Raw genomic sequence first — 42388 nt, forward strand, 5'->3', positions numbered from 1 at the left:
GACCTGTATTCGCGTAAGGTTGTGGGCTGGTCGATGTCTGAGCGCATGACGGCTACGCTGGTTTGCGACGCGCTGCGCATGGCGCTGTTTGCTCGCAATCGGCCTCGGGGAGTGATCGTGCATACTGGCCGTGGTAGCCAATACTGCTCGCGCGAGCACCGCGCCCTGTTGGAGCAATACGCTTTGATCGCCAGCATGAGTGCCAGAGGCAACTGCTACGACAACGCAGCAATGGAGAGTTGGAACCACAGTCTGAAGGTCGAGGCCATCCATGGTGAACACCTCGCCACACGGGAGCAGGCCAAGGCTCATGTGTTTGACTACATTGAGGTTGACTACAATCGGATCCGGCTGCACTCGACCCTGGGCTACCTCAGCCCAGAGCAGTACGAGCTGGCCAATGTCGCTTAGATAGGTGTCCGTAAATCAGGGGCAAGATCATCTCGGTCGGCGCGCTGTTCATCGCCGGCTTCGTGCCGGGCCTGCTGATCGCCGCGGCCATGGCCTTCGTCAACTGGCGCGTCTGCCGCCGGCGCGACTACCGCTCGCGCGAGCCGCGCCCGTCGGGCCGCGAGATCCTGGTCAACAGCGTCAAGGCGATCCCGGCGCTGATGCTCATCGTCATCATCCTGGTGGGCATCCGCTTCGGCATCTTCACGCCGACCGAGGCCTCGGTCGTGGCCGTGTTCTACGCGCTGGTCTGCGGCAAGTGGGTCTACCGCACGCTCGAATGGAAGGCGCTGCCGCACATCGCGGCGCGCTCGGCCCTGCTGACGGCCTCGGTGCTGTTCGTGGTGGCCGCCTCGGCCGCGTTCGCCTGGGTGCTGACCATCGACGGCGTGCCGCAGAAGCTGGCCGAAACGATCGTGGGCTGGAACCTGTCGCCCACCGTCTTCCTCATCGCGGTCAACGTGTTGCTGCTGCTGTTCGGCATCTTCATGGAGCCGCTGCCCGGCGTGATGATCCTGGTGCCGATCCTCGCGCCGATCTCGGCCGCGCTGGGTATCGATCCGATCCACTTCGCGATGGTGGTGATCGTCAACCTCACGCTCGGCATGATCACGCCGCCGGTGGGCGGGCTGCTGTTCGTGACCACGGTCGCGACCAAGGTGCCGCTGACGGCGCTGACCAAGGAACTGCCGCCGTTCCTGGTCGCGCACTTCGTCGTGCTGATGGCGCTGACCTTCGTGCCGGCGATTTCGACCTGGTTGCCGCACGTGCTGGGGTTCTAGTTGATACTCCTGTGGTGGGCGGCCCGAGGCCGGCGGACTGCGCCGGCCTGAAGGTCATACCCCTTGATTATCGAGAGATGCCGCGGGCGCGGGCAGGCCCAGCTCGCTGCACACCCGCTCCAGCGCCGCACGCAGCGCAGCGACCTCGCCCTCCAGCGCAACCACCCGCGCCTGCAGGGCCGGCGCGGATCCGGCAGCGGCCCCGGATGCGGCGGAGACCGTGTCCGCTTCGGCCGTCCCATCGACCGGGCCGGCCAGCAGATGGGCCCAGCGGTGCTCGCGCGCGCCCGGCAGGCGCGGCAGCCGCACCACCAGCGGGCCGCCTTTTTCCTCCGAGCGCTCGGCCAGTTCGTCGAGGAAGGCCTCGACCGACGAGATGTCGGCAAAGCGGTGCCAGCGCTCGGTGTTGATGCGCAGTTCGCCGGCGGTCTGCGGGCCGCGCAGCATCAGCAGTCCGAGGAGGGCGGCCGACTGGTCCGGCACGCCGATGGCGCGCTGGAAGTTGTGCTCCCAGCGCGCCACCCGGCCGCCGCTGGATTCGACCGCCAGCGACAGGTGGCGCAGTTCGTCCAGCGCCTTCTGCACCTGGGCCTCGGCAAGGGTCAGGATGGGGTCGCGGCTGGTCTTCTGGTTGCAGCCCGACAGCAGGGCGTTGAGCGACAGCGGATAGCTGTCGGGCACGGTGCGGGCTTTGTCCATCAGCGTCGCGAGGACGCGGACTTCCACGGGGTCAAGAGGGCGGAGGGGCATGGATGAGACAATTCGGCGCAATGAAGAACATCGTGATTCTGATCTCGGGAGGCGGCTCCAACATGGCGGCGATCGTGCGCACCGCCGCCGCCGAGAACTGGAAGGAGCGCTACGGCGCACGCGTGGCGGCCGTGGTGAGCAACAAGGCCGACGCGGGAGGATTGCAGTTTGCACGCGACCACGGCATCGCGGCCGAGTCGCTGGACCACAAGGCGTTCGCCGATCGGGAGAGCTTCGACGCGGCCCTGGCCGCGCGCATCGACGGTTACGAGCCTGCGCTGGTCGTGCTGGCGGGTTTCATGCGCATCCTGACCCCGGGTTTCGTCGCCCGCTACGAGCGCCGGCTGGTCAACATCCATCCTTCGCTGCTGCCAGCGTTCCCGGGCCTGCGCACCCACCAGCGCGCCATCGACGCCGGCTGCAAGTTCGCGGGCGCCACGGTGCACCGCGTGACGCAGGAGTTGGACGTGGGTCCGATCCTGGACCAAGCCGTGGTGCCGGTGCTGCCGGGCGACACGGCCCAGGACCTCGCGGCCCGGGTGCTGGTGCAGGAGCACCGCATCTATCCGGCCGTGGTGCGCGCCCTCATCTCGGCACGCTGAGCATCTTTCTTATTACAGGGTTCGGACGACCGAACCGCCACTGTCTTCCAGCACATCGCGCGCCAGCGTGGCCTGGTGGCCGTCGAGCGCATGGACCACGACTGCCCACTTCTGCGCGCGCAGGCCCTGGCGCACCGTGCTGATCAGGCGTACATGGTCCGGCCGCAGCGTGACCAGCCCGCCCACCAGCAGGCCGAACGCGATGGCGAAGCCCACGATCGCGATCAGCGACAGGAAGGGGCTGGCGATCACCATCGGTTGGCCGTTCTGGAACAGCCACATGTAGAGCAGCATGCCGGCCACGGCACCGGCCAGGCCGGCGACCATGTGGGCGCGGATCAGCGTCTGGAAGATGCCGCCGTCCTCGGGCTCCATCTGCCGCCCCAGCCATTCGCCGCGCCAGGAGCGCGCGTCCTGCGGTCCCAGCACCCGCACCTGCCCGGGCTGCATGCCGGGCAGGCCACGCGCGCGGCGGGCCGTGGCCAGCGCGTCGCTTTCCTGCGGGTACAAGCCAGCGACCTTGGTGAGCGACTGCTCCCCGAACATTCCTTGCAGCATGTGATCCATCGTTGCGCTCCTTGGCTCTCCCCGGCAGCGCGCAGCCGCCGAGTGTGTGGACGCCAACTTACGCCGGTCTTGTGCGGCAATGCTGTAGGACGGAAGCAATGCCGCCCTGGGGCCAACGTCCTATGGGAGCGCCGGAAACGCGGTCTCAGACGCCCTGGTTGACGCTGCCGCCCAGGGCGCGCTGCTCCCAAGAAGCGCCGCTGCCGGCCACCTGGTCGTAATGGCGGCGGGCCTCCGCAGCTTGGCGCGTGCGGGTGTCGACGGCCGCAGCGGCGCCGCCGTCGTTGCCGGCCACGGCCTGGCTCAGGGCATCGGCGAAGTCCTGGGCCTCGTCGCTGCTCAGGCTGCCGTCGCCGTTGCCGTCGATGGCGTCGAAGATCTGTAGCAGCGGGTCGGTGGCGGCCGTGGTGTCGTCCGTTGTCGCGTCGGCCGTAAGTTCGGACGCGCTCAGCGCGCCGCCGCCGTCCTGGTCGAGCGCCGCGAGGACGTCGGCCGCCGCGGTACCGGTGTCCTCGGCGAACTGGTCGAGCAGCGTCGACAGGCCGTCGCTGCCGACGCCATCGGTGTCGAGCCGAGCGAACAGGTCATCGTCCTCGTCGCTGCGGCCGGCGGCGAAGTCCAGCGTGGAAGGGGGCGGCGGCGACGGCAGGTGCTGCACCTCGGCGGACGTGCTGTCGGTATCGGCGCCGTCGACCTCGTGCGCCTCGTTCTGGACGAAGGGCGGTTGCCGCACGCTGCGGGAGGGCTGCTGCGCGCCAGCGGTCTGCCAGACGGCGGTGCTGCCGCTGAGGGCGCTGATGGAGCTCATCGGAGGATTCCTCGGCGGAGAGAGGGAAGGGTCCAGGCACCGCCGCTCCGCCGGGCCGGCGCGGTGCACGGGCGCCGATTGTCGGCGGGCCGGAGTGGGGCATGGTGTCCCGCTCGTAACAGTATGGACGGCAAATATCGTATATTTATCCCATATACGGCAGATTTGTATCCACTTTTGGGGAATATGCTGGCGTCAGGCGCCGCCCATGACGCGCCGCCGGATTCTCTGCCCATGTCTACTTCTTCCCATATCGCCGTCATCGACGACGACCACGAGATCACGTCGCTGCTCTGCGACTACCTCGGCCGCTTTGGCTTCACCGCGCATGCCGCGTCCGACGGCGCCGGCATGGACGCGCTGCTGGCCACCCACCCGATCGACCTGCTGGTGCTCGACGTGATGCTGCCCGGCCGCGACGGCCTGGCGCTGGCGCGCGAGGTGCGCAACCGTTCGCGCCTGCCGATCATCATGCTGACCGCGCGCTCCAACCCCTATGACCGCGTGCTGGGCCTGGAACTGGGCGCCGACGACTACATGGGCAAACCCTTCGAGCCGCGCGAACTGGTCGCGCGCATCCAGACCGTGCTGCGCCGCACCGCGGGCGACGCGAGCCAGCCCGACCCGGCCAGCGACGTGGTCCGCTTCGACGGCTGGGAACTGCACCGGCAAACCCGCTTCCTCACCTCGCCCGACGGCGTGGCCGTGCCGCTGTCGAATGCGGAGTTCCGGCTGCTCTGCACCTTCCTCAGCACGCCGCGCCGGCTGTTCAGCCGCGACCAGCTGATGGAGCAGGCGCGCGGCCGCTCGATGGAAGCCTTCGAGCGCAGCATCGACCTGCTGGTCTCGCGCCTGCGCCACAAGCTGCGCGACGACCCGCGCGACCCGGCCATGATCAAGACGGTGCGCGGCGCGGGTTATCTCTTCAATGCCCGGTCGGTACAAGGCCAGGCCGCATGGAGGAACTGAAGCGCCTCCCCCCGAGCCGCTGTGCGGCTCCCCCTTCTCTCTGCGCACTTCGCGCTCCGGGAAGGGGGGCGACGCCGGTGCCGCGGGGCGGCCCTTGCACGGCGTCCGCTGGTCCTGGGCTGTGCCAGCTGCGAAGGCCGCAGGCGGTGGCGGGCGATGAGGGATAGGCTTCGGGCACGGTTTCATCGCCTGCTGCCGCGCACGCTGTTCGGGCGGCTCGCGCTGCTGCTGTTCGTCACCGCGGTGGTCAGCCACGCGGGCGCGATCGCACTCATGGTCGAGCTGCGGCCTCAGGGCGGGCCGCCGGGGCCGTCGACCTCCACATTGGTGCTCGACATCGCCGTGCGGCTGCTGGCCTTCCTGCTTGCGGCCTGGATCGGCGCGCGCTGGCTGGCGCGGCCGGTGCGCCGGCTGGCGGCGCAGGCGCGCGCGCTGGGCCGCGACATCCACCGCCCGCCGCTGCCCGAGACCGGCGGCACGGTCGAGTCGCGCGAGGCGGCCCGGGTGTTCAACCAGATGCAGGCCCGCATCCGCCAGCAGCTGGCCGAGCGCGACCGCTTCGTCGCCGCCGTGTCGCACGACCTGCGCACGCCGCTGACCCGGCTGCGCCTGCGGGCCGAGACCCTGGAGGACGAGCGCGAGCGCGCCGCCTTCAGCCGCGACATCGCCGAGATGGACGACATGATCCGCCTCACGCTCGACTACCTGCGCGGCGCCGCCGACGGCGAGCAACCGGTGCCGGTGGACCTGGCCGCGCTGGCGCAGACCGTGGCGGACGACCGGTCCTGCGAGGGGGCCGCGGTGCAGGTGCAGGGGCACGCGGCGCCGCTGGCGGTGCGGCCGTCGGCGCTGCGGCGCTGCATCGAGAACCTGGTCGGCAATGCGCTGCGCTATGCCGGCGGCGCGGTCGAGATTCATATCGCGGATGCGCCGGACGCCGTGCGCATCGCCGTGACCGACCGCGGCCCCGGTCTGCCGCCCGACGAGCTGGAGCGGGTGCTGGAGCCGTTCTACCGGCTCGAAGCGTCACGCAACCGCGATTCCGGCGGCGCAGGCCTGGGCCTGTCGATCGCCAGCGAGATCGCCGCGCGCCACGGCGGCCGGCTGCTGCTGCGCAACCGCGGGGGCGGCGGGCTGGAGGCCATCATCGAGCTGCCGCGCAGTATCTGAGGGGTATATGCCTGTAGCGCGCGAATGCCGGGCGCATGGGAAGGTTGGCTACGGGAGTATTCTGGAATCTCAGAGCCGGGCCTGCCCCAGCAGCACCGGCTTGAGCGCCGGGTCGGTCGGCTTTTCGCCGAGCCAGATGTTGAGCAGCGCGTTGTAGAAGGCCAGGTCGCCCATAGGGCGGGCCAGCGGCTTGCGGTTGAGTTCGACCACTGTGCCGGTGCCCGGGATCCAGTCCAGCGTCAGCAGGTCGCCGCGGCGCAGGCCCCTGGCGCGCGAGGCGATGGTGCGGCCCAGCTGCGCCAGCTGCGCGGCGATGGCCGGCTCCGCCGTGTCGTCGCCGTCGAGGATGGCCTCCTCGAACTCCTCGGCCGTCACGTCGCGCAGCAGGGTGATGAAGAGCCGCCGCGGCCCGTCGGTCGCGAGCACCGCCTCGGTCGTGCGCCGGCGGTCCGGCAGATACAGGCCGATGGCATAGACCTTGAACACCAGCCGAAAGCCGATGCCCGCGCCGTTGAGCGTGAGCTGGCGGCCGGCCAACTGCACCGAGTCCTCGAGTTCCACGCCGCCGACGTTGGCGGCCTGCGATGCGCCCGGAGCGGCTGCTGCGATGCACGACGCCACGGCCAGCGCCGCGCTCTGGAGGGGAGTGATCATTGCTTTCTCCTGGGGTGACAAAGAAAAAGAAAAGACGGCTGGTGCAGGCAGCGGCGCGGCCGCGCTACCAGATCGCCATGCTGCTGGTCAGCACGCGCTGCAGCCAGGTGCGGCGGCCGGCCTCGGAAACGTCGCCGCGGCCGGCGATCTCGAAGCGCGCGTTGACCACGTCGGCCGAGGCCACGGTGTTGTTGAGCTTGAGGTCCTGCGGATCGACCACGCCCGAGAAGCGCAGCAGCTTGACATCGCCGTTCATCGAGATGCTGCGTTCACCGGCGACGACGAGGTTGCCGTTGGCCAGCACGTTGATGACCGAGGCGGCCATGGTCCCGGTGAAGCTGCTGGAGTTGGACGAGGAGCCGTCGCCGTTGAACGAATCGCTGCCCGAGGCCGACGCGTCCAGGTTCAGCAGCTTGTGCAGGAAGCTCACGTCGCTGGAGCCGCCCGGCCCCTTGGCGACCATGGTGTTCTTGCGGCTGGCGTCGGTCTTGGCCTTGTTGGTCGCGCTCATGGACTCGGATATCTCCACCTTGAGCGCATCGCCCACGGCCAGCGGCTTGCGCCGGCCGGTGAAGGCACTGTTGAAGGTGGCGGCCTGGTAGATGCCGCCGGTGGCCACGCGCTCGATGGCTGCCGGGCGCGGCAGCGGCATGGCGCCGACCGGCCCGGTCACGAGGCTGTCGCTGGCGCAGCCGGCCAGCAGCGGCACCAGCACGGCGCTGGCCGCGGCGAGCAGCGGGGCGGAAAAGGTGGCGGGCGCGTCGGGTCTGCGCATGGTGGATGCTCCTGCGGTGAAGAAATACGGAAAGAAAATGGGGAGGTTGCTGCCGATAACCGAAAGACGCCCGGGATCAGTCTTCGAAGCCGGTGACCAGCGCGGCCACCACCGGCCCGATCTTTTCGCGCGTGGTCGACCATTTGCCGAAGCCCAGCAGCGAATCGAGCTGGTATTCGCTGGTGGACAGCACCACGCCGTTGCTGCTGCGCAGCGTCAGGCTGGCCGATGTCACGTAGGCGCGGTACTGGCTGCTGAGCGGCGGAATATCCCATTCGAACTGCGCCGCCTATCTGAGCCACACTGGGCAGTTGCGGCCGGCCGTTTCGCTGTCGAACACCCGGCTTTCGATGCCGCGGTTGCGCAGTTCGGCCTGGAGCGCCGGCACCATGTCCGGCACCTGGGTGCGCGGATTGAATTCGATGCAGACCTTCTTGAACGGCGCGTGCAGGTGGTAGACCGTGTTCGTGGCCTTGGCCGGCGCCTGCGACAGCGCCACCGCGGCCAGCCCGCCGGTGGCCTTGATCAGCTCCCAGGTCGGCTCGGGGCTCAGGATCGAACAGCCGGCCTGGGATGCCGCCACGATCAGCAGACCAAGCCGCAGGGCGGTGGCTGCGTTCACCGGACTGCCCTCCGTCCTGCGGACTGCAGGTGCGAGCCCCTTTGGAGTGGCCGGGCGGCACTCATACGATCTCGTCGATGGCGGCGCGGATGCTGGTCGCGCCCAGCGCCAAGTAGGCCGCGGCGTTCTTGGCGGCACTGCTGATGGCGTCCACCACCGAGTTGGCCGCATCGGCCACGGCGCTGGCCGTGTCGCTGGCCGCGTCGGTCACGGCATTGGCGGCATTGCCGGCGGCGTCCTCCACCTCGTGGGCGAAGTCAGTCGCCGCCGTGCCGATGGCATCGCCGACGCTGGCCACGCCCTGCACCCCTTCCTGCCAAGCGCTGGAGATCTCGTCGCCCCATTCCTCCAACTGGTCGCCCACGCTGTCCACGGCCGAGCCGATGGCGGTGCCGACCTCGGAGAAGGCGTCGCCGATCGCTTCGAGGCCACTCTGGGCCGCCTCGCCGAGCTTTTCCAGGCTCTCGGCGCTGAAGGAATAAATGGCGCTGGCCGTGTCGCCGAGCGACGAATCGCCGCTGTCGGCCGCCGCGGTGGAGGCCGTGCGCGCGGCCGTATTCGCGATATAGGCCGAACTGCTGCCCGATATGGATGAAATGCCGCTCACGTTGAATCTCCGTGAAGTGAAGGGTGAGCGGAATATTAGGAATGGAGCATTTGCGGCGGTCCTTGGATAAGGCAGGGCAAATGGCTTCAATTAACCGGTCAATATATATATATTGTCGGTTTTGTATCAATACAATTACATAATTGTAATGTACATATACGTAATAATATGACTGAAAAATGGGAGAAATTTTGATTTAATATGAATACAGTATCATAATTTCCGAAAAATTGAGTTATTGTTTCTTATTTGTATAGTTTCATATTAATATGTATCTTTATTGTACCGATCGGTTCCGATACATAGAGACACGTGATACAAACCGCGCATGAACATCTTCCAGTCCACGCAGGTCGCCCGCAGCGCGGTGCAGCTGGCGCAGGCGTCGCGTTCGCCAAATGCCACGCTGGGCGACGTGCTGGGCAGCGCGGTCGGCGCGGCTTTCGCCGCCCAGACCAGCGGGCTGGTGCCGCTGGCCAGCGGCATCGTGGGCGACGCGGCGGGTGCAGTGGTCGATGGCGCCGTCTCGGCCGGCAAAGCGGCCGCAGGCTACGCGTCTCGAACCATCGGCACGCTGGGGCGCGTAGTAGACATGTTCGTTTAGATACTCCTGCCCGGTTCCTTTGAAAGGGGGTGACGGATAGGGACTGGCGATCCCTTGAGGGGGGAGTATGTGGAATGCTCAGTCGCCGTCCGCCACACGCTCGAAGCGGCGCACCTGCCGGCCGTCCACTTCCACGTCGTCGTTGAACATCGCGGCCGGCCGGACCCACAGGCCCGGTTCGCCGTAGAGCGCGCGGTAGAGCGTCAGCGGCTCCAGCGTCTCGGCGTGGCGCACGGTGGCCACCACCTCGTAGAGCCCGCCCTTGTAGTGGCGGTAGCGGCCCGGTGGCGTCTCGATCAGCGGGGGCAGGGGGGAGGGAGCGGCGGTCATGGCGTGTCTGCTCCTGGGGCCGGTGCGGCGGGCGAATGGGACAATAGTGCGCTTATGCATCCTAAAGCCCTGCTGGACGCTTGTTCGGAACTCGTCCGGCTCGTCCTCGCCTTCGAACACCCGGCCGACGCCGTGGTGTCTCGCTTCTTCCGCGACCACCGCGGCCTGGGTCCGCGCGAACGCGCCACGCTGGCCGAAACCGTCTACAACGTGCTGCGCCGCAAGCTGCGCTTCGAGCACTTCGCGCCCTCGGGCAGCGGCCCGCGCGAGCGGCGTCTGGCCATTCTGGGCTTCCACGGCCCCCGAGACTTCCTGTTGTCGGCCCTCAACGACCAGGAGAAGGCCTGGCTGGCCGCCTGCGACAAGGTCGCCGACGCCGACCTGCTGGAGCGCCACCGCCACAACCTGCCCGAATGGCTGGCCGCGCCGCTCAAGGCGCAGCTCGGCGCCGGCTTCTGGCCGCTCGCGGCCAGCCTGCTGGAGCCCGCGCCGCTGGACCTGCGGGTCAACGCCCTGTCGGCCAAGCGGGCCGAAGTGCAGCAGGAACTCCGGCAGGCCGGCATCGCCGCCGTGCCCACGCCGTATTCGCCCTGGGGCCTGCGGGTGGACGGCAAGCCCGCGCTGACCAAGCTCGACGCCTTCGCCCGCGGCGCCATTGAAGTGCAGGACGAAGGCTCGCAGCTGCTGGCTCTGCTGCTCGACGCCCGGCGCGGCGAGATGGTGGTGGACTTCTGCGCCGGTGCCGGCGGCAAGACGCTGGCCGTCGGCGCCGCCATGCGCAACACCGGCCGGCTCTATGCCTTCGACGTGTCGGCCCACCGGCTCGACGCGCTCGGGGCCCGGCTGGCGCGCAGCGGGCTGTCGAACGTCCACCCGGCGGCCATCGCCCACGAGCGCGACGACCGCGTCAAGCGCCTGGCCGGCAAGATCGACCGCGTGCTGGTCGACGCGCCGTGCTCCGGCCTCGGAACGCTGCGCCGCAACCCCGACCTGAAGTGGCGCCAGTCGCCCAAGGCGGTCGAGGAACTGGTTGCCAAACAAACGGCCATTCTGGCCAGCGCCGCGCGGCTGGTGAAGCCGGGGGGCCGGCTGGTCTATGCCACCTGCAGCGTGCTGCCGCAGGAGAACGAAGCCATCGCCGAAGCCTTCGCCGCCGCGCAGGCGGACTTCGTGCCGGTGGAGGCGGGAGAGGAACTGGCTCGCCTCAAGGTCGGGCAGGCCGATACGCTGGCCGTCGGCTCGGCCGAACATCCGCGGCGCTACCTGCGGCTGTGGCCGCACCGGCACGGCACCGACGGCTTCTTCGCCGCGGTCTGGCAGCGCAGGTAGGCCGGCGCCGCCGCTGCACGTTCTTACACACAAGACCGGTAACAGCCGGGGAATTGCCGAGGCCGCAAAGGCGCCCGGGTCCTAAAATCCATGCTTTGCCGCGCACCTGCGCGGCTGCCAATTCCGCAAGGAGTCTTCCGTTTATGTTGCTTCCGGACTGGGCCGTGCTGAACGCGGCGATCGACTGGCTGGGCCACGGCCTCTGGGACCTGGCCTGGTGGGAGATCGTGCTCTACACGCTCGTGACCACACACATCACGATCGCGGCCGTCACCATCTTCCTCCATCGCACGCAGGCCCACCGGTCGATGGAGCTGGGCCCCATTCCGTCGCACTTCTTCCGCTTCTGGCTGTGGATCGGCACCGGCATGCAGACCAAGGAGTGGGTCGCGATCCACCGCAAGCACCACGCCAAGTGCGAGACCGAGGACGATCCCCACAGCCCGCAGACCCGCGGCATCGAGACGGTGATGTGGAAGGGTGCCGAGCTGTACCGCGCCGAGGCCAAGAACAAGGAAACCATGGCCAAGTTCGGCCACGGCACGCCCGACGACTGGCTGGAGCGCCACGTCTACAGCCGCTACGGCTGGCAGGGCGTGGGGCTGATGCTGATCCTCGACCTCGCGCTGTTCGGCGCCGCCGGCGCGGCCGTGTGGGCGGTGCAGATGGCCTGGATCCCATTCTGGGCCGCCGGCGTGGTCAATGGCCTGGGCCACTACTGGGGCTACCGCAATTTCGAGGCGAGCGACGCCTCGACCAACCTCGTGCCGTGGGGCCTGATCATCGGCGGCGAGGAACTGCACAACAACCACCACACCTACCCGACCTCAGCCAAGTTCTCGGTCAAGCCCTACGAGTTCGACATCTGCTGGGGCTACATCCGTGCGATGGAGAAGATCGGCTGGGCCAGGGTCCGCAAGACCGCGCCGCGCCTGCGCCTGGGCGAGGTCAAGCCGGTGGCCGACGAGAAGACGCTCGAAGCCGTGATCGCCAACCGCTACGAGGTCATGGCCACCTACGCCCGCGGCGTGCGCCAGGCCTGCCGCGAGGAGATCGACCAGCTCAAGGCCCGCCGCGGCGACGTGTCGGCCCTCAAGTCGGTCAGGCGCTGGCTGCACCGCGACGCCGACAAGGTGCCGGCCGGTGCGAAGCCCCAGGTGGCCCGCGCCCGCGAGGACCATCCGGTGCTCGACAAGATGCTGACCATGCGCGAGGAGCTGCGCCAGATCTGGCTCAACACCACGCGTTCGCGCGAGCAGCTCACGGCCGACCTCCAGGCCTGGTGCCGCCGCGCGGAGGAAAGCGGCATCGCTGCGCTGCGCGAGTTCTCGGTCAGGCTGCGCGCCGCCTGCGTCTGAGCACGCGCAGGCACTCCCTGCCGAGCCGCCAGAGTCCGTCGAGGGCCTGGCGGCTTTCTTTTGGAGCGGCCGGCTCCTGCTGGTGGACAGCGATGGCCACCGTTGCCGCGCCGTCCGCCCGCAGCGCGACCCAGGCCGGCTGCGCGAAGTGCATGGCCTGGCCGGCCGGCAGCACGCGCGGCGGCCAGCCCAGCCCCGGCATGGCCAGCAGCATGACCGTGCCGCACAGGCAGCGCAGCTCGCTGCCCGCCGGCAGCTGGTGCAGCCGTTGTTCATCGGGGCGCAGGGTCAGGTGGATCGGGGACATGGAAGGCTCCGGCAAGAGGCTTGGAGAAGACGGGCCTCCAGCGTAGGGCGCAGGGCGGTTCCGCGGCAGGCACAGCCGGGCGGCGGCTGTTGCGCATCACCCGTGTTTTTTTGCCGCTGTTGTGCATGGCAGCAGGTCCGTGTGTATCTGTTGCGATGCAGCGGCCTGCGGCATGATGGCCGCGCCATGCTGTTGCCCACCATCGGACCCGACGCCACCACCCAGCCCCCAGCCGCCGACGAGGCGGCCGGCGCGCCGCTCTACCTGCGCCTGGCGCGCCACTATGCGCAGGCGATCGAGCAGGGCACGCTCGCGGCCGGCAGCCGGATGCCGTCGGTGCGCGAGCTGATGCTGCGCCACCGCATCAGCCTGTCGACCGGCCTGCACGTACTGCGGCTTCTGGAGGAGCAGGGCCGGCTCCAGGCACGCCCGCGCGTGGGCTACTTCGTGCGCGACCCGGCGCTCGTGCGGCTGCCGGCTGCGCGCGAACCCGATCTATACGCGCTGCTGCCCCCCGCGATGGATGCCTCGCTGGCCGCGCTGCCGCTGGTGCGCGAGCCCGCGCTGCATGCGTCCTTCGCCAGTGCCGACGACACACCCTTCATCGGCATCAACCGCCACATCTCGCTGATCCTGGAGAAGGCCCGCCGCGCCGGGCCGCTGCGTGTGGACCTGGGCAACGCCATGCCCGCGCCCGAACTGTTCGACGCGCGTGCGCTCAACCGGCTGGCCACGGCGCTGCTGCGCGAGCAGCCCGACATTCTCGTCTACGGCCCCTCGGCGCCGACCACGCACCCCGAATTCCAGCGCGCGATGGCACGCCACGCACTGACCTTCGGCGTGAGCGTCGCGCCCGGCGAGGTGCTCGCCACGCACGGCAACTCCGAGGCCGTGAACCTCGCGCTCAGCGCCGTGGCCGAGCCCGGCGACGCGATCGCGGGGGAGTCGCCGACCTTCTTCGGCATCCTGCAGGCCATCGAGGCGCAGGGCCTGCGTGCGCTGGAAATCCCGTGCAGCCCACACACCGGCATCTCGCTGGAGGCGCTGGACCTGGCCGTGCGCAGCGAGCCGCGGCTGCGCGCCGTCGTGGTCGTGCCGCACCTGCAGATGCCGCAAGGCGCGATCATGCCGGACGCGCACAAGCAGCGCATCGTGGCCTTCTGTGCCGAGCACGGTCTGGCGCTGATCGAGGACGACATCTACCGCGAGTTCGTCGAGTCGCCGCAGCCGCTGCACCCGGCCAAGGCCTGGGACCGCGGCGGCGACGTGATCTACTGCGCCTCACTCAGCAAGAGTTCGGCCCCCGGCCTGCGCCAGGGCTGGATGAACGCCGGCCGCTGGCAGCAGCGGGTGCAGATGCTCAAGTTCGCCCGCACACGCAACATGCAGACCTGGTCGCAACTGCTGGCCGCGCGCAGCGTGGGCTCGCCCGGGCACGAGCGGCACCTGCGCCGCCTGCGCGCGCAGCTGCGGCAGCAGCGCGAGAGCGCGGCCCAGGCGATCGCCCGCTGGTTCCCGGCCGGCACGCGGCTGAGCCTGCCGCGCGGGGGGCTCAGCCTGTGGCTGGAGCTGCCCGAGGGCCTGTCGTCGATGCGGCTCTACGACGCGGCGCTGGCCCGCGGCATCCGCGTCGCGCCGGGGCCGATGTTCTCCAACACCGGGCGCTACGAGCGCTTCCTGCGGCTGTCCTGCGGCATGCCGTTCACGCCCCGGGTGGAACAGGCGTACCGCGAGCTGGGTGAGTTGCTGGGGCGCACCGCGGGCGGGGCGTGAGCCCGCGGCGCGCACCTCTTCAGTGCATCGGCACCGCGTAGCGGTAGCCGCCGAAGGTCCACACCGTCTGCTGCGGCTCGATGCGTTCGAGCACGAGGCCGGGGGCTCCCGCATCGCCTTCGCGCAGTACCTGGCCGTTGACGATGGCCATGCGGTGCTGGGGATTGGAGGAATAGCTGACGCCGCTGACCTGAAGGTTCGGCAGCTGCCGGCGCACGGATTCGGGCACGTCCCTGGCGAAGCCGACCGCTTCGGCCGCAGGCGCGGGCGCCGCAGGGGATGGGGGAGGCGGGGTGGGTTTGGGTGCTGCGGGCCTTTGCGCAGGCGGCGCCGGCACCGGTCGGACGCGCGGCTTCGCAGCCGGCGGCGGTTCGGCTTGCGCAGGCTGCGGCGCTGCTGGCATGGCGTGGTCCGGCGCGGTGGCGGGCGGCTGCGCCACGGTGGCGGCCGCGGGTCCGGTCCCCGGCCGGTGCGCAGACCACCATGCCGCTGCGGCGAGGGCGGCCAGCACGCCGGCCGCGGCCATGGCGGCGGCCGGGCGAAGGACCGTCGGCCGGCCCTGCGCGGGAAGGACGGCGGCCGCCGGCGGCACCGGCGTGTGCACGCCGGGAAGCGCGCCGCGGCTGCGTTCCGCCTCGGCTCTGCGCAAGGCATCGAGGATGTAGGACATGGCGTCAGCCTCCGGCGCTCAGGCGCGGTTCGCTCACGCCGGCGGTCCGGTTGAGCTGCATGAAAGTGAGGGGGCCGACGTAGCCGTCGGACACGAGGCCCTGCGCCTGCTGGAAGCGAAGGGTGCGCTGGCGGCGCTTCTCGCCGGCGCCGGCCGCTGTTGATGCATCCTGGCTGCCGCCCTGCCAGGCGGCCAACTGGGCATCGAGCCAAGCCTCGGCCGCACTCCGGCCGGCCGGGGTCTCTGCGGACTGCGGCGGCGCGTGCCAGAGCGTGGAGAACTCGCCCCGCCATGCGAGCGCGAGGCTGGCGACGGGCAGGCGCAGGCGGTGGCCCGCGCGTTCGAGCGTGGCGATGCCGCCGTCGAGATGGCGGAGCACGACGGGCGTGCCCCGGGCACCGTCCCCGGGATAGAGCATCAGCAGCGCGGGGCGGTCCAGCCGCCGCAGCTGCGCCAGGTCCGAGGGCCGGCTGCGGTAGCACTGCAGGCCCTGCCGCGCGAGGCTGGCGCAGGCGTCGTCGCCGTCGAGCGGCCTGGCATCCCAGGCAGCGGCGAGTTCCTGCCAGGCGCCGTCCTCGTCGCGCGGCTGGCGGGCGATGAAGGCGGCCAGGTCCTGGGCGGCATCGGCCGGGGCTGGTGCAGGTGTGGGCGCGGTGCCTGGAGGATTCTTCCGGGCGACGGTTTGCGCGCTGCGTTGGGGCGGCCACAGGCCCGCCGCCCAGCCGGCGGCGCCCACGGCGGCTGCACCCACGAGCAGGCCGGCGCCCGCGGCCAGGGTCCAGCGCGGCGTGCGTGCCAGCCCGGGCGCGGCCGTGCCGGCGTCGAATACCTCGCGCGCCGCGCGCACCGCGATTGCCTCGTCGACCTGCTGCACGCCCTGGGCATAGGCGCCGAGCAGCGCGCGGTCGCACAGCAGGTTGATGCGCCGCGGCACGCCGCGCGCGAGCGCATGGATGCGCTTGAGCGCGCGGCGGTCGAACGGCAGCGGCCCCTGCAGGCCCGCGACGGCCAAGCGGTGCGCGATGGACTGCACCGTCTCGCCGGCGCTCAGGGTATCGAGGTGGAAGCGCGCGATCACGCGCTGCGCGAGCTGTTCCAGCGACGGGCTGCCCACCAGGGCGCGCAGCTCCGGCTGGCCGATCAGGATGATCTGCAGCAGCTTGCGCTCGCTGGTCTCCAGGTTGGTCAGCAGGCGCAGCTGCTCCAGCACGTCGAGCGACAGGTTCTGCGCCTCGTCGATGATGAGCACGCTGTTGCGCCCGGCCGCGTGGGCCTCCAGCAGGAAGGCGTTGAGCGGGTCGATGCAGTCCTTGGCCGTTTCGGCGCCCGTGGCCGCGGGCGCGTGGGCCACGCCGAACTCGTCGCAGACAGTGCGCAGCAGTTCGATGGCCGTGAGCTTGGGGTTGAAGACGTACGCGACGTTGCAGTGCGCGGGGATCTGCTCCATGAAGCAGCGGCACACGGTCGTCTTGCCGGTGCCGATCTCGCCCGTCAGCAGCACGAAGCCGCCGCCCGCGTCGAGCCCGTAGAGCAGATGCGCGAGCGCCTCGCGGTGCCGCTCGCTCATGAAAAGGTAGTGCGGGTCGGGCGCGATGGAGAACGGCGCCTGCCGCAGGCCGAAGAACCGGGCGTACATAAGGGCGCGAGCATAACGCCCGAACGTGACGGCCGTGGCGGCGCGCCCTGGGTGGCCAGTCAAAGAAAAAGCCCTCCGGCCGGGGCCGGAAGGGCTCTCGTGTCTTCGAAGAAGCGCGCCGAATTACTTCAGCTTCACTTCCTTGTATTCGACGTGCTTGCGAGCCTTCGGATCGAACTTCGTGATCAGAAGCTTCTCGGGCGTGGTCTTCTTGTTCTTGGTGGTGGTATAGAAGTGGCCGGTACCCGCGGTGGATTCCAGCTTGATCTTTTCGCGTCCGCCTTTAGCAGCCATGTCGTTCTCCTGGTGGGGCTGGTTACGCCTGGCCCCGTGCGCGCAGGTCTGCGAGCACGGACTCGATGCCGTTCTTGTCGATCAGGCGCAGCGCTGCGCTCGAAACACGCAGGCGCACCCAGCGGTTTTCGCTCTCGACCCAGAAACGGCGGTACTGCAGGTTCGGCAGGAACCGGCGCTTGGTCTTGTTGTTGGCGTGGGAAACGTTGTTCCCGGTCGTCGGGCCCTTGCCCGTGACTTCACATACGCGTGCCATGTGGACACTCCGATACTGATTCAACGGCCGCCACTCACGTGGGGGCCTCACCTCGCCAGATAGGGGTGGCGGTAACCCAGGTTTTCACCGGAAGACCGGCCAGCGAGAAGCCAGCCGGATTCAGCAGAGCCAGCGAGTGTAGCAGGCTGCCGGTCAGGCCTCGTTCTGCTCCAGGAAGCGCTGGGCATCCAGGGCCGCCATGCAGCCCGTGCCGGCGCTGGTGATGGCCTGGCGGTAGACATGGTCCTGCACGTCGCCGGCGGCGAACACGCCCGGGATGCTGGTCTGCGTCGCGAAGCCTTGGCTGCCGCTGCGGGTGACGATGTAGCCGTCCTTCAATTCCAGCTGGCCCTGGAACAGCTCGGTGTTGGGCTGGTGGCCGATGGCGATGAAGCAGCCCTTGAGTTCGATGTCCTCGGTGCTGCCGTCCTGCGTGCTGCGCAGGCGGATGCCGGTCACGCCGCTGTCGTCGCCCAGCACTTGGTCGAGCGTGCGGTGGGTCTTGAGCACGATCTTGCCGGCGGCGACCTTGTCGTGGACTTTGTCCACGAGGATCGGCTCGGCCTTGAACCTGTCGCGGCGGTGCACCAGGTAGACGCGGCGGGCGATGTTGGCCAGGTACAGCGCTTCCTCGACGGCGGTGTTGCCGCCGCCGACCACGCAGACGTCCTGGTCGCGGTAGAAGAAGCCGTCGCAGGTCGCGCAGGCCGAGACGCCGCGGCCCGAGAAGTGCTGCTCCGACTCCAGCCCCAGGTACTTGGCCGAGGCGCCGGTGGCGATGATGACCGCGTCGGCCGTGTAGACGCCGCTGTCGCCGGTCAGGGTGAACGGGCGCCGGCTGAAATCGACCTGGTTGATATGGTCGAACACGATCTCGGTGTTGAATCGCTCGGCATGTTCGAGGAAGCGCTGCATCAGGTCCGGGCCCTGCACGCCGTGCACGTCGGCCGGCCAGTTGTCGACCTCGGTCGTGGTCATGAGCTGGCCGCCCTGGGCGATGCCGGTGATGAGCAGCGGCTTCAGGTTGGCGCGGGCGGCGTAGACGGCGGCGGTGTAGCCGGCCGGGCCGGAGCCGAGGATGAGGACTTTGGCGTGCTTGGTGGTCGTGGACATGGTCCGGTCCTTTGCAATGCAGGCGTGCGCGGCGGGGGCGCACGTTTGGGGAAGTCTGGGGGCGAAGCCGCGAGTATCAACCGGCGGCACGGCGGCCGCCGTTCGCGGATTTCAATGGCAGCCATTGTAAGAAGCGGTTGCACAATGCCGGGCGCGCGGGGCCAGGCCCGTCAGGGGCATGGGGTAAGCTCGCCGCGCACCCTATGACCTATTCCCTGAACACCCTCAATTCCTCGACGGCGGCCAAGGGCGGCCCGCGCGGAGCCGCCGGCCGTTTCGCCCACGAGATCGGGCTGGTGGTCGGTCTGCTGGCGCTCGTGTTCTGGCTGCTGTCGCTGCTCAGCTACTCTCCGCAGGACGCGGCCTGGTCCACCTCGGGCGTCGGTGCCGCCGCGCGCAACTGGGGCGGCCGGCTCGGCGCCTGGCTGGCCGACGGCAGCTACTTCCTGCTCGGATTCTCGGTCTGGTGGGCCGTCGCCGGCGCGGTCTGCGCCTGGCTGCGCTCGCTGGCGCGCTGGATGCGCGCCGGCGAGCCCGGCGCGGTGACTGGCCTGCTGCCGCCGCGGGCGGCCTTCTGGGGCGGCCTCGCGCTGCTGCTGGTCGCGAGCACGGCGCTGGAATGGTCGCGCCTGTACCGCTTCGAGCGCTGGCTGCCGGGCCACGGCGGCGGTGTGCTCGGCTACCTGACCGGGCCGGCCGGCGTGCAGTGGCTGGGCTTCACCGGCTCGGGCCTGCTGGGCATCATGGGCGTGGTGCTCGGCGTGTCGCTGGTGTTCCGCTTCTCCTGGGGCCACCTGGCCGAGCGCCTGGGCGCGCGGCTGGTCGGCCTGGTCGAATGGCGGCGCGAGAAGCGCGAAATCGCCAAGGACGTGGCCGTGGGCAAGCGCGCCGCGCGCGAGCGCGAGGCCGTGCTGGAGGAGGAGCGCCACGAGGCCGAGGAGCATCCTCCTGTGCCGGTGCAGATCATCGAGCCGGTGTTGGTCGATGTACCCCGCAGCGAACGCGTGGTCAAGGAGCGCCAGAAGCCGCTCTTCACCGAGCTGCCGGACAGCCCGCTGCCGCAGATCGACCTGCTCGACGGAGCGCAGGCGCGGCAGGAGACCGTCTCGCCCGAGACGCTGGAGATGACCAGCCGCCTGATCGAGAAGAAGCTCAAGGACTTCGGTGTCGAGGTGCGCATCGTCGCGGCTTCGCCCGGGCCGGTCATCACCCGCTACGAGGTCGAGCCGGCCACCGGCGTGAAGGGCTCGCAGGTGGTCAACCTGGCCAAGGACCTGGCGCGCTCGCTGTCGCTCGTCTCGATCCGCGTGGTGGAGACCATTCCGGGCCGGAACACGATGGCGCTCGAACTGCCGAACGCCAAGCGCCAGACCATCCGCCTCTCCGAAATCCTCGGCTCGCAGGTCTACCACGAGGCCAAGTCGATGCTCACGATGGGCCTGGGCAAGGACATCGTCGGCAAGCCGGTCGTGGCCGACCTGGCCAAGATGCCGCACGTGCTCGTGGCCGGCACGACCGGCTCGGGCAAGTCGGTCGGCATCAACGCGATGATCCTGAGCCTGCTCTACAAGGCCGAGGCGCGCGACGTGCGCCTCTTGATGATCGATCCGAAGATGCTCGAAATGTCGGTCTACGAAGGCATTCCGCACCTGCTCGCGCCGGTGGTCACCGACATGAAGCAGGCCGCGCACGGCCTCAACTGGTGTGTGGCCGAGATGGAGCGCCGCTACAAGCTCATGAGCAAGCTCGGCGTGCGCAACCTCGCGGGCTACAACACCAAGATCGACGAGGCCAAGGCGCGCGAGGAGTTTATCTACAACCCGTTCAGCCTCACGCCCGAGGAGCCCGAGCCGCTGCAGCGGCTGCCGCACATCGTGGTCGTGATCGACGAGCTGGCCGACCTGATGATGGTCGTGGGCAAGAAGATCGAGGAGCTGATCGCGCGCCTGGCGCAGAAGGCGCGTGCCGCCGGCATCCACCTGATCCTGGCGACCCAGCGGCCCAGCGTGGACGTGATCACCGGCCTCATCAAGGCCAACATCCCGACGCGCATCGCGTTCCAGGTCAGCAGCAAGATCGACAGCCGCACCATTCTCGACCAGATGGGCGCCGAGGCGCTGCTCGGCATGGGCGACATGCTCTACATGGCCAGCGGCACCGGGCTGCCGGTGCGGGTGCACGGCGCCTTCGTCTCCGACGAGGAGGTGCACCGCGTCGTCAGCTACCTCAAGGAGCAGGGCGGCGAGCCCGACTACATCGAGGGCGTGCTCGAAGGCGGCACGGTCGATGGCGAGGACGGCGGCGCGTTCGGCGAAGGCGGTGGCGAGGGCGGCGAGAAGGACCCGATGTACGACCAGGCCGTCGAGATCGTGCTCAAGAACCGCAAGGCCAGCATCTCGCTGGTGCAGCGCCACCTGAAGATCGGTTACAACCGCGCGGCGCGCCTCGTCGAGGATATGGAAAAGGCCGGCCTGGTCAGCGCGATGAGCGGCGACGGCAAGCGCGACATCCTGGTGCCGGCCCGCGCCGAATGATTCCTTCCTCCATCCGACCCATGACGCTTTCCCGCATCGCCGCCGCGCTGGCCCTGGCCGGCGCCGCCTTCGCGGCCCAGGCCGACGGCCTCGCGAGCCTCGACCGCTTCCTGCAATCCACCCGCAGCGGCCGCGCCGACTTTACCCAGACGGTGACTTCGCCGCCCAGGGACGGCCAGGCCGCGCGCACCCGCAACTCCAGCGGCACCTTCGAATTCCAGCGGCCCGGCCGCTTCCGCTTCGTCTACACCAGGCCGTTCGCCCAGACCATCGTGGCCGACGGCCGATCGCTGTGGCTCTACGACGCCGACCTCAACCAGGTGACCGAGCGCCCGCAGTCGCAGGCGCTCGGCGCCACGCCGGCGGCGCTGCTCGCGGCCACGCCGGACCTGAAGTCGCTCCAGGCCGACTTCACGCTCGAAGCCGCGCCGGACGCCGACGGCCTGCAGTGGGTGCTGGCCACGCCCAAGGCCCGGGATGGCCAGCTGCAGAGCGTGAAGGTGGGCTTTCGCGGCGACACGCTGGCCGCGCTCGACATGCGCGACAACTTCGGACAGCGCTCGCTGATCCGCTTCGAGAATGTGCAGGCCAATCTGGCGCTGCCGCCCGCGACCTTCACCTTCAAACCGCCGGCTGGCGCCGACGTAGTGAAGCAGTAGGGGTATCCCGCTCAAGCGCTTGTACCACAGGCGCTGTCGGCCTATGCCGTATGGGGTATCTGTGCCGCCTTCCTGGGCGGCTGCGCCATGCTTGCAGAAGGCTGAAGCCTCGCCTTCCCGCCGCCGTTTTGCAGGGAAAACCCGCGACGGCCCGCAAACCCCGATTTCTACAATCGTTTACGCCTCGGGCGGCGGTGCGATGGCGCTGCCGCGCAGCCGGGCGGGGAGGGACGGCGAGGCCGGCTCCATCGCGTGATCAACAAACATGGAGTCAAGCACACCATGGATCGTCGTTCCATCATCAAGCACGCAGGCCTCGCCGGCGTGCTGGCCGCCGGGGCTGCACCAGCCGTGCATGCGCAGGGCGCCTCGGTGCGCTGGCGCCTGGCGTCGAGCTTTCCGAAGCCGCTCGACACCATCTACGGCGGCGCCGAGGTGTTCGCCAAGAAGGTCGGCGAGCTCACCGGCGGCAAGTTCCAGATCAGCGTGCATGCGGTCGGCGAACTGATGCCTGCGCTCGGCGTGGTCGACGGCGTGCAGCAGGGCTCGGTCGAGGCCGGCCACACCGCGGGCTACTACTTCTTCGGCAAGAACGAGACGTTCGCGATCGGCGCGGCGATTTCGTTCGGAATGAACACCCGCCAGCTCAACGCCTGGTGGTTCGAGGGCAACGGCAAGAAGCTCACGCGCGAGTTCTATGCCAAGTACGGCATCGTGGATTTCGCCTGCGGCGACACCGGCGCGCAGATGGGCGGCTGGTTCCGCAAGGAGGTCAAGGGCGTCGAGGACTTCAAGGGCCTGAAGTTCCGCATCGGCGGCTTCGCCGGCCGCGTGATCGAGCGCCTGGGCGCGGTGCCGCAGAACATCCCGGGCGGCGAGATCTACCAGGCGCTGGAAAAAGGCACGATCGACGCGGCCGAATGGATCGGCCCCTACGACGACCAGAAGCTCGGCTTCAACAAGGTGGCGCCGTACTACTACTACCCCGGCTGGTGGGAGGGCACGCTGCAGCTCGACCTGCTGGTCAACCAGAAAGCCTACGACGCGCTGTCGGCCGAGTACAAGGCCGTGATCGACGCCGCGACGGCCTATGCGCACATCGACATGCAGACCAAGTACGACGCGCGCAACCCGACCGCGCTCAAGCAGCTCGTGGGCGCCAAGACCAAGGTGCTGCCGTTCCCGAAGACGGTGCTCGACGCCTCGTTCAAGGCCGCGATGGAGATCTATGCCGAGCTCGACGGCAAGAACCCCGACTGGAAGAAGATCTACGACGACTACAAGGCGTTCCAGAAGGACCAGATCCTCTGGTCGCGCTTCGCCGAAGGCCGGTTCGACAGCTTCATCCAGTCGGTCAAGCTGCCCTGAAAAGATACAGGGCAGGGTAGGGGCTTGGAGCAGGCATGTTCCAAGCGCTCTGGGCGGATACTCCTCCCCACTCGTTATTTTTCCTCGCCGGCGCTCGCCTTGCGCGCGTAGAAGGCTGCGACCTCGGCGATCTCCTGGTCGGTCATCGCGCGGGCCACGTTGCGCATCTGGGCTTCGCCGTCGTTGCGCCGCGCGCCGCTGCGGAACGCCTGGAGCTGCTGCACCAGGTAGTGGGCCGGCATGCCTTCGAGCCACGGCGCGCCGAACTTCTGGTCGATGCCGCCGTGGCAGGAGATGCAGGGCGCGATGTTGCGCAGCGGCGCACCCACGCGCACGAGGGCGGGCAGCGATTCGTCATAGGTGGTGGGCGCGGTGCGGGCCTTGGGCAGATAGGCGTAGTAGGCCGCGAGGTCGGCGATGTCCTGCTCCGACAGGCCGCGCGCCAGCGCCTCCATGACGGCGCTGCGGCGGTGGCCGCTGCGGTAGTCCATCAACTGCTTGACGATGACCTCGGGGTACTGGCCGGCGAGGTTTGGCGCATCGGAGGCGCTCAGGCCGCGCGCGCCGTGGCACATGGTGCAGTTGAGCGCCAGCGTGCCGCCGCGGCCGACCGACGCCGCCGGCGGCGCGGCCGCCATCGACCGCGCGAGCACGACCTCGGTGGTGGCCGGGCCGGTCTTGACCGCCGACGCTCCGCCCCAGCTCGACGGCAGGCCGGCCGTGCGGCAGATGCTGTCCCACAGCCCCTGCGCGGTGAAGTCGCTCTTGACCGCGGGCAGCAGCACGAAGCCGGCCAGCACCGACAGCACGGTCAGCGCCACGAGCCCGCCAACGCTCCAGCGCACCCACGGGTTCGACCAGGCATGTGGACGCTGCGGCGACATCACCGGCTCCCGATCGGAATGACCGGCACGTAGGCTTCCTTGAGGACCGCGAGCTGCGCGATCGGATAGCCGTAGTTCACGACCGTCAGGCCGATCATCATCGCCACCCAGAGGCCGAAGCCGTTGAGCGCGGCCGGCGTGTGCGCGCCCGGATGGGCCGCGCGGCTGAAGGTGAATGCCGGCACCGGCGCGCCCGGCGGCCCGCGGCGCGCCCGCGCCAGCGTCCAGACCAGCAGGATGCCCGAGGCCAGCAGCACGAAGCCGCCGAGCGCCGACACGGTGACCGTCCAGGCCTGCGGATGGATGTCGGGATGGGTGTAGTCGTAGTACGCCATGCGCCGCGGCATGCCGAGCAGGCCGACGAGGTGCCACGGCAGCGACAGCACCATCATGCCGACGAACCACAGCCAGACCTGGATCTTGACGAGCCGCTCGGAGGGCCGCGCGCCGGTGAGCTGCGGCCAGAGCTCGTAGGCGGCCATGAAGTACATGAGCACGATGGCGCCCGCGAAGATCAGGTGGAAGTGGCCGGTGACCCACTGCGTGTTGTGCACCGTCTCGTTGAGCTGGTAGCTCATGTTGATGATGCCGCCGGCGCCGCCGAAGCCCAGCATGATGAACGAGAAGGCGACGGCCAGCATCATCGGCCGGTCCCACGGCAGTACCTTGACCCAGGCGAAGAGGCCCTGGCCGCCGCGCAGCCGCCCGGCGATCTCGACCGACGCGACGATCGTGAACACGGTCAGCAGCGTGGGCACCGACACCATCGCCGTCATCGCCGCGTGCACGAACTTGAAGCCCGCGCCGACCTGCGGGTCGGCGAACAGGTGGTGGATGCCGATCGGCATCGAGAACACGAGGAACAGCACGAAGGCCACGCGCCCCATCGTGTCGCTGTAGAGCCGCCCGCCGATGGCCCGCGGCACCAGCGTGTAGAACACGATGTAGGTCGGCATCAGCCAGAAGTAGACGATGGCGTGCAGCGTCCATGAGAAGAACACCCGCGCCAGCCCGGCGTTGATCGTGTCGGTGAGGCCGAGCGAGGCCGGCAGGATCAGCACCAGCACCTCGATGGCCGCGCCGAGCGAGGTCCAGGCCCAGAGGTAGGCGCCGGCCACGTTGCCGAACATGGCCAGCGGCACCGCCTCGCCCGGATGCTCCTTCTTCCAGGCGCGCAGGTTGACCGACATCAGCGCGACCCAGACCCACGAGCCGACCACGACCAGCACCACGCCGAGGTAGTAGAACGGGCTCGCGAGCATCGGCGGGTAGAAGGTATAGAGCACCGAGGCCTTGCCGACGGCCATCGTCACCGCCGCGAGCGCAGTGCCGGCGATGACCAGCCAGAAGCCGGCCCAGGCCCAGCGCAGGCCGATCAGCGGCCGCTTGAGCGCCAGCTCGCTGACCGCATAGCCGAAGCCCATCGCCACGAGCGTCGGCAGCACGTAGGCCATCACGGTGCCGTGCGCGGTGACCGAGCGGTAGTAGTGCTCGGGGTTGTTGAACCAGGTCGCCAGCGGGCTGCGGATGTACATCTGCCAGGCGCCGAGCACCAGCGCGCCGAGGAAGGCGACGAAGGCGACCCAGAAGTGGGCGAGGACCAGCCTCCTAGCGAGGAACACAGCTCATCCTTTCCCCGGGCTGCGCCCTGGCGAGGAATTCTTCGCGCGGCAGCACCTGCACGCGCGCCCACATGGCCTCGTGGCCGGTGCCGCAGTATTCGTGGCAGGGCATGAGCTGCTCGCCGGTGGTGCGGAACGACGTGGTGAACGTGGCCACGAAGCCCGGGATCAGCATCGTGTTGGCATTGGTGCGGCCGACGATGAAGCCGTGGATCGCGTCGGTGGCCGTGCCGCGGAAGGTCACTGGCGTGTCGGCCGGCACGACGATGCACTGCGGCTGGAAGGAATACTGCTGCGCGATGAGCCGCACCGTCACCTTGCCGTCGTCGTCGACCGCGGTGCCGAGGTTGCTCTCGACGAATTCGCCCTTCAGGTGCAGCGTGTTGATGTCGACCGTCTCCACGCGCGAGGGCGGCATCGCCGCCCAGTGCAGGCCGGTGACCACCATCATGAGCACGAGCACGGCGATGATCGCGGCGACGATCAGCGCCCAGCGCCGCTCGGCCGCGACGGCGACCGCTTCGGCATCGTGGGTGGGTGGCAGCGCGGCGCTCACTGCACGGCTCCGCGCGGCAGGTAGGCCGCGAAGTAGAAGATGAAGTAGATCGCGACGACGATCGCGGTGGCCACGCCGGCGACGGCGAACGCGCCCAGCGGGCCGCGGCGCACGATCTCCTCGACGCAGCGGTCTTCTTCCTCGGTATCGGACGGTGTCGTGCTCATTCGGGTAGCAGCTTGCGCAGCTCGCTGATCTGGGCCGGCTGCACCGGCGTGCCGCTGTTGTCCCAGGCCACGCGGATGTAGGTGACGACGGCGGCCACGTCCTCGTCGTTGAGGAGATGGCTGAACGGCGGCATGCCGTGCGGCCGCGGGTTCTTCTTCGTGCCCGGCGCATAGCCGCCGTTGAGCACCATGCGGATCGAATTGACCGGCGAGGCCATCGTGATCGACTGGTTGCCTGCGAGCGGCGGGAAGGCCGGCGGATGGCCCTTGCCGTCCTCGCCGTGGCACATGGCGCACTGGGCCGTATAGATGCGGCGGCCCGACTCGAACGTGCCGGGGCTCACCAGGCGCGCCTGGCTCGTCGGCGGCGGCTCGGTGTCGCGCTGCGGCAGCGCCTTGAGGTAGACCGCCATGGCCCGCACGTCCTCGTCGCTCAAATACTGCAGGCTGTTGTAGACCACCTCGGCCATCGGCCCGTAGGTGGTGCCGCGGTGCGAGGCGCCGGTCTGCAGCAGGTCGACGATATCCTGGATCTCCCAGTTGCCCAGGCCGGCCTCACGGTTCGACGTGAGCGAGGGCGCGTACCAGTTCTGGTTGGGGATCATGCCGCCCTCGAACGCCTTGGATTCGCTCGACCCGCCGAGCGCGTTGATGGCCGTGTGGCACATCGCGCAGTGGTCCAGGCCCTGCACCAGGTAGGCACCCCGGTTCCATTCGGCGTTCTGCTGCGGGTCGGGCTTGAACTCGCCCTCGCGGAAGTAGAGCGTGCGCCAGCCGAGCAGCAGGTCGCGGTTGTTGAACGGAAAGGCGAGCTCGTGCGGCCGGTTGGGCTGGCGCACCGGCGGCACCGACATCAGGTAGGCGTAGATCGCGTCCGAGTCCGAGCGCGTGACCTTGGTGTAGGAGGCGAACGGCATGGCCGGGTAGAGCAGTGTGCCGTCCTTGGAGACGCCGGTGTGCATCATCCGGTAGAAGTCGTCGGCGGTCCAGCGGCCGATGCCGGTCTCGTCGTCGGGCGTGATGTTGGGTGTGTAGAGGGCGCCGAACGGTGTGGCCATGGCGCGGCCGCCGGCGAAGACCCTGCCGGTGGGATCGGTGTGGCAGGCCACGCAGTCGCCCGCGCGGGCCAGGTATTCGCCGCGGTTGATGACCGCCGTGGCCGCGTCGGACGCCGGGGCCCTTCCCTCGCGCGGCCCGCGCTGCGGCAGCGCGCCCGGTTGCAGCCAGGCGAGCACGGCGAAGCCGACGAGGGCCAGCACGGCCAGCGCGACGATGATGCGCAGGGCCAGCTTCATGACGGCCGCCGCTGGCTGCCGCATGCCAGGGGCATGCGGACGACGTTGGACGCCTCCGGCGACGGGTCGGCCGGCGCGGGTTGGCGCGATAGCCAGGCGGTGACGGCCGTGACGTCGGCATCGGACAGGCGGTTGGCGACGCGCTGCATGCAGTCGGGCTCCGCCGCATGGCGCTCGCCCACGCGCCAGCGCGTGAGCTGCGCCGCGACGTAGGTCGGCCGCAGCCCCGCGAGGCCCGGGATGCCGGGCTCCATGCCCGTGAGGCCCGCACCATGGCAGGCCACGCAGGCCGGCACGCCGAGCGCGGCATCGCCGGTCTTCACGAGTGCCTGGCCGCGCGCGAGCACCTCGGGGCCGACCTGCAGGGGCTTGCCCGGCGCGAACGGCGGGCGCTGCCGGGCGAAGTGCTCGGCGATCTCCTGGAGGTAGGCGTCGGGCAGGTAGGCCACCAGGTAGTTCATCGGCGCATAGCGGCGCGTGCCGTTGCGGAAGGCCACGAGCTGGTTGTAGAGGTAGCCTGCGGGCTTGCCCGCGATGCGCGGGAAGTAGCCGTTGCTGGTGCCCTGGCCGCTTTGGCCGTGGCAGGTGACGCAGCCCTGCACGCGGGCTTCGACGGAGTTGACCTCCTTGAAGGACGGCGTGGCAGCCGGTGGCGCTGCCGCGGCCTGCGCCCACACGATGCCGGGAACAACGGCCAGCGCGGCCATCGCACACAGCCGCTGCAGGGGGCGGCACAGGCCGCCGGGGCCGCGCCATGTCGAACGCTCGATTGCAGGCTGTTCGTCCATCGTGGTGTGATGTTGTGGGCTTCGCTGCTCCACGGACGCGGTGGAGCGCGGTCTTTCGAAAAATGCTATCACCCCGCTGTGCGGTCGTTCCGCGCCGGCGGCATGGATTGGCTGTTGTCCTACACGGCAGCGCCGGCCCGCCCATCGGGCGGCGCCGTCAGTGTGCAGCGGTCGTCCAGCCGGCCAGCTGCTGCAGCGCGATGTGGCCGAGCGCGGCGATCCAGCCGGGGCTGTCGTTGAGGCACGGGATGTAGCCGAACTGTTTGCCGCCGGCCTGCAGGAAGGCGGCGCGCGCCTCCTGGTCGATCTCCGCCAGCGTCTCCAGGCAGTCGCCGGTGAAGCCGGGGCAGGCCACGTCCACGCGCTCGAGGCCGCCGCGCGCCAGGGCGATCAGCGTGGGCTCGGTATAGGGCTCCAGCCAGCGCGCGCCGCCGAAGCGCGACTGAAAGGTCAGCTTCCACTGGTCGGGCTCCAGTTCCAGCGCCTGCGCCAGCAGTTCGCCGGTGCGCCGGCATTCGCGCTCGTAGGGGTCGCCCAGCGCCACGTTGCGTGCCGGGATGCCGTGGAAGCTCATCACCAGCAGCGGCGCCCGGCCGTGCTCGCGCCAGTATGCGCGGATGCGCTGGGCCAGCGCGGCGATGTAGGCCGGGTGGTCGTGGTAGCGAGCGACGATGCGCAGGTCCGGCAGGTCGCGCTGCGCGCGGCTCCAGGCGCCCACGGCGTCATAGATGCTCGCGGTCGTCGTGCCCGAGTACTGCGGGTAGAGCGGCAGCACCAGGATGCGACGGGCGCCGGCGGCCACCAGGGCGTCGAGCTGCTGCGCGATGGCCGGCTGGCCGTAGCGCATCGCGTCGCGCACCTCGACCGCGTGTCCGGACTGGTCCAGCCAGCCGCCGAGCCGCACCGCCTGCTTCTTCGTCCACACGGCCAGCGGCGAGCCTTCGGCGGTCCAGATGCTGCGGTACTTGGCGGCGGAGCGGGCCGGCCGCAGCCGCAGGATCACGCCGTGCAGCAGCGGCTTCCAGACCGCCGGCGGGATCTCCACCACCCGCGGGTCGCCGAGGAACTGGCCGAGGTAGCGGCGCAGCGCGGCCGGCGTGGGCGCGTCGGGCGTGCCGAGGTTGCAGAGCAGCAGGCCGGTCGTGGAGTCGGGCAGGGTCATGGCGGCGCGGAGAGCGGCAGGATGGAAAGTGGCTGGGGTATTCTGGGGTCATCATGATCGATGTTTCCCTGATCCGCGGCATCACGCTCGACCTCGACGATACGCTGTGGCCCGTCTGGCCGGCCATCACCCGTGCCGAGCATATGCTGCGGCAATGGCTGGGCGAGCACGCGCCGGCCACGGCCGCGCTGTATTCCTCCACCACCGCGCTGCGCGAGATCCGCGAGCAGGTCGGCCGCGAGCGCCAGGACCTGCGCCACGACCTGAGCGAACTGCGCCGCGAGGCCATCCGCCGCGCCCTCGCGCATGCCGGCGAAGACCCGGCGCTGGCGGTGCCGGCGTTCGACGTCTTCTTCGCCGAACGCCAGCGCGTGGAACTGTTCGAGGACGTACTGCCCGCGCTCGACCACTTGGCCGCGCGTTTTCCGATCCTGGCGTTGACCAACGGCAATGCCGACGTGCACCGCATCGGCCTGGGTCGCTATTTCCGCGGCACCGTCAGCGCGCGCGACAGCGGCTTCGGCAAGCCCGACGCGCGCATCTTCCAGGCTGGCGCCGTGGCCCTGGGCCTGCATGCTTCGCAGGTGCTGCATGTCGGAGACGATGCCTCGCTCGACGCACTGGGTGCGCTGCAGGCGGGCATGCAGACGGCCTGGCTCAACCGCGGCGAGCACCCCTGGCCGCATCCCGATCTGCCGCATGCCGAGGTGGGCGATCTGCTGGAACTCTGCCGTCTGCTGAAATGAGGGGGTATGCATCCCTGGCGCTTGATCTGTGCGCAGAACGGGGTGGTAGGGTAGGGGGTATATGGCTCAGAGATTCGCTGCGCGCATCAGTTCGCTCAGCGATATGCCCAGCGCCGCCGCGATGCGTGCCGGGTATGGATTGAAGGCCGCTGCGCACCGCGCCTTCGAGCGTGGCGGGATAAGGCCCTTCCACATGGTCGCCCGCCGCGGCCAGCCCCGCGGCCAGCGCCTGCGGCGGCCGCCGCAGCGCCGGCGTGCAGGCGAAGGTGGCGCGGCGTTCCACCACCGTGCGCAGCGGCGTCAGCACGCCGAGCCATGGCAGCTGCCGCGCCGCCTGCGCCAGCACGGCGGCCTCGATCGCCTCGGCCTCGCCGCCGGCATGGCTGACCACGAAGGCCAGCAGCCCGGCCGGGCCGCCGAGCCGGCCGCGGTCGAACACGAACTGCGCCGGGCCGTCGTCCGCTCCGCCGCGCAGCGCCAGCATCGGAGCGGGCAGCGCCGCGCCCTGCGGCGCGAACGCATAGGCAGTGGCAATCGCGGTGAACTCCAGCGCCTGCGCGAGGGCGATCCACTCCGCGACCGGCGGATGCAGCGCCGCCAGCGGCCGCAGCAGCCGCACCGCCTCGGCCGGCGGCAGCGCCAGCACCACGCGGTCGAAGCGCGTGCCGTCGACCCGCCAGCCGGTGCCTTCGGCCGCCAGCTGCTGCACCCGGTGGCCGAGCCGCACCGCCGCGCCGCGCCCGGCCAGCCAGCGCGTGGCCGCTTCCGGCAGCAGTGCGCCGAGATCGGTGCGCGGCAGCAGCAGGTCGGCGCCGCCGCGCGTGCCGAACAGCGCGTCGCGCAGCACGCGCAGGAAGACCGCGCCGCTTGCCTGCGCGGCAGGCAGGTTCAGGGCCGAAACGCACAGCGGCTCGACCAGTTCGTCCATCACGCGCCGCGTCAGCCCGCGGGCCGCGTCGGCCACCGTGGCCTGCGCGCCGCAGGCGAAACCGGCGCGCTGCCAGCCGAGCGCCGTGCGAACGAGCTAGAGCTTGTCGCGCCAGTCCCAGCCGCGCGCCGTGGCGATGCCGGCCAGCAGATCCAGCGGCGCGGGCCAGGGCGGCAGCGCCAGGCCGCCGCCGTCGGCATGGCGCAGCGACAGCGGCTGGCGCAGCAGGGCGGTGGCCGGATCGACGCCGACGGTGCGCATCAGCGCCAGCGTGTCGGCATAGGCGCCAATGAGGATGTGCTGGCCGTTGTCCAGCAGGATTTCGCGGCCGTCGGGCAGCGTGGCCGGCAGGGCCCGGGCGCGGCCGCCGGGCCGGCGTGCGGCCTCGAACAGCGTGACCGCGTCATCGGCCTGCTGCGCCGCAACCGCGGCTGCGATGCCGGCCCAGCCCGCGCCGATGACGGCCGTCGCCGGCCGTGGAACACCTCCGCCTCCGGCTGCGGTGCGAGCACCTTCGGGCGGCCGGACGGTGTTCACAGGATGCCCAGCGCTTGGACCTTCCAGGCGAGCCAGAGCTTGCGCAGCGGTGTGAGCGTGACGCGCTGGTCCAGCACCTTGAACTGCTCGTGCTCGATCTCGCGCAGCAGCGTGCGGTAGATGCTGGCCATCATCAGCCCGGGCTTCTGCGACCGGCGGTCGGCCGCGGGCAGCAGCGCCAGCGCTTGGTCGTACAGGCCATGGGCCCGCTCGGCCTGGAAGCGCATCAGCGCGGCGAAGCGGTCGGACCAGGTGCGCTTGAGGATCTCGTGCGCCTTCACGTCGAAGCGCTGGAGGTCATCGACCGGCAGGTAGATGCGGCCGCGCAGCGCGTCCTCGCCCACGTCGCGGATGATGTTGGTGAGCTGCAGCGCCTGGCCCAGCGTGTGGGCATATTCGGTGGTCTGCGGCTGGGTCTGGCCGAAGATGCGCGCGGCCACTTCGCCCACCACGCCGGCCACCAGGTGGCAGTAGCGCTGCAGCGCCGGGTAGTCGAGGTAGCGGGTCTGCTCCAGGTCCATCTGGCAGCCCTGCACGACGGCCTGCAGCTGCTGCTGCTCGATGCCGTACGCGGCCGCATGCGGCATCAGCGCGACCATGACCGGATGCGACGGCCTGCCGGCGAAGGACCTGGCGATCTCCGACTGCCACCAGGCCAGCTTGGTCGCCGCCACGCCGGCATCGCTCACCTCGTCGACCACATCGTCCACCTCGCGGCAGAACGCATAGAACGCGGTGATGGCCGCGCGGCGCGGGCGCGGCAGGAACAGGAAGGCGTAGTAGAAGCTGCTGCCCGAGGCGGCGGCTTTCTGCTGGACGTAGTCTTGGGGCGTGGTCATGAAGCGGCGGTCGTGGGCCGCGATTGTCCCATTCGTAGCGCACGCCACAGCATCACCGGCAGGTCGCGCGCCCCGACGGTCGGCCGCCGCTCCAGCGTGCGGTGGCCGATGGCGGCGATGCGGTCGAGGATGCGCAGACCGCCCTGCACCACCAGCCGCAGTTCCCAGCCGGCGCGGCCGGGGATGCGGTGCACCAGCGGTGCGCCGGCCAGCATGCCGGCGCGCGCCCAGGCGCAGCAGTCGGCGACCAGCCGTGCGGCCTCGGGCGTAGGTTCCAGGCTGCGCAGCGCAGCCTCGTCCACGCCGAAGCGCTCGCAGTCGGCCGTGGTGAAGTACAAGCGGCCGCGCGGTATGTCCACGCTCGGGTCCTGCCAGAAGTTGATGAGCTGCAAGGCGGTGCAGATGCGGTCGCTCATCGCCAGCGATGCGGCATCGCCGGTCCCGTAGAGGTGCAGCAGCAGCCGGCCCACCGGGTTGGCCGAGCGGCGGCAGTAGTCGGCCAGTTCGGCGCGGTCGGCATAGCGGCGGGCGTCGCGCGTGAAGGCGATGTCCTGCGCGAAGGCGTCCAACAGGTCGGTCAGCAGGCGCTCGGGCAGGCGGTGGCCGGCGATGGCGCGGGCGAGCGGGTCGAAGACCTGGGGCCAGCGGGCGGAGCTGCCGCCGCCATGGGCCGCAGCCGCCAGGTCGGCGCGGTAGGCGTCCAGGGCGTCCAGCCGCTCCTGCGGCGAGGCATCGCCCTCGTCGGCGATGTCGTCGGCCGTCCGGGCGAAGTGGTAGATCGCCATGACCGGCGCGCGCAGATGCGGCGGGCACAGCAGCGAGGCGACCGGGAAGTTCTCGTAATGGCCGACCGCCTGGGCCTGCAGACCGTGGCTGGCGACGGTGGAAGAGGGGGGCGAAGGCGGATTCACCCGCAGATTGTCGCTGCGCGATGCCTGCGGGCCCGGAAGAGGTGCCGGCGCGGGGTAAACTAACAGGTTGACCGCAAGGCATGCGGGCGAGGCCCCAGCCGTCGCTCGACTGTCCGAGAAAAACCGCGCGGGTGGCGAAATTGGTAGACGCACCAGGTTTAGGTCCTGACGCCAGCAATGGTGTGGGGGTTCGAGTCCCCCCCCGCGCACCACGCCGGATCGGCCATCCCTCCAGGCCCTGCCTCCCTCGGACGCAGGGCTTTCCTTTTCCTTCTGCGCGCACGCCGGCGCCTTGACGACCATCAAGCCGGCGCCGTCCCCGTCCCACAGCCGGCGGCCCGGCCGGATGGCGTGCGGCTCCCCGCAGCGGCGCTACATCCGGGGCTGGCAGCGCTCGGGCGAGCGCTGTCCTTCTACCCGACAGGAGATGCGCCATGGACACGCAGGCCCACCCCACCACTGCTGACACCGACCTTGCCGAGCAGGCCCATCCCGGCTACGGCATTCCGTCCCAGGACCCGCGGCCGGGCGCCCAGCAGCCACTCACGTCCGCAGAAGCCGACCGCGAAGCGCATTCGGTCTACATGGGCGGGGGCATCATGGTCGGCGCGGCAGCCGGCGCAGCCGTGGGTGCCGCAGTCGCCGGCCCGGTCGGCACGGTGGTCGGGGGCGCGGCCGGAAGCGTGGCGGGCGTCTTGGGCGCCGCGGCGGCCGGCAGCGCCGTGAAGCCCGATCCGCCGGACAAGTGAGGAAGAAGGCTGGGGAGATGGCCGGCGCTTCCCGCTGCCAGGCCCTGGCCGGGCGCCGCAGCCATTCGACCCGGCGTTCGTCGGTCCGCGCTTCCTGGTCGATGTTGCCGTACTGCCGGTCGCGTTCGGCGCGCGGAGCCTTGGCCCAGTTCTCGTTGCGCTCCGAGAGGCTGACGGCAATCCAGCCTTGGGGATGTGCCTCCGCAGTCATGGGCATGCTCCGGCAGACGGGACCATGGGCCGATGGCCCGGCCATTCTAGGAAGCGGTGCCGACAGCCGGGGATGTCTGCTTGTCGGGGAGGCGCTCGGTTAGAATCATGGGTTTTCCTCGCGGCGGCCCAGCCTTCGCATACGAGGGAAATAGTCCGGGAGCGGCGCGGGGAGCAGTCATCTTCGCGTCCTTCCTCCGAACATCCATGGGGTGTGCGAACCGGTGGCCACTTCCCGGCGCCAGCGATGGCGCAAGGACGGTTTCCTGGCCGTGCGCCCCCCGACCTGAGAAGACGATCATGGCAGTCAATGTCGAAACCCTCGAGAAGCTGGAACGCAAGATCACGCTGACGCTGCCCGTCACGACGATCCAGTCCGAAGTCGACGCCCGGCTCAAGCGCTTGGCCCGCACCGTGAAGCTCGACGGCTTCCGTCCCGGCAAGGTGCCTCTGTCCGTCGTGGCCCAGCGCTACGGCTATTCGGTGCAGTACGAAGTGCTCAACGACAAGGTCGGCGAGGCCTTCTCCGCTGCCGCCAACGAGGCGCAGTTGCGCGTGGCCGGCCAGCCCCGCATCACCGAGAAGGAAGGCGCTGCCGAAGGCCAGGTGGCATTCGATGCCGTCTTCGAGGTGTTCCCCGAAGTCAAGATCGGCGACCTGTCGACCGCCGAGATCGAGAAGCTGTCGGCCGAGGTGGACGATGCCGCCATCGACAGGACGCTTGAGATCCTGCGCAAGCAGCGCCGCACCTTCGCCCAGCGCCCGGCCGACGGTGCAGCCCAGGACGGCGACCGCGTGACGGTCGACTTCGAAGGCAAGATCGACGGTGAAGTCTTCCAGGGCGGCCAGGCCAGCGACTTCCAGTTCCTGGTCGGCGAAGGCCAGATGCTCAAGGAATTCGAGGACGCGGTGCGCGGTCTCAAGGCCGGCGAGAGCAAGACCTTCCCGTTGTCCTTCCCCGAGGACTACCACGGCAAGGACGTGGCCGGCAAGCAGGCCGACTTCCTCGTGACGGTCAAGAAGATCGAAGCCGCCAGCCTGCCCGAAGTGGACGAAGCCTTCGCTCAATCGCTCGGCATCCCCGAAGCCACGGTCGACGGCCTGCGCGCCGACATCAGGAAGAACCTGGAGCGTGAAGTCAAGTTCCGCCTGCAGGCCCGCAACAAGCAGGCCGTGCTGGACGCGCTTTCGGCCCAGGCCGAACTCGACCTGCCGAATGCCAGCGTGCAGTCCGAGCTGGAGCGCCTGGTCGAAGGCGCCCGCGCCGACCTGAAGCAGCGCGGCATCAAGGACGCCGACAAAGCCCCGATCCCCGAGGACATCTTCCGCCCGCAGGCCGAGCGCCGCGTGCGCCTGGGCCTGGTCGTGGCCGAACTGGTGCGCGCCAATGAACTGCAGGCCAAGCCCGAACAGGTCAAGGCCCACGTCGAGGAACTGGCGGCCAGCTACGAGAAGCCGGCGGACGTCGTGCGCTGGTACTACGGCGACGCCCAGCGCCTGGCAGAGGTCGAAGCCGTGGTCATCGAGAACAACGTGACCGACTTCGTCCTGGGCAAGGCCAAGGTCGTCGACAAGGCCGTGTCGTTCGAAGAGCTGATGGGTCAGCAGGCCTGAGGCCTTCTTGGCCGAGAAGGCGCCCAGCGACGGCGCCTTCGATGCGCAGCGGGGCTTGTGCCGACGTGCACAGGCCCCATTTCGTTTTTGGGTAAAGTCGTGCCCACCTCTGGAGAAAGCGAAAAAATGAGTTCACTGGATACCCAAGCCCTGGGCCTGATCCCCATGGTCATCGAGCAGTCGGGGCGCGGCGAGCGTTCGTTCGACATCTACTCGCGCCTGCTCAAGGAGCGCATCGTCTTCCTGGTGGGCGAGGTCAACGACCAGTCAGCCAACCTCGTGGTGGCGCAGCTGCTGTTCCTCGAAAGCGAGAACCCCGACAAAGACATCTCGTTCTACATCAATTCGCCGGGCGGCAGCGTGTCGGCCGGACTGTCGATCTACGACACGATGCAGTTCATCAAGCCGGACGTCTCCACGATGTGCCTGGGCTTCGCGGCCAGCATGGGCGCCTTCCTGCTCGCGGCTGGCGCCAAGGGCAAGCGCTTCTCGCTGCCGAACTCGAAGATCATGATCCACCAAGTGCTCGGCGGCGCCCGCGGCCAGGCCACGGACATCGAGATCCACGCGCGCGACATCCTGCGCACCAAGGAGCAGCTCAACCGCATTCTGGCCGAGCGCACTGGCCAGCCGCTGGAGAAGGTGCGTGCCGATACCGAGCGCGACTATTTCCTGACGGCCGACGAGGCCAAGGACTACGGCCTGGTCGACCAGGTGGTGTCCAAGCGCGGCTGAGCTGCCGAGCGGGGTTTGCGGCGGCGTTTTCCCCGGCAGGGGGCGCCGCATCCCTTTCGCTATCATCCCCGAACGTTCACGTCACGAGGCAATAGTTTCCATGGCCGAGAAAAAAGGCTCTTCCAGCGAAAAAACCCTGTACTGCTCCTTCTGCGGAAAGAGCCAGCACGAGGTGAAGAAGCTGATCGCCGGACCGTCGGTTTTCATCTGTGACGAGTGCATCGACCTGTGCAACGAGATCATTCGCGACGAGCTGCCCGCAGCCGGTGCGGAGAAGGACTCGCGTGGCGACCTGCCGACCCCGTCCGAGATCAAGTCCAACCTGGACAACTACGTCATTGGCCAGGAGGTGGCCAAGCGTACGCTGGCCGTCGCGGTCTACAACCACTACAAGCGCCTGCGCCACAAGGACAAGGCTTCCAAGGACGATGTGGAGCTCGCCAAGAGCAACATCCTGCTGATCGGCCCGACCGGCTCCGGCAAGACGCTGCTGGCCCAGACGCTGGCGCGCCAGCTCGACGTGCCCTTCGTGATGGCCGACGCGACCACGCTGACCGAGGCCGGCTATGTCGGCGAGGACGTCGAGAACATCGTTCAGAAGCTGCTGCAGAGCTGCAACTACGACGTGGAGCGCGCCCAGCGCGGCATCGTCTACATCGACGAGATCGACAAGATCTCGCGCAAGTCCGACAACCCGTCGATCACACGCGACGTGTCGGGCGAGGGCGTGCAGCAGGCGCTGTTGAAGCTCATCGAAGGCACGATGGCCAGCGTGCCGCCACAGGGCGGGCGCAAGCATCCGAACCAGGACTTCCTGCAGATCGACACGACCAACATCCTGTTCATCTGCGGCGGCGCGTTCGCGGGGCTGGAGAAGGTCATCGAGAACCGCACCGAGGCGTCGGGCATCGGCTTCGGTGCTGCGGTCAAGAGCAAGCAGCAGCGCACGCTCAGCGAGGTGTTCCACGAAATCGAGCCCGAGGACCTGATCAAGTTCGGCATCATTCCCGAACTGGTTGGCCGCATGCCGGTGATCGCGACGCTGGCCGAGCTCAGCGAGGATGCGCTCATCCAGATCCTCATCGAGCCCAAGAACGCGCTGGTCAAGCAGTACAGCAAGCTGCTGTCGATGGAGGGCGTGGACCTGGAGATCCGTCCTGCCGCGCTGAAGTCCATCGCCCGCAAGGCGTTGAAGCGCAAGACCGGAGCCCGCGGCCTGCGCTCCATCCTCGAGCAGGCGCTGATCGGCACAATGTTCGACTTGCCGAACGCGTCGAACGTCGACAAGGTGGTGGTCGACGAGTCCACCATTGAGGAAAGCAAGCCGCCGCTGCTGGTCTACCGCGAAGCCGCGAAGAAGGCATGACCGCGACGTCGCCCGCCCCTGGATCGTCCGGCCCGGGGTGCGGCGGGTGGCGACTGCCGTCGCTCCGCCAGGGCGCCGGACCACACGACCCTGCAGACCCTACTGACGGGTCTGGTGCAGCTGCGGGTTGAAAATCCTCGCGAGCCGACCATATTCACCAGGAACTTACAAGGATTCCCATGTCCGGTCATACCCCCCTGCCAGCCACCCCGATCGCGCTGCCGCTGCTGCCGCTGCGCGACGTGGTGGTGTTTCCGCATATGGTCATTCCGCTGTTCGTCGGCCGGCCCAAGAGCATCAAGGCGCTCGAGCAGGCCATGCTGGCCGAGCGGCGCATCATGCTCGCCGCCCAGAAGACAGCGGCGAAGGACGAGCCTTCCGTCGACGACATGTTCGACGTGGGCTGCGTCTCCACCATATTGCAGATGCTGAAACTGCCCGACGGTACGGTCAAGGTACTGGTCGAAGGCCAGCAGCGCGCCCGGGTGGACGGCATCGAGGACGGCGAGACCTACTTCACCGCCACCGTCACGCCGATCGAGCCGCCTGCATCCGATGATTCGAGCGAGATCGAGGCGCTGCGCCGCGCGGTGATGCAGCAGTTCGACCAGTACGTCAAGCTCAACAAGAAGATCCCGCCGGAGATCCTGACCTCGATCTCCAGCATCGACGACGCCGGCCGCTTGGCCGACACCATCGCCGCCCACCTGCCGCTCAAGCTCGACAGCAAGCAGATCGTGCTCGACTTGGCCGATGTGAAGCTGCGCCTCGAAAACCTCTTTGAGCAACTGGAGCGCGAGGTCGACATCCTCAACGTCGACAAGCGCATCCGCGGCCGCGTCAAGCGCCAGATGGAGAAGAACCAGCGCGACTTCTACCTCAACGAGCAGGTCAAGGCCATCCAGAAGGAGCTTGGCGAGGGCGAGGAGGGCGCCGACATCGAGGAGATCGAGAAGCGCATCCAGGCCGCGCGCATGCCCAAGGAGGCCCGTAAGAAGGCCGAGAACGAACTCAAGAAGCTCAAGCTGATGTCGCCGATGTCGGCCGAGGCCACCGTCGTGCGCAACTACATCGACGTGCTGGTCGGCCTGCCCTGGTCCAAGAAGACCAAGATCAAGCACGACCTCGGCAATGCCGAGGAAGTGCTCAACGAGGACCATTTCGGCCTCGAGAAGGTCAAGGACCGCATCCTCGAGTACCTCGCGGTGCAGCAGCGCGTGGACAAGGTCAAGGCGCCGATCCTCTGCCTGGTCGGCCCGCCTGGCGTTGGCAAGACCTCGCTCGGCCAGTCCATCGCCAAGGCCACCGGCCGCAAGTACGTGCGCGTGGCGCTCGGCGGCATGCGTGACGAGGCCGAGATCCGCGGGCACCGCCGCACCTACATCGGCGCGCTGCCGGGCAAGGTGCTGCAGAGCCTCAACAAGGTGGGCACGCGCAACCCGCTGTGCCTGCTCGACGAGATCGACAAGCTGGGCACCGACTTCCGCGGTGACCCGTCGAGCGCGCTGCTCGAAGTGCTCGACCCGGAGCAGAACCACACCTTCGGCGACCACTATGTCGAAGTCGATTTCGACCTCAGCGACGTGATGTTCGTTGCCACGTCGAATTCGATGAACATCCCGCCGGCGCTGCTGGACCGCATGGAAGTCATCCGTCTCTCGGGTTACACCGAGGACGAGAAGACCAGCATCGCGATCAAGTATCTGCTACCCAAGCAGATGAAGAACAACGGCGTGAAGGACGAGGAACTCCACGTGACTGATGCCGCAGTCCGCGACGTCGTGCGCTACTACACGCGGGAAGCCGGCGTGCGCTCGCTGGAGCGCGAACTGTCCAAGATCTGCCGCAAGGTCGTCAAGGCACTGCAGCTCAAGAAGGCCGAGCCGCAGGTCGTGGTGACCGAGGACAACCTGCCGGACTACCTGGGTGTGCGCAAGTTCACCTACGGCCGTGCCGAAGAGCAGAACCAGGTCGGCCAAGTCGTGGGGCTGGCCTGGACCGAGGTGGGCGGCGACCTGCTGACCATCGAGACCGCGACCATGCCTGGCAAGGGCGCGATCATCCGCACGGGCTCGCTCGGCGACGTGATGAAAGAGTCAGTCGAGGCCGCCCGCACCGTAGTGCGCAGCCGCGCCCGCCGCCTGGGTACCAAGGACGAGGTATTCGAGAAGCGCGACATCCACATCCACGTGCCCGATGGCGCCACGCCCAAGGACGGGCCGAGTGCGGGTGCGGCCATGACGACCGCGCTGGTGTCGGCGCTGACCGGTATCCCGGTGCGGGCCGACGTGGCCATGACCGGCGAGATCACGCTGCGCGGTGAGGTCACCGCCATCGGCGGCCTGAAGGAGAAACTGCTCGCCGCCCTGCGCGGCGGCATCAAGACGGTGCTGATCCCCGAGGAGAACGTGAAGGACCTGCAGGAGATCCCGGCCAACGTGAAGGACGGCCTGGAGATCGTGCCGGTCAAGTGGATCGACAAGGTGCTCGAGGTGGCCCTGCAGAGCCGCCCCGAGCCGCTGCCGGAAGAGGAGGCCGTCCCTGCTTCGCCGGCTGCTCCTGCGGCTGAAGGAGTCTCGTCGACGCCGGCTGCGGACGCCTTCAAGCACTGAAAAGGCGAAAAAGCGCCCGGTTTGCCCTGGGAGTGTGAAATCTCGGGCTATAATTCCATCCATTGACGCCAACGACGGAAACGAAGTTTGCAGTGCGGGAATAGCTCAGTTGGTAGAGCGCAACCTTGCCAAGGTTGAGGTCGACGGTTCGAGCCCGTTTTCCCGCTCCAGATTCCGGGAAAAAGGAAGCGCATCCAGCTTCCTTTTTTTATGGTGAACCCATTCCGGCGCGGTAGCAAAGCGGTTATGCACCGGATTGCAAATCCGTGTAGGTCGGTTCGACTCCGGCCCGCGCCTCCAGCGTCTGGTCGTTGTGATTTTTGCGGGAATAGCTCAGTTGGTAGAGCGCAACCTTGCCAAGGTTGAGGTCGACGGTTCGAACCCGTTTTCCCGCTCCAACTTATGATCTACAGACTTCCACTGGCGTCTGTAAGTTGTTGAAAGGAGGGGCTTCGGCTCATAAGCGCTAACCAGTCGTCTCGTGCAGATCATCCTGCTGATACGTTCTGTGTCGAGGAGGCTCACGCAAGCTGGCGGCGATTTCCTTCCAACGCTTCAGGCTATCGAGCAGCGAGAGCACTGGATTGACGGCCTGCAATACTGACTACCCCTGTCGCTGTGAAAGATCAGACCGGCCGGCGGTCTGCGCCGAAAACAGGCCATCAGCAGAGCGTCCTTGACCAGCGAGGTCTGCATGTGCGGCTGCAGGCTCCAGCCCACCACTTGGCGGCTGTGCAGGTCCAGTACGGCGGCCAGGTACAGCCAGCCCTCGTCGGTGGCGATGGAGGTGATGTCGCCGCTCCATAGCGCATTAGGCGCAGCCGGCGTGAAGCGGCGTTGCACCAGGTCCGGGGCCACCGGCAAGCGGTGCGTGCTGTCGGTGGTCACCACGAACTTGCGCTTGCCCTGGGCCCTGATGCCGTGGCGCTGCATCAGTCGGCGCACCCGCTCCTTGCCCACCCGCAGGCCGCGGGCCCGCAGTTCGCGGTGCATGCGCGGCCAGCCGTACTCGCCGCGCAACTGCTCGTGGATGGCTCGGATGTGGGCCAGCAAGGCGTCGTCGCTGTGCAACTTGTGCCCGCTGTGATTCGCATCGCGCGAGCAGTTCTCTCAGCGGAAATTGAAGTTGAAGTTATCCCGGTTCCACGGACGGTTATCGGCTTGATTCTCAAGCCGGGATTGGATCTTCCTCGTTGATCTCGGTTGCCACTTGTGAATCGCCCCGGCTTTCGTGGAGGCCAGTTGGTGTGAGTCAGCCCAGGATGGCCTGACCAGCGAGTTGCCGATGGTAGTTCGCCTCGGCTTCAGCTGGCGGGATGTAGCCGATAGACTCCATCAGCCGGTGATGGTTGAACCACAAGACCTGATCTTGCCCCCGTTTCACGGACACCCCTATAAGCGATTAACTATCGCAATAGGAGGTGGACGATGACCAAGAGCAAGGCAGGCAGAAAGGGGCAGGAGTTCAGCCTGGAGTTCAGGCAGCAGGCACTGTTGCGAGCGGCCACAGAAGGGGTAACCACGGTGGCTCGTGATCTGGGGTTGCAGCCTGCCCAGCTGTACAGTTGGCGCGCCCAGGCGCGGCGGCACGACCAGGACGATCAGGCACAACGCTTGGAGTTGGCCGAACATGCACGGCTCAAACGTGAAGTGGCGCGGCTGGAGGAGGAGAACGCTTTC

The 42388-nt window shown here is 68.9% G+C and carries 42 protein-coding genes, 4 tRNA genes and 3 pseudogenes; 23 read left to right on the plus strand and 26 right to left on the minus strand.

The features are described 5' to 3' along the window. Together GAK38_RS16345 and GAK38_RS16350 are read left to right on the plus strand one after the other, a co-directional pair. A partial coding sequence (locus GAK38_RS16345) for an IS3 family transposase (RefSeq protein WP_325343662.1) occupies nucleotides 1-411 on the plus strand: 411 nt, incomplete at its 5' end. Nucleotides 412-440: 29 nt separating this feature from the next. Beyond that, nucleotides 441-1232, plus strand: a pseudogene (locus GAK38_RS16350) (TRAP transporter large permease); the annotation flags it as partial. A 54-nt stretch (nucleotides 1233-1286) separates the two neighbouring features. On the opposite strand, the gene GAK38_RS16355 reads toward GAK38_RS16350, so the two are convergent. Beyond that, nucleotides 1287-1982: a YceH family protein gene (locus tag GAK38_RS16355; RefSeq protein ID WP_325345911.1), complete on the minus strand. Its 696-nt coding sequence runs from the start codon at nucleotides 1980-1982 to the stop codon at nucleotides 1287-1289. Between the two features lie 20 nt (nucleotides 1983-2002). On the opposite strand from GAK38_RS16355, the gene purN reads away from it, so the two are divergent. Then, nucleotides 2003-2584, plus strand: coding sequence for a phosphoribosylglycinamide formyltransferase (gene purN, locus GAK38_RS16360; RefSeq protein WP_325345913.1), 582 nt, complete (start codon nucleotides 2003-2005; stop codon nucleotides 2582-2584). Between the two features lie 12 nt (nucleotides 2585-2596). Here the strand turns inward: purN and GAK38_RS16365 are convergent, their stop codons facing one another. Both GAK38_RS16365 and GAK38_RS16370 read right to left on the minus strand, forming a co-directional pair. Beyond that, on the minus strand, nucleotides 2597-3151 hold the full coding sequence (locus tag GAK38_RS16365) for a hypothetical protein (protein WP_325345914.1): 555 nt from the start codon (nucleotides 3149-3151) through the stop codon (nucleotides 2597-2599). Between the two features lie 145 nt (nucleotides 3152-3296). Further along, nucleotides 3297-3959 carry a hypothetical protein gene (locus GAK38_RS16370; protein ID WP_325345916.1) on the minus strand — a complete coding sequence of 221 codons (663 nt, stop codon included), beginning with the start codon at nucleotides 3957-3959 and terminating at the stop codon, nucleotides 3297-3299. A 234-nt stretch (nucleotides 3960-4193) separates the two neighbouring features. Between GAK38_RS16370 and GAK38_RS16375 the strand changes: the two genes are divergently transcribed. Further along, on the plus strand, nucleotides 4194-4928 hold the full coding sequence (locus GAK38_RS16375) for a response regulator (RefSeq protein ID WP_325345918.1): 735 nt from the start codon (nucleotides 4194-4196) through the stop codon (nucleotides 4926-4928). 156 nt (nucleotides 4929-5084) lie between these two features. Continuing rightward, nucleotides 5085-6098 (plus strand): ATP-binding protein, encoded by a 1014-nt coding sequence (locus tag GAK38_RS16380; protein WP_325345920.1) that lies wholly within the window; start codon nucleotides 5085-5087, stop codon nucleotides 6096-6098. Nucleotides 6099-6167: 69 nt separating this feature from the next. Here the strand turns inward: GAK38_RS16380 and GAK38_RS16385 are convergent, their stop codons facing one another. The 5 genes from GAK38_RS16385 to GAK38_RS16405 form a co-directional block, all read right to left on the minus strand. Next, nucleotides 6168-6752, minus strand: coding sequence for a chalcone isomerase family protein (locus GAK38_RS16385; RefSeq protein ID WP_325345922.1), 585 nt, complete (start codon nucleotides 6750-6752; stop codon nucleotides 6168-6170). Nucleotides 6753-6816: 64 nt separating this feature from the next. Continuing rightward, nucleotides 6817-7527: a flagellar basal body L-ring protein FlgH gene (locus GAK38_RS16390; protein WP_325345924.1), complete on the minus strand. Its 711-nt coding sequence runs from the start codon at nucleotides 7525-7527 to the stop codon at nucleotides 6817-6819. 76 nt (nucleotides 7528-7603) lie between these two features. Next, nucleotides 7604-7762: a hypothetical protein gene (locus GAK38_RS16395; protein ID WP_325345926.1), complete on the minus strand. Its 159-nt coding sequence runs from the start codon at nucleotides 7760-7762 to the stop codon at nucleotides 7604-7606. 54 nt (nucleotides 7763-7816) lie between these two features. Further along, on the minus strand, nucleotides 7817-8149 hold the full coding sequence (locus GAK38_RS16400) for a hypothetical protein (protein WP_325345927.1): 333 nt from the start codon (nucleotides 8147-8149) through the stop codon (nucleotides 7817-7819). A gap of 61 nt (nucleotides 8150-8210) precedes the next feature. Continuing rightward, entirely contained in the window at nucleotides 8211-8756 is a 546-nt protein-coding gene (locus tag GAK38_RS16405; RefSeq protein WP_325345928.1) for a hypothetical protein, read from the minus strand. A gap of 328 nt (nucleotides 8757-9084) precedes the next feature. Here GAK38_RS16405 and GAK38_RS16410 point away from each other — a divergent pair, with 328 nt between their 5' ends. Then, entirely contained in the window at nucleotides 9085-9360 is a 276-nt protein-coding gene (locus tag GAK38_RS16410) for a hypothetical protein (protein WP_325345930.1), read from the plus strand. A 78-nt stretch (nucleotides 9361-9438) separates the two neighbouring features. Here GAK38_RS16410 and GAK38_RS16415 read toward each other — a convergent pair whose 3' ends face one another. Further along, nucleotides 9439-9690, minus strand: coding sequence for a DUF1653 domain-containing protein (locus GAK38_RS16415; RefSeq protein ID WP_325345932.1), 252 nt, complete (start codon nucleotides 9688-9690; stop codon nucleotides 9439-9441). Nucleotides 9691-9744: 54 nt separating this feature from the next. Between GAK38_RS16415 and GAK38_RS16420 the strand changes: the two genes are divergently transcribed. Both GAK38_RS16420 and GAK38_RS16425 read left to right on the plus strand, forming a co-directional pair. Further along, nucleotides 9745-11019 (plus strand): RsmB/NOP family class I SAM-dependent RNA methyltransferase, encoded by a 1275-nt coding sequence (locus GAK38_RS16420; protein ID WP_325345934.1) that lies wholly within the window; start codon nucleotides 9745-9747, stop codon nucleotides 11017-11019. Between the two features lie 143 nt (nucleotides 11020-11162). Further along, nucleotides 11163-12377, plus strand: a complete 1215-nt coding sequence (locus GAK38_RS16425; RefSeq protein ID WP_325345936.1) for a DesA family fatty acid desaturase — start codon at nucleotides 11163-11165, stop codon at nucleotides 12375-12377. On the opposite strand, the gene GAK38_RS16430 is transcribed toward GAK38_RS16425, so the two are convergent. Beyond that, nucleotides 12352-12684, minus strand: coding sequence for a hypothetical protein (locus GAK38_RS16430; protein ID WP_325345938.1), 333 nt, complete (start codon nucleotides 12682-12684; stop codon nucleotides 12352-12354). The genes GAK38_RS16425 and GAK38_RS16430 overlap by 26 nt on opposite strands. A gap of 186 nt (nucleotides 12685-12870) precedes the next feature. Here GAK38_RS16430 and GAK38_RS16435 point away from each other — a divergent pair, with 186 nt between their 5' ends. After that, nucleotides 12871-14457, plus strand: a complete 1587-nt coding sequence (locus GAK38_RS16435) for an aminotransferase-like domain-containing protein (RefSeq protein ID WP_325345940.1) — start codon at nucleotides 12871-12873, stop codon at nucleotides 14455-14457. 19 nt (nucleotides 14458-14476) lie between these two features. Here the strand turns inward: GAK38_RS16435 and GAK38_RS16440 are convergent, their stop codons facing one another. The 5 genes from GAK38_RS16440 to trxB all read right to left on the minus strand — a co-directional run bounded on the left by GAK38_RS16440 (nucleotide 14477) and on the right by trxB (nucleotide 18426). Continuing rightward, on the minus strand, nucleotides 14477-15127 hold the full coding sequence (locus tag GAK38_RS16440) for a general secretion pathway protein GspB (protein WP_325345942.1): 651 nt from the start codon (nucleotides 15125-15127) through the stop codon (nucleotides 14477-14479). A 4-nt stretch (nucleotides 15128-15131) separates the two neighbouring features. Next, entirely contained in the window at nucleotides 15132-16763 is a 1632-nt protein-coding gene (locus GAK38_RS16445) for an ExeA family protein (protein WP_325345944.1), read from the minus strand. Nucleotides 16764-16886: 123 nt separating this feature from the next. Continuing rightward, entirely contained in the window at nucleotides 16887-17057 is a 171-nt protein-coding gene (gene rpmG, locus GAK38_RS16450; protein ID WP_325345946.1) for a 50S ribosomal protein L33, read from the minus strand. Nucleotides 17058-17079: 22 nt separating this feature from the next. After that, a complete protein-coding gene (gene rpmB / locus GAK38_RS16455) occupies nucleotides 17080-17313 on the minus strand; it encodes a 50S ribosomal protein L28 (protein ID WP_325345948.1) in 234 nt (77 codons plus the stop codon). 153 nt (nucleotides 17314-17466) lie between these two features. Further along, complete coding sequence (trxB, locus tag GAK38_RS16460) at nucleotides 17467-18426, minus strand: thioredoxin-disulfide reductase (RefSeq protein ID WP_325345950.1); 960 nt, start codon at nucleotides 18424-18426, stop codon at nucleotides 17467-17469. Nucleotides 18427-18629: 203 nt separating this feature from the next. On the opposite strand from trxB, the gene GAK38_RS16465 reads away from it, so the two are divergent. The 3 genes from GAK38_RS16465 (at nucleotide 18630) to GAK38_RS16475 (ending at nucleotide 22987) form a co-directional block, all read left to right on the plus strand. Then, the gene (locus GAK38_RS16465; protein WP_325345952.1) at nucleotides 18630-20960 is read left to right on the plus strand and encodes a DNA translocase FtsK; all 2331 of its coding nucleotides are present in this window, start codon (nucleotides 18630-18632) and stop codon (nucleotides 20958-20960) included. 20 nt (nucleotides 20961-20980) lie between these two features. Then, complete coding sequence (lolA, locus tag GAK38_RS16470; RefSeq protein WP_325345954.1) at nucleotides 20981-21619, plus strand: outer membrane lipoprotein chaperone LolA; 639 nt, start codon at nucleotides 20981-20983, stop codon at nucleotides 21617-21619. Between the two features lie 282 nt (nucleotides 21620-21901). Then, nucleotides 21902-22987, plus strand: a complete 1086-nt coding sequence (locus GAK38_RS16475; RefSeq protein WP_325345956.1) for a TRAP transporter substrate-binding protein — start codon at nucleotides 21902-21904, stop codon at nucleotides 22985-22987. A gap of 74 nt (nucleotides 22988-23061) precedes the next feature. Here the strand turns inward: GAK38_RS16475 and GAK38_RS16480 are convergent, their stop codons facing one another. The 7 genes from GAK38_RS16480 to hemH all read right to left on the minus strand — a co-directional run bounded on the left by GAK38_RS16480 (nucleotide 23062) and on the right by hemH (nucleotide 29461). Then, entirely contained in the window at nucleotides 23062-23871 is an 810-nt protein-coding gene (locus GAK38_RS16480) for a c-type cytochrome (RefSeq protein WP_325345981.1), read from the minus strand. Next, on the minus strand, nucleotides 23871-25493 hold the full coding sequence (locus tag GAK38_RS16485) for a cbb3-type cytochrome c oxidase subunit I (protein WP_325345958.1): 1623 nt from the start codon (nucleotides 25491-25493) through the stop codon (nucleotides 23871-23873). The genes GAK38_RS16480 and GAK38_RS16485 overlap by 1 nt, the downstream gene beginning before the upstream one ends. Beyond that, nucleotides 25480-26037, minus strand: coding sequence for a cytochrome C oxidase subunit II (locus GAK38_RS16490; protein ID WP_443089232.1), 558 nt, complete (start codon nucleotides 26035-26037; stop codon nucleotides 25480-25482). Before GAK38_RS16490 ends, GAK38_RS16485 begins: the two co-directional genes overlap by 14 nt. 8 nt (nucleotides 26038-26045) lie before the next feature. Further along, nucleotides 26046-26216 carry a hypothetical protein gene (locus tag GAK38_RS16495; protein WP_325345960.1) on the minus strand — a complete coding sequence of 57 codons (171 nt, stop codon included), beginning with the start codon at nucleotides 26214-26216 and terminating at the stop codon, nucleotides 26046-26048. Next, a complete protein-coding gene (locus tag GAK38_RS16500) occupies nucleotides 26213-27511 on the minus strand; it encodes a c-type cytochrome (protein WP_325345962.1) in 1299 nt (432 codons plus the stop codon). The genes GAK38_RS16495 and GAK38_RS16500 overlap by 4 nt, the downstream gene beginning before the upstream one ends. Next, complete coding sequence (locus GAK38_RS16505; RefSeq protein ID WP_443089233.1) at nucleotides 27508-28218, minus strand: c-type cytochrome; 711 nt, start codon at nucleotides 28216-28218, stop codon at nucleotides 27508-27510. The genes GAK38_RS16500 and GAK38_RS16505 overlap by 4 nt, the downstream gene beginning before the upstream one ends. Nucleotides 28219-28456: 238 nt before the next feature. Further along, the gene (gene hemH, locus GAK38_RS16510; protein ID WP_325345965.1) at nucleotides 28457-29461 is read right to left on the minus strand and encodes a ferrochelatase; all 1005 of its coding nucleotides are present in this window, start codon (nucleotides 29459-29461) and stop codon (nucleotides 28457-28459) included. A 53-nt stretch (nucleotides 29462-29514) separates the two neighbouring features. Here hemH and GAK38_RS16515 point away from each other — a divergent pair, with 53 nt between their 5' ends. Further along, the gene (locus GAK38_RS16515) at nucleotides 29515-30207 is read left to right on the plus strand and encodes an HAD family hydrolase (RefSeq protein ID WP_325345967.1); all 693 of its coding nucleotides are present in this window, start codon (nucleotides 29515-29517) and stop codon (nucleotides 30205-30207) included. Nucleotides 30208-30349: 142 nt separating this feature from the next. Here GAK38_RS16515 and hpnE read toward each other — a convergent pair. The 3 genes and pseudogenes from hpnE to hpnC form a co-directional block, all read right to left on the minus strand. Continuing rightward, nucleotides 30350-31594 (minus strand): annotated as a pseudogene (hpnE, locus tag GAK38_RS16520) (hydroxysqualene dehydroxylase HpnE); the annotation flags it as partial. A gap of 74 nt (nucleotides 31595-31668) precedes the next feature. Next, a complete protein-coding gene (gene hpnD, locus GAK38_RS16525) occupies nucleotides 31669-32511 on the minus strand; it encodes a presqualene diphosphate synthase HpnD (RefSeq protein WP_325345969.1) in 843 nt (280 codons plus the stop codon). Next, nucleotides 32508-33377 carry a squalene synthase HpnC gene (gene hpnC / locus GAK38_RS16530; RefSeq protein WP_325345983.1) on the minus strand — a complete coding sequence of 290 codons (870 nt, stop codon included), beginning with the start codon at nucleotides 33375-33377 and terminating at the stop codon, nucleotides 32508-32510. Before hpnC ends, hpnD begins: the two co-directional genes overlap by 4 nt. A gap of 170 nt (nucleotides 33378-33547) precedes the next feature. Here hpnC and GAK38_RS16535 point away from each other — a divergent pair. From GAK38_RS16535 to GAK38_RS16575, 9 genes are all read left to right on the plus strand, one after another. Then, nucleotides 33548-33634: transfer RNA gene (locus GAK38_RS16535), tRNA-Leu, on the plus strand. Nucleotides 33635-33856: 222 nt separating this feature from the next. Beyond that, the gene (locus tag GAK38_RS16540; protein ID WP_325345970.1) at nucleotides 33857-34171 is read left to right on the plus strand and encodes a hypothetical protein; all 315 of its coding nucleotides are present in this window, start codon (nucleotides 33857-33859) and stop codon (nucleotides 34169-34171) included. 510 nt (nucleotides 34172-34681) lie between these two features. Further along, nucleotides 34682-35995, plus strand: coding sequence for a trigger factor (gene tig, locus GAK38_RS16545; protein ID WP_325345972.1), 1314 nt, complete (start codon nucleotides 34682-34684; stop codon nucleotides 35993-35995). A gap of 126 nt (nucleotides 35996-36121) precedes the next feature. Continuing rightward, nucleotides 36122-36730 (plus strand): ATP-dependent Clp endopeptidase proteolytic subunit ClpP, encoded by a 609-nt coding sequence (gene clpP, locus GAK38_RS16550; RefSeq protein WP_325345975.1) that lies wholly within the window; start codon nucleotides 36122-36124, stop codon nucleotides 36728-36730. Between the two features lie 100 nt (nucleotides 36731-36830). After that, nucleotides 36831-38096, plus strand: a complete 1266-nt coding sequence (gene clpX / locus GAK38_RS16555; RefSeq protein WP_325345977.1) for an ATP-dependent Clp protease ATP-binding subunit ClpX — start codon at nucleotides 36831-36833, stop codon at nucleotides 38094-38096. 179 nt (nucleotides 38097-38275) lie between these two features. Then, complete coding sequence (gene lon / locus GAK38_RS16560) at nucleotides 38276-40708, plus strand: endopeptidase La (RefSeq protein ID WP_325345979.1); 2433 nt, start codon at nucleotides 38276-38278, stop codon at nucleotides 40706-40708. Between the two features lie 94 nt (nucleotides 40709-40802). Then, nucleotides 40803-40878: transfer RNA gene (locus GAK38_RS16565), tRNA-Gly, on the plus strand. 56 nt (nucleotides 40879-40934) lie between these two features. Then, nucleotides 40935-41008 (plus strand) — tRNA-Cys (locus GAK38_RS16570). A 22-nt stretch (nucleotides 41009-41030) separates the two neighbouring features. Then, nucleotides 41031-41106 (plus strand) — tRNA-Gly (locus GAK38_RS16575). A gap of 181 nt (nucleotides 41107-41287) precedes the next feature. On the opposite strand, the pseudogene GAK38_RS16580 reads toward GAK38_RS16575, so the two are convergent. Next, nucleotides 41288-41773 (minus strand): annotated as a pseudogene (locus tag GAK38_RS16580) (IS3 family transposase); the annotation flags it as partial. Between the two features lie 363 nt (nucleotides 41774-42136). Between GAK38_RS16580 and GAK38_RS16585 the strand changes: the two are divergent. Further along, the coding region (locus tag GAK38_RS16585) for a transposase (protein WP_291781585.1) at nucleotides 42137-42388 on the plus strand (252 nt) is incomplete at its 3' end.

This window comes from Xylophilus sp. (assembly GCA_009914555.1).
Classification (GTDB): domain Bacteria; phylum Pseudomonadota; class Gammaproteobacteria; order Burkholderiales; family Burkholderiaceae_C; genus WNDY01.

Excerpts from the sequence above, each read along its gene's own strand:
- GAK38_RS16380 (WP_325345920.1), top strand. The coding sequence starts at position 5,085 with ATGAGGGATAGGCTTCGGGCACGGTTTCATCGCCTGCTGCCGCGCACG.
- lolA (WP_325345954.1), top strand. The coding sequence starts at position 20,981 with ATGACGCTTTCCCGCATCGCCGCCGCGCTGGCCCTGGCCGGCGCCGCC.
- GAK38_RS16410 (WP_325345930.1), top strand. The coding sequence starts at position 9,085 with ATGAACATCTTCCAGTCCACGCAGGTCGCCCGCAGCGCGGTGCAGCTG.
- GAK38_RS16355 (WP_325345911.1), bottom strand. The coding sequence starts at position 1,982 with ATGCCCCTCCGCCCTCTTGACCCCGTGGAAGTCCGCGTCCTCGCGACG.
- GAK38_RS16465 (WP_325345952.1), top strand. The coding sequence starts at position 18,630 with ATGACCTATTCCCTGAACACCCTCAATTCCTCGACGGCGGCCAAGGGC.
- GAK38_RS16435 (WP_325345940.1), top strand. The coding sequence starts at position 12,871 with ATGCTGTTGCCCACCATCGGACCCGACGCCACCACCCAGCCCCCAGCC.
- GAK38_RS16445 (WP_325345944.1), bottom strand. The coding sequence starts at position 16,763 with ATGTACGCCCGGTTCTTCGGCCTGCGGCAGGCGCCGTTCTCCATCGCG.
- rpmB (WP_325345948.1), bottom strand. The coding sequence starts at position 17,313 with ATGGCACGCGTATGTGAAGTCACGGGCAAGGGCCCGACGACCGGGAAC.
- lon (WP_325345979.1), top strand. The coding sequence starts at position 38,276 with ATGTCCGGTCATACCCCCCTGCCAGCCACCCCGATCGCGCTGCCGCTG.
- trxB (WP_325345950.1), bottom strand. The coding sequence starts at position 18,426 with ATGTCCACGACCACCAAGCACGCCAAAGTCCTCATCCTCGGCTCCGGC.
- GAK38_RS16515 (WP_325345967.1), top strand. The coding sequence starts at position 29,515 with ATGATCGATGTTTCCCTGATCCGCGGCATCACGCTCGACCTCGACGAT.
- purN (WP_325345913.1), top strand. The coding sequence starts at position 2,003 with ATGAAGAACATCGTGATTCTGATCTCGGGAGGCGGCTCCAACATGGCG.
- GAK38_RS16370 (WP_325345916.1), bottom strand. The coding sequence starts at position 3,959 with ATGAGCTCCATCAGCGCCCTCAGCGGCAGCACCGCCGTCTGGCAGACC.
- hemH (WP_325345965.1), bottom strand. The coding sequence starts at position 29,461 with ATGACCCTGCCCGACTCCACGACCGGCCTGCTGCTCTGCAACCTCGGC.
- GAK38_RS16505 (WP_443089233.1), bottom strand. The coding sequence starts at position 28,218 with ATGGCCGCGCTGGCCGTTGTTCCCGGCATCGTGTGGGCGCAGGCCGCG.
- GAK38_RS16425 (WP_325345936.1), top strand. The coding sequence starts at position 11,163 with ATGTTGCTTCCGGACTGGGCCGTGCTGAACGCGGCGATCGACTGGCTG.
- clpP (WP_325345975.1), top strand. The coding sequence starts at position 36,122 with ATGAGTTCACTGGATACCCAAGCCCTGGGCCTGATCCCCATGGTCATC.
- GAK38_RS16480 (WP_325345981.1), bottom strand. The coding sequence starts at position 23,871 with ATGTCGCCGCAGCGTCCACATGCCTGGTCGAACCCGTGGGTGCGCTGG.
- hpnD (WP_325345969.1), bottom strand. The coding sequence starts at position 32,511 with ATGACCACGCCCCAAGACTACGTCCAGCAGAAAGCCGCCGCCTCGGGC.
- GAK38_RS16390 (WP_325345924.1), bottom strand. The coding sequence starts at position 7,527 with ATGCGCAGACCCGACGCGCCCGCCACCTTTTCCGCCCCGCTGCTCGCC.
- GAK38_RS16385 (WP_325345922.1), bottom strand. The coding sequence starts at position 6,752 with ATGATCACTCCCCTCCAGAGCGCGGCGCTGGCCGTGGCGTCGTGCATC.
- clpX (WP_325345977.1), top strand. The coding sequence starts at position 36,831 with ATGGCCGAGAAAAAAGGCTCTTCCAGCGAAAAAACCCTGTACTGCTCC.
- GAK38_RS16475 (WP_325345956.1), top strand. The coding sequence starts at position 21,902 with ATGGATCGTCGTTCCATCATCAAGCACGCAGGCCTCGCCGGCGTGCTG.
- GAK38_RS16500 (WP_325345962.1), bottom strand. The coding sequence starts at position 27,511 with ATGAAGCTGGCCCTGCGCATCATCGTCGCGCTGGCCGTGCTGGCCCTC.
- GAK38_RS16430 (WP_325345938.1), bottom strand. The coding sequence starts at position 12,684 with ATGTCCCCGATCCACCTGACCCTGCGCCCCGATGAACAACGGCTGCAC.
- GAK38_RS16415 (WP_325345932.1), bottom strand. The coding sequence starts at position 9,690 with ATGACCGCCGCTCCCTCCCCCCTGCCCCCGCTGATCGAGACGCCACCG.
- tig (WP_325345972.1), top strand. The coding sequence starts at position 34,682 with ATGGCAGTCAATGTCGAAACCCTCGAGAAGCTGGAACGCAAGATCACG.
- GAK38_RS16440 (WP_325345942.1), bottom strand. The coding sequence starts at position 15,127 with ATGTCCTACATCCTCGATGCCTTGCGCAGAGCCGAGGCGGAACGCAGC.
- GAK38_RS16495 (WP_325345960.1), bottom strand. The coding sequence starts at position 26,216 with ATGAGCACGACACCGTCCGATACCGAGGAAGAAGACCGCTGCGTCGAG.
- GAK38_RS16365 (WP_325345914.1), bottom strand. The coding sequence starts at position 3,151 with ATGGATCACATGCTGCAAGGAATGTTCGGGGAGCAGTCGCTCACCAAG.
- GAK38_RS16540 (WP_325345970.1), top strand. The coding sequence starts at position 33,857 with ATGGACACGCAGGCCCACCCCACCACTGCTGACACCGACCTTGCCGAG.
- GAK38_RS16420 (WP_325345934.1), top strand. The coding sequence starts at position 9,745 with ATGCATCCTAAAGCCCTGCTGGACGCTTGTTCGGAACTCGTCCGGCTC.
- GAK38_RS16375 (WP_325345918.1), top strand. The coding sequence starts at position 4,194 with ATGTCTACTTCTTCCCATATCGCCGTCATCGACGACGACCACGAGATC.
- rpmG (WP_325345946.1), bottom strand. The coding sequence starts at position 17,057 with ATGGCTGCTAAAGGCGGACGCGAAAAGATCAAGCTGGAATCCACCGCG.